The sequence below is a fragment of the Streptomyces sp. NPDC048659 genome, assembly GCF_040650575.1.
Taxonomy (GTDB): Bacteria; Actinomycetota; Actinomycetes; order Streptomycetales; family Streptomycetaceae; genus Streptomyces.
Genome location: NZ_JBEZHM010000042.1, coordinates 1 through 55,016, shown reverse-complemented (window position 1 = coordinate 55,016; position 55,016 = coordinate 1). Strand labels below are relative to the sequence as shown.

Below are 55,016 nucleotides of genomic sequence, written 5' to 3'. Positions count from 1 at the left end.
CCTCGCCCCGGCCGGGGCGGAAGTGGTAGCGCTCGCGCAGCGGGGAGCCTGGGCCCTCGCGCAGGGCGCGCTGGAACCACTCGTGCCGGTCGGAGGAGTGGTTGGGGACGAGGTCCACGATGATCCGCAGGTCCAGCGCGTGCGCCTCGCGGATGAGGGCGTCGGCGTCGTGGAGGGTGCCGAACATGGGGTCGATGGCCCGGTAGTCGGCGACGTCGTAGCCGGCGTCGGCCTGCGGGGAGGCGTAGAAGGGCGAGAGCCAGACGGCGTCGACGCCGAGCTCCTTCAGATACGGCAGCCGGCCGCGTACGCCCTCCAGGTCGCCCATGCCGTCGCCGTTTCCGTCGGCGAAGCTGCGCGGATAGACCTGGTAGATCACCGCGTCTCTCCACCAGCCCGACTGCGTGCCGGTGGTGGGTGCGGCGTCGGCGGGAGGGGCGAGATGCTGGGTCATGTCTTCCTTGAGTCGGAGTCGTGAGGGGCCGGCGCGGTGTCCGGCTCAGCCCTTGACGGCGCCGGCGGACATGCCGGTCACCAGGTGGCGCTGGGCGACGAGGAACACCAGGGCGGCGGGGATCGCGATGAGCACGGAGGCCGCGGACATCGGGCCCCACTGGGCGCCGTACTGGTTGACGAACTTCTGGAGTCCGCCGGCGAGGGTCAGGTTCTCGTCGCCGACCATGAAAGCGGAGGCGTAGGCGACCTCGCTCCAGGCGGTGATGAACGAGTAGAAGGCGGTGACCGCGATGCCCGGCTTGGCGAGCGGCAGGATGAGCCGCCAGAAGGTGCCGAAGGGGGTGAGGCCGTCGACGTATCCCGACTCGTCGATCTCGCGCGGGATGGTGTCGAAGAAGCCCTTCATCATCCAGGCGCAGAACGGCACGGCGATCGTCAGATAGGTGACGACGAGGCCGGTCGGGCTGTTGAGCAGGCCCATCGAGGCCATGATGTTGTAGATCGGCACGATGAGGACGGCGACCGGGAACATCTGGGTGATCAGCAGCGTCCACATCAGCCCGCGCTTGCCGGGGAAGCGGAAGCGGCTGACGGCGTAGCCGGTGGTGGAGGAGACGAAGACGCCGAGCACGGTGGTGAGGGCGGCGACGAGCAGCGAGTTCCCGAACCAGGTGAGGAACGGGGTGTCGTTCAGCAGGTTCGTGTAGTTCTCGAACGTCGTCTGCTTGAAGAAGTCGGTGGTGGTCGCGAACTTCGCGGGCTTGAGCGAGGTCAGCAGCACCCACAGCACCGGGAAGACGGCGATCACGGAGGCCGCGATCAGGGCGAGGTGGAGCGCGGTCGAGCTGAGCGGCGAACGGCGGCCGCGGCGCGGCGCGTTCGCGGGGGCCTTGGCGGCGGGGGCCTCGGCCGTGGCGGCGGTGGCGGCGGGGGTGGTCGTGGTCACCAGACTTCTCCCTGCTTGCGGAGGACTCGCCGGTAGACCGCGGCGAAGACCATCAGGAGGATCAGGATCAGCACGCCCCAGGTGGAGGACTGCGCGTAGTCGCGCGGGCTGATCTCGAAGGAGAACTTGTACGCCTGGGTCACCAGGATCTGGGTGGCCTCGCCGGGTCCGCCCCGGGTGAGCAGGAAGATCACCGGGAACATGTTGAAGGTCCAGATGGTGGAGAGCAGCACCACCGTCGTGGAGACCGACCGCAGTCCGGGCATCGTGATGTGCCGGAAGCGCTGGAGGGCGCCGGCGCCGTCCATCTCGGCGGCCTCGTAGAGCTCGCCGGGGATGGACTGGAGCCCGCCGAGGAGGGCGACCATCATGAAGGGGACGCCGAGCCAGACGTTGACGGCGATGACCGAGAACTTGGCCCAGGTCGGGTCGTTCAGCCACGGGACGGCGTCGATGCCGCCGCCCGCGAGGAGCTTGTTGAGCAGGCCGTTGTCCTCGTTGTAGAGGAAGCGCCAGGCGAAGACGGAGACGAAGCCGGGCACGGCCCAGGGCAGGATCAGCAGCATCCGGTAGACGGAGCGGCCGGCGATCCGGCGGTTGAGCAGGTTGGCGAGGCCGAGGCCGAGGGCGAAGGTCACCGAGACGCAGGAGACCGTCCACACCAGGGTCCAGCCCAGGGTGGCGAGGAACTGGCTCCCGGTGAGCGCGTCGACGTAGTTGTCCACACCCACGAACTCGTAGGTCGCGGGGATGTGGTTGACGCCGATGGAGCGCTCGACGTTGCGCTCGTTGGCGTCGGTGAGCGACAGCCACACGCCGCGGACCAGCGGATAGCCGATGATCACGCCGATCACGATCACCACCGGGGCGACCATCGCCCAGGCGTACCAGTGCGTGGCGAGCGATCGCCGCGCAGCCCCCTGCCCCTTGCCAGTTCCGCGGCGCGGGCCGCGGGCGTCGTCGCCCGCGGCCTTCGCCACCGACTGGCTGCTGGTGTCCACAGCCATCAGCCGGTCCGCCTTCCTTCCCGCTTCCTCGTTACTTCCAGTCCTTCAGGAGCTTGCGGTAGGACTCGCCCGCGGTCTTGGCCGCCTGCTCCGGGGTGGCCTGGTCGGTGATGACCTTGGTGTACTCGGTGACCAGCGGCGCGAAGAGGCTGCCGCCCTCGGGGATCCAGGGGCGCTCGACGGCCTTGTCGACGACCGGCTTGAAGAACTTGATCTGCTCGTTCATCGCCACGTCGCTCTTGCCGTAGACCGAGGTGCGGGTCGGGAGCAGGCTGAGCTCCTTGGCGACGCGGGCCTGCGCCTCGGGCGAGCTCATGTACTCGACGAAGGCGTAGGAGGCGTCGAGGTTCTTGGAGCCCGCGTAGACGGCGAGGTTGTGGCCGCCCTGCGGGGCGCCCTGTCCGGCGGAGCCGGCCGGGACCGGGGCGATGCCCAGGTTGGCCTTGTCGGCGAACTCCTTGCCGGCGTACGTGTCGGTGACGGCCCAAGGGCCGTTGATCATCATGGCGACCTGGCCGTCCTTGAAGGCCGTCTGCATGTTGTTCCAGCCGTCGGTGGCGTCGGTCTTGGCGGCGCCCGAGTCGACGAGGTCCCGGACGGTCTTGAACGCCTTGACGCCGGCCGCGTTGTCGATCGTGACGGTCTTGGTGTCGGCGTTGACCATGTCGCCGCCCTCTCCGTAAAGGAAGGAGAGGAACCAGTAGGCGTCGTCGCCGCGCAGGTAGAGGCCGGTCTTGCCGGTCTTCTGCTTGATCTTGTTGGAGACGGCCTTCAGCTCGTCGACGGTCTTGGGGACCTCGACGCCGGCCTCCTTGAAGATCTTCTTGTTGTAGAAGACGCCCATGGAGTCGATGACCTGCGGGACGGCGTAGGTCTTGCCGTCGTACTTGGTGGAGGCGGCGGCCTGCTTGAGGAAGTCGTCCTGGTCCTTCAGGGCCGGGGTGCCGTCCAGCGGGGCGAGGTAGCCGAGGCTGGCGAAGTCCGGGGTCCAGGCGACCTCGGAGCGGATCACGTCGGGGGCGCCGGAGCCGGACTGGGCGGCGTTCTTGAACTTGTTCTGGGCGTCGCCGAAGGGCACGTTCACGTACTTGACCGTGACCTTGGGGTGCTTCTTCGTGAAGTCCTCGGCGAGCTTCTTGAAGACCTTGTCCTCGGAACCGACGGTGGAGGTGTCCCACCAGGTGACGGTGCCCGACAGCTCGCCCGAGCCGTTCGAGCCGCCGCCGGTGGAACCGTCGCCGCTTCCGCACGCCGCCAGGGACACACCCAGGGCCGCGACCAGCGCGGTGGCCGCTATGCCACGCCGCATGTGAACTCCTTCAACTGATCCCGGATGGTTCGAGGGTCCGGAAAGCCTCCTCATGCGACCGCTCCCTCGCGGCGCCCCGGGTTGCCAGGAACGTAACAGGGATGAAAACGAGCCGAAAGACCTTGCGGGAACTTTCTGCAAGACCCGGCGATCGTTACATTTGCGTGTCCTGAAGGTTGCCGACAGGCCGCTTGACAGCCCCGGAGCCCCTTCCCCGCTTGCAAGAACTTGCGAAAGCCCGGCGCCGGGCGGTCGCGGGCGGCCGGAACCCGAGCTGTGTGGGCAATCCGACGGGCGGGCGGTACAGTCCACTCCCATGACCGCGCGGCTCTCCGACATCGCAGCCCAGGCGGGGGTCAGTGAGGCCACAGTCAGCCGCGTGCTCAACGGCAAGCCCGGTGTGGCCGCGGCCACCCGCGAATCCGTGCTCGCCGCACTCGACGTGCTCGGCTACGAGCGCCCCGTACGCCTGCGCCAGCGCAGCGCCGGACTCGTCGGCCTGATAACCCCCGAGCTGGACAACCCGATCTTCCCCGCGCTCGCGCAGGTCATCGGGCAGGCCCTCACCCGGCAGGGATACACCCCGGTGCTCGCCACCCAGACCCCCGGCGGGTCCACGGAGGACGAGCTCACCGACATGCTGGTGGAGCGCGGGGTGGCCGGCGTCATCTTCGTCTCCGGGCTGCACGCCGACACCACGGCCGACACCACCCGCTACGACCAGCTCCGCGGCAAGGGCGTCCCGTACGTCCTCATCAACGGCTTCTCGCCCAGGATCCAGGCCCCCTTCGTCTCCCCCGACGACCGGGCGGCCATGGTCCTCGCGGTGACCCACCTCGCCGCGCTCGGGCACACCCGGATCGGGCTGGCCGTCGGGCCCAAGCGCTTCGTGCCGGTGCTGCGCAAGATCGAGGGCTTCCGCAAGGGGATGCAGGAACGCTTCGGGCTGACCCCCGAGGAGTCCGAGGACCTCATCCAGCACTCCCTCTACACCCTGGAGGGCGGCCAGGCGGCGGCCTCGGCGCTGATCGCCCGGGGCTGCACCGCCGTCGTCTGCGCCAGCGACATGATGGCGCTGGGCGCCATCCGGGCCGCCCGGCAGCAGGGGCTCCAGGTGCCGAAGGACGTGTCCGTGGTCGGCTTCGACGACTCCCCGCTCATAGCGTTCACCGATCCGCCGCTGACCACCATCCGCCAGCCCGTGCAGGCGATGGGGCAGGCGGCGGTGCGGGCGCTCCTGGAGGAGATCGGCGGCACCCCGGCCCCGCACAGCGAGTTCGTCTTCATGCCGGAGCTGGTCGTTCGCGGTTCAACGGCCTCGGCTCCCGTACGGGACTGAGGTCCGTCCTGGGTCGGAGCGGGTGCGCCCCGTCTCCGACCGAGGGATGATCGGTCGGTGGAACGGGATCTGGCAGACTCTTCTCCCATGGGTGAAACGACCGTGAAGAGTTTGGAAGACCGGACGACCCCGTCGTCACCCATCGTGACAGGCGGCCGACTGGCGCGCCTGCGCGCGCGGACACCGCGCCGGCCCACGATCTGGTTCGAGATCGCGCTCATCGCGATCAGCTACTGGACCTACTCCCTGATCCGCAACGCGGTGCCGGAGCAGAAGGCCCAGGCGCTCAAGAACGCCGACTGGATCTGGCAGACCGAGCACTCCCTCGGGCTCGCCTTCGAGCACACCGTCAACCACGCCGTGAACTCGGTGACCTGGCTGATCGTGGGCATGAACTACTACTACGCCACGCTGCACTTCGTCGTGACGATCGGCGTGCTCGTGTGGCTGTACCGCTGGCAGCCGGGCCGTTACGCGGCGTTCCGCACCGTCCTGTTCGCCACCACCGGCGTCGCCCTGGTCGGCTACTACCTGTACCCGCTGGCCCCGCCGCGCCTGATGAACGGCCAGAACTTCATCGACACGGTGCTGGTCCACGAGACCTGGGGCTCGATGGCCTCGGGCAACCTCAAGCACATGTCGAACCAGTACGCGGCGATGCCGTCGATGCACATCGGCTGGTCGCTGTGGTGCGGCGTCACCATCTTCCTGCTGGCGAAGGCGCCCTGGGCGCGGATCCTCGGCCTGCTCTACCCGACGGCGACCCTGGTCGTCATCGTGGCCACCGCCAACCACTTCTGGATGGACGCGGTCGGCGGCATGATCTGCCTGGCCTTCGGCTTCACCGTCTCCTACCTCTGGTACGGCTCCCGCCCCCACCACCTCCCGAAGCTGGTCGAGCCGGCCTTCCCGGTCGCGCAGGGGGGACCGGCGGCGGGCCGTGCCGTGTCGGCGGAGACCGGGCAGGGGCAGCGGGTCAGCTCCGGTAACTGAAAGCTCTCGCCTCTGGAAGCAGGGGCGAGATCGCCGGCTCACACCGCCTGGCGGGACGGCTCCCCACCTCGGAGACCCTGTCGTCATCGCGATCGGTCGGGGAGGTGCGGGCCGGGATGACCGGCGAAGAGCGCACACGCCTCGCGCTCCGGAGAACGCCCTCGCGTGGTGCAGTCCCGAAGTTCGACCAGGTCGGCCTCCGCCCCCGCCCCCGCCCAACGGGCCCAGAGGGCCGAGCGGACGTCCAGGGACTCAAGGGCGGCGAAGTGGTGTCCGTGCGGGTGCGCGTCCAAGGAGCAGTACACCGTCTGGTCGAGAGCCGGGTCGCGGAGCCGTGTCACGGCAGCGTCCAGTAAGCGAAGGGGCAGCCGCAGGGAGGCCGTACAGCTCGAATGACGGCAGCGGGGGCAGGCGCAGGCGGGATAGCGGCCGGGGTTCCCGAGAGGGTCGAAGGCGACGTCTTCGGAAACGGTGATGAACGGTCCCCAGGTGCGTCCAGAGTCCCGGGACACCCGCAGGGTCATGCGGGCAGGCCCCATCTTGAACGACGTCGGCGTCCTGACGAGTCACGAGCACACTCCTCTACAGAGGATGAAGTCCTTCACTCATGTATATGAGTGAGTTCTCGAAGAGTGCCCGGCCCGCCCACTTGAGTCAACCCACCGCAGGAGTGAGCATGCGGTGGGCAGCGGCGCGTTGTGGTGGCCCTTCAGTCCACAGCCGGAATGCGATAGCTGAGAACGAACTGGTCAGCCGCCATGAGGGTGTCGCAGACCTCCACCACCCGTCCCGTACTCGTGATCGCCTCCCTCACGAGGTGGATCACGGGTGCCCCGGAGCCGAGACCCAGCTCTGAGGCTTCGGCTCTCGCCGCCGACCTGGCCTGGAGCGTTTCGACGAACTCGGCGAACGCGTGCCCCGCGTCTTCGAGGCGGGCGTAGATGCCGCCGGGGCCGGGATTCTCGGCGAACAGCTCGGGGATGTCCCTCACCACATCCCAAGGAAGGTAGGACGTCGCCGTCTCCACCGGCACTCCGTTGCGGAAGTACAACCGCCGACGGGCCAGCACCTGACTTCCGGACTCCACCCCGAGCCTCTCGGCGACCTCATCGGGTGCCGCCACCGGGCCGACGAAGAGCACGCTGACCTTCGCCGTCGCCCCGGCCTGCTCCGACTCGGCCAGGTAGGCAGCCCTGCCACCACGCCGGTGCGATGCCCGGAACCTGTCCGACGACCGCGATCTCACCGGCGGCCGGTCCTTCACGAACGATCCCTTGCCGTGGCGCGTGTGGACCAGGCCGCTCGCACGGACCTCCACCATCGCCTTACGGATCGTGCCGCCCGAAACCCCGTACCGCTCCACGAGTTCGGACTCGCTCGGCACCATGTCGCCGGGCTTCAGCACGCCGGCCCGGATGTGTTGCACGATCTCGTCGGCGATCTGCACGTACCGGGGCACGGCCCGGCCGGCACCTGCGGAATTCTCCACGGTCCTCCTCACCCTCGTAAGCTCCTGCACATGAGTAACAGCCCTCAGGAAGCCGGGTCAACGCCGCTGCACTCCGTGTCCGTGGCCGGAGCCGTCGTGCGCGAGGACGGCCGAGTCCTCGCGATCCGCCGGGCGGACAACAAAACGTGGGAACCGCCGGGCGGGGTGCTCGAACTGTCCGAGTCGCCGGAAGAGGGCGTGATCCGCGAGGTCTGGGAAGAGACCGGCATCCATGTCGAGGTCGACGAACTGACCGGCGTCTACAAGAACACCTCCCGTGGAATCGTCGCGTTGGTCTTCCGCTGCAAGCCCTCGGGCGGCAGCGAGCGCACCTCGGCCGAGTCGACGGCAGTCGGCTGGCTCACTCCGGCGGAGATCGAGGAGCGCATGAGCGAGGTCTACGCGATCCGCCTGCTCGACGCCCTCGACGGCGGGGGCCCACACGTGCGCAGCCATGACGGCAGGCGGCTGCGCCACGTGCGGTGAGCCGGCCCTGTCAGTACCAGATATGCGAAGTGGTCATGCCGGGCTTCCGCTGGAGAGGGCCAGGGATGAGCGTCAGCCGAGCCGTCCCGTATACGAGCTGTGTTCTCCCCGTGTCGGGGACCGCCCTCACGCCTCGAAGCCCTGCTCGCGGATGGGTGAGCGCTGCCACAAGATCTTCCGGGTACGGGTACGACGTCCACTCCAGCTCCCAGTGATCGCCGCTGCCGTCGAGGCGACGTGAGTGCCCTCGTGAGCGCACCGAGCCTCGATCTCGGCTCGGAGGCGGGTTGAACCACCCTCCGATCGCCCAGGCTCCGATCGGGTCGCGGAGCCAGAGGCGCGAGGCGAGCGCTCCGAGCAGCACCTCGGCATCGGGAGTCATGGCAGGCAGGGAGCCGAGGGCTTCCTCTTCTCGTGGCGTAAGCGGCTGGTCCGGGCGCATCCACGAGCGCGGGTTGTAGGAGGGGCCGCCTCCGGTACCCCTGCTGCGGCTGGTCGTCGTCACGCGTGCACCGGTCGGCAGGTGGATCATCCGGATGGCCTCGTCCGGGTCGTCGAGCAGCCGCATTCCGGGCAGACACAGCACATCGGACTTGTGCTTCCCCAGAACCAGCCGATGGGCGATGTTGCCAGCGGCCTTTGAGATCAGGACCAGATCGTCCCGGCGTGGTGACACCGTGAAGGTGTACAGGCTCAGCTCGTAGAGGCAGGTCTCCGAGAGCCAGGCGGCGCGAGGGCCACAGTTCAGCACCGCGAGAGCCAACAGCGCTCTGAGCCGCCGCTGCGCGGGAATCTGGGAATCCATCCCCAGGTCCCCGTCGCGCCCGGTACCCAATGCGGCGGCAGTGTGGCTCTCACCGGTGAATGCGGACCGCTCTGCGGCCCAGGCTCGATGACGTGAACAGGGCATGGTCGATGCCTCCATCATGCTGCTGCCCGGACAGCTGCGAGGACGACCGTGAACGTGATCGGGCTCGAATTCCGCGAAGCGGGTGCACCACACCCTCTGCTGTGAGCCTGGCCTCGCCGGGGTTGGCCATCTCAACGTTCCGGAGCTTCGCGTGCCGCCGGTTCGTGGAGAGTAGCAATCGTGGCTGGTGAACGGCGGCAGTTCGCTGTATGTCGCCACGAAGAGCCACACGCAAGGCCGCAACCGTGGTGGGCCCTCGAAAGCGCGTCCTCGGGCCCACCGAGTGTCTGCGTCCAGAGACCCTCTTTACGCCTCAGCCCGGAAGCTGATCCGCCCGCCGGTCACCGTCAGTCGGACAGGAGCCTCGGCCGTCTCGTCGGCCGGGGCTTCCGTCGGGTCCAGGGCGAAGGCCGTGAGGTCGGCGCGGTGGCCGGGGGCGACGCGGCCCGTCAGGTGCTCCTCGCCCGCCGCGAAGGCCGCGTGGGTGGTCATGCCCTCCAGGGCCATCAGGCCGGTCAGGCCGGGCCTGGCCGCCGCCGCCCCGCGCGGGGCCTGGGCGGTGGCCAGCACCTGCCGGGCGTCGTAGTGCGCGATGGGCCAGTCGGAGCCCAGGGCCAGGTGCGCCCCGGCGTCCCGGAGGTCCCGGCAGCGCCAGGCCCGGTCGGCGCGCTCCTCGCCGAGGCGCTTGGACCACTCGTCGGTGTGGTCGGCGCGGGTGTAGGCGGTGTGCGGGGGCTGCATCGAGGCGACGACGCCGAGGGCCGCGAAGCGGGGCAGCTGGGAGTCGGGGACCGTTTCGATGTGCTCGACGCGGTGCCGGGGGCCGGGGGCGGACCCGAGGGACTCGACGGTGTCCAGGACGTGCCGGACGGCCGCGTCGCCGATGGCGTGGGTGGCGGTGCCGACCCCGGCGCGGTGCAGGTGCCGTACGGCGGCGGCGTACGCGGCCGGGTCGGGCCAGAAGGCGTCGGTGCCCTGGCCGTGGCAGTCGGCGTGCTCCAGCCAGGCGGTGCCGCCCTCGACGGTGCCGTCCATGAAGAACTTGACGCCGCCGATCCGCCAGCGCCGCCCGGCCCGGTCCTGGAGCCGGACCAGCTCGTCCAGCTCCTCCGCCGTGGCCCCGGGCATGCACCAGGGGGCCAGCCGCAGCCGTACGGGCAACTCGCCGGCCTCCTCGACGGCGGCGAGCAGGCCGGGTACGTCGGGGCCGCCGAGGTCCATGACGTGGGCGCCGGTGAGCCCGGTGGCGGCCATGGCGCCGAGCAGCTCGACGAGCCGGTCGCGGCGCTCGGCGAACGGCCGGGCGGGCAGCACCGGGTCCATCAGCTCCATGGCGGCGTGCTCGTTGAGGTGTCCGGTGGGGCGGCCCGCCGGGTCGCAGACGATCTCGGAGCGCTGGTCGAAGGCGCGCGGCCCGTCGATGCCCGCGGCCCGCAGCGCGGCGGCGCTCGCGAGGGCGGAGTGCCCGTCGTACAGGCGCAGGAAGGCGGGGGCTCCGGCGATCGCCTCCTCGATGAGCTCGTGGTGGATGGGGCGGCCGGCGAAGACGTTGTGGTCGAGGCCGAAGCCGACGATCCAGCCCTCGCGGCGCTCGGCGGCGCGGAGCGCGGCGCGCAGCCCGTCGAGGTCGGTGACGGCCGAGAGGTCGGTGCCCTCGGCCATCTCCAGGCCCCAGACCGGGTGGCTGTGGGCGTCGGTGAGGCCGGGGGTGAGGGTGGCGCCGCCGAGGTCGACGACCTCGGTGCGGGGGCCGCGCCAGGCGCGGGCGTCCGTGTCGTCGCCGACGGCGGTGATCAGTCCGTCGCGGACGGCGACAGCGGTGTGGCGGGAGAGGGCGGGGGTACGGAGGCGGGCGCCGACGAGGAGGAGGTCGGGCGCGGTGTGCTCTGCGGACACGAGGGGGCTCCGGATTCCAGGGGGGCGGTGGGCTGATCGGCGGGGGGTTCTTCGGCGAAGCGGGCGTAGATCTCCGGGCGGGTGCGGCGCAGCCGGTGGGCGAGGAGGAGGCCGAGGAGGAAGACGGCGGGGACGACGGCGACGAGGACGGTGTCCACGGTCGCGGAGGCGCCGGTGAAGAGCTGGACCTTGGAGGCGACCAGGTAGATGGCGACGGCCAGCAGGACGGCGGCGGTGCCGGGGGCGACCAGGGTGCGCAGGGCGCCCTCGGTGTGCGGGACGCGGCGGAAGTGGCGTACGACGGCGAGGGCGGCGAGCAGCATCAGCGCCATCAGCCCGAGCATCCCTGGGGTGTTCACCCAGAGCAGCAGCTGGGCGTACGGGTCGGCGCCCGCGGCGGCGAAGCCGAGGACGACGACAGCGCCGAGGGCGGTCTGGACGGCCCCGGCGACGTACGGGGAGCGGTGGCGGGGGTGGATCCGGCCGAGCGCGGCGGGCAGCACGCCCTCCTCGGCGAGGGCGAGGGCGTAGCGGTTGATCGCGTTGTGGAAGGCGAGCAGCGAGGCGATGATGCTGGTCACGATGAAGACGTGCATCAGGTCGGCGGCCCAGGGTCCGACGTACGTGGTGATGGCGGCGAAGAAGAGGCCGCCGGGGTCCTGGGCGGCGGCGGCCACGACCCGGTCCTCGCCGAACGCCTGGATGACGGTCCAGACGACGAAGGCGTAGAAGAGGCCGAGGAAGGCGACCGCGATGTAGGTGGCGCGGGGGATGGTGCGGTCGGGGTCGCGGGCCTCGCGGCGGTAGATGACGGTGGACTCGAAGCCGGTGAAGGCCGAGAAGGCGAAGGCGAGGACGGCGGCGGTGCCAGGGACGAGCACGTTGCCGGGGGCGAAGGAGCCGAGGGAGAGTTCGCCGGTGGCGCCGCCGTCGAGCAGGACGCCGCCGGCGAGGAGGACGAGTATGCCGGTCTCGGCGACGAGGAGGACGCCGAGGACCTTGGCGCCGAAGTCGATGGAGCGGTAGCCGCCGTACCAGATGACGAGGAGTCCGGCGAGGGCGATGGGCAGCCAGGGCGTGTCGACGCCCCACAGGGCGTGGGTGGTGTCGGCGGTGGCGGAGCCGAGCAGGCCGTAGACGCCGATCTCCATGCCGTTGTAGCCGACCATCGCGATGAGCGCGGCGGCGATGCCGACGGGCTTGCCGAGTCCCCGGGCGATGTACGCGTAGAAGGCGCCGCCGCCGCGGACGTGCCGGCTCATGGTGGTGAAGCCGACGGCGAAGACGGCGAGGGTGATGCCGGCCAGGAGGTAGCCGGCGGGGGCGCCGATGCCGCCGAGTCCGAGGGCGATGGGGGCGACGCCGGCCATGACGGTGAGCGGGGCGGCGGCGGAGACGACGAAGAAGGAGATGTCGGCGGTGCTGAGGGTGCCGGTTCTCAGTCCGGGCGGCTCGTCGGGGGTGCGGGACGACATGGGTGGGGAGGCCCTTCTGCGGCAGGAGCAGGAAACCTAAAGCCTTTCGGTTGGCGCAATGTAGCCTCGTGCCCGACGATTCGGGAAGACCTGAACTGGGAGAAGACCTGCATGGGCCGGCCGCGCACACCCCTCCTCGACCGGGAGCGCATCACCACGGTGGCGCTCGAACTCGTCGATGAGCGGGGGGACTTCAGCGTGCCCGCGATCGCCCGGCGGCTCGGGGTGCAGACGGCCTCGGTGTACCACCATGTGGACGGCCGGGACGGCATAGTGGAGCTGCTGCGGGAGCGGGTCTGCTCGGCGATCGACGGCGGCTCGCTCGACCGGGAGCCCTGGGACGAGGCCATGGGCGCCTGGGCCCGCTCCTATCGCGCCGCCTTCGCCGCGCACCCGCGCGCGATCCCGATGCTGACCACCTCGCCGGTCCGCGCGCCGAAGGTGCTCGTGCAGTACGAGAAGGCGGTCGGGCGACTCCTGGACGCGGGCTTCCCGCTGGCGGACGTGATGCCGGTGATCATCGCGATGGAGAACCTGGTGCTCGGCTCGGCGCTCGACATGGCGGCGCCCGAGAAGATGTGGGAGCTGGCCGACGAGACGGCCACGCCGAGGCTGGCGCGGGCGCTGGGCGCGATCGACGAGAGCCGGACGGACGCGGCCTTCGAACTGGCGCTCGCGGGATACCTGGAACACTGCCGGAGACGGCTCGCCGCCGTCGTCGACTGACCGAGGAGCAGCACCGTGACCATCGTGATCCTGTCCGTCCTTGTCGTGCTGGCCGCCATGGGCTGCGGCTGCGTGGTCTGGGCCGCCCGGGGCGGCCCTCGCTGGACCCGCGGGGTGGCCTCGGCGACCCTGGCGGCGGGCGAACTGGCCCGCGGGGTCAGCCGGTCGAGCCGGCGGCGCGACGGGGGCGGGGGCGGGGACGACGGCGGGGACGGCGGGCAGTAGGGGCCCGCGCGCCGTGGCGGCGGCCCTCCCGCACCCCACTATGCGCTCCATGTATACACACTACGTATAGTCGCGTCCATGACCACCGTCTCACGGCCGTTCAAGGCCCTGGCCGTCTCCTCGCTGGCCGTCGCCGCCGCGCACCTGATCCTCTCCGACACCCTCTACCTGGGCTTCGCCGGACAGGCCGCGTCCACCCTGGGCGGCGGGGGCCCGGCCTACTCCGCCGACCAGGCGTTCACCACCGCCCTCATGAACACCGCCCTGGTGCTGCCCCTGGTGCTGTGGATCGGGCTGCGGATCTCCGGCGAGCGCGGGCTCTGGGTGACCGTGCTCACCGGGACCGGCGCCTGGATCGTCACCGTATGGAACGGGATCGACCTCCTCGACGACGCCCCCGGCACCGTACTCCCGCTGAGCCGGCTCGCCCTCGTGGTGGGCCTGACCGCGCTCGCCTCGCTCGTGCCCACCGCCGCCGCGCGCCGCGCCGCTACGCGCCGTAGAAGCGCTCCTCCACCACCGCCCGCGCCCGGCGCGTGATCCGGCGGTAGTCGTCGACCATCTCGCCGACGTGGCCCGGCCCGTAGCCCAGGTAGCGCCCGACCGCGGCCAGTTCGCGCGGCTCCGAGGGGAAGGTGTCGCCGGGGCGGCCCCGGACCAGCATCACCGCGTTGCGCACCCGGGTCGCCAGCACCCAGGCGTCGTCCAGGATCTGCGCCTCGTCCGTGGGCAGCAGCCCCGCCGCGCGCGCGGCGGCCAGCGCCTCGCGGGTGCGGGTGGTGCGCAGCCCCGGCTCGGCCCAGCCGTGCCGCATCTGCATCAGCTGCACCGTCCACTCGACGTCGCTCAGCCCGCCGCGGCCCAGCTTGGCGTGGAGGGTCGGATCGGCGCCGCGCGGCAGCCGCTCGGTCTCCATCCGGGCCTTGAGCCGCCGGATCTCGCGCACCGCGTCCTCGCCGAGCCCCTCCGCCGGGTAGCGCAGCGGGTCGGCCAGCGCGATGAAGCGCGCGCCCAGGTCCGCGTCGCCCGCCATCGGCTCGGCGCGCAGCAGGGCCTGGCTCTCCCAGACCAGCGACCAGCGCCGGTAGTACGCCTCGTACGACTTGAGGGTGCGGACCAGCGGGCCGCTCTTGCCCTCCGGGCGCAGGTCCGCGTCGATGAGCAGCGGCGGGTCGGCGGTGGGGACTTGCAGCAGCCTGCGCATCTCGGCGACGACCCGGTTGGCGGCCCGGGACGCCTCCTGCTCGTCGACGCCCTCGCGGGGCTCGTGCACGAACAGCACGTCCGCGTCGGAGCCGTAGCCGAGTTCGCCGCCGCCGAAGCGGCCCATGCCGATGACCGCGAAGCGGGTGGGGAGTTCGTCGCCCCACTCGGCCCGTACGGCGGCCCGGAGGGCGCCCGCGAGGGTGGCCGCGTTGAGGTCGGTGACGGCCTGGCCGACCCGGTCCACGAGCGCGCCGGGGTCGGGCTCGCGCGGGCTGTCCTCCGTACCGTACGAGCGGATGAGGTCGGCGGCGGCGGTGCGGAACAGCTCGCGGCGGCGCACCCCGCGGGCCGCCGCCACCGCCTGCTCGGCGCCGTCCGCGCGCCCGACGGCGGCCAGCACCTCCTGCTCCAGGTGCTCCCGGCCGCGCGGCTTGAGGCCCTCCGGGTCGCCGAGGATCGCGACCGCCTCGGGGGCGCGCAGCAGCAGGTCGGGGGCGAGGCGGCCGGCGGACAGGACCCGGGCCAGGTTCTCGGCGGCGGCGCCCTCGTCGCGCAGCAGGCGCAGGTACCAGGGGGTCTTGCCGAGCGCGTCGGAGACCTTGCGGAAGCCGAGGAGGCCCGCGTCCGGGTCGGCGGAGTCGGCGAACCAGCCGAGCAGCACCGGCAGCAGGGTGCGCTGGATGGCGGCCTTGCGGCTGACGCCGGAGGACAGCGCCTCCAGGTGGCGCAGGGCGGCGGACGGGTCGGCGTAGCCGAGGGCTTCGAGGCGCTGGCCGGCGGCCTTGGGGCTGAGCCGGATCTCGCCGGGGGCGAGCTGGGCGACGGCGTCGAGGAGCGGGCGGTAGAACAGCTTCTCGTGCAGGCGGCGCACGACGGCCGCGTGCCGCTTCCACTCCTTGGTGAGCGCCGCGACCGGGTCGGTGCGCAGGCCGAGGGAGCGGCCGAGGCGGCGCAGGTCCTCGTCCGCCTCGGGGACGAGGTGGGTGCGGCGCAGCCGGTAGAGCTGGATGCGGTGCTCCATGGCGCGCAGGAAGCGGTACGCCTCGTCGAGCTGGGCGGCGTCGGCGCGGCCGACGTAGCCGCCCGAGGCGAGGGCGGCGAGCGCGTCGAGGGTGCTGCCGCTGTGCAGAGTGGCGTCGCTGCGGCCGTGCACGAGCTGGAGGAGCTGGACGGCGAACTCGACGTCGCGCAGGCCGCCGGGGCCGAGCTTCAGCTCGCGGTCGACCTGGGCGGCGGGGATGTTGTCGACGACCCGGCGGCGCATCTTCTGCACGTCGGGGACGAAGTTCTCGCGCTCGGCGGCGTGCCAGACGAGCGGGGAGAGGGCCTCGACGTAGGCGGCGCCGAGCTCCTGGTCGCCGGCGACCGGACGGGCCTTCAGCAGGGCCTGGAACTCCCAGGTCTTGGCCCAGCGCTGGTAGTAGGCGAGGTGGGAGGAGAGGGTGCGGACGAGGGGGCCGTTGCGGCCCTCGGGGCGGAGGTTGGCGTCCACCGGCCAGATGGTGCCCTCGACGGTGGTCTCGGAGCAGATCCGCATGAGGTGGGAGGCGAGCCGGGTGGCGGCCTGGATCGCCTTGCCCTCGTCGGCGCCCTCGGCGGGCTCGCCGACGAAGATGACGTCGACGTCGGAGACGTAGTTGAGCTCGTGGCCGCCGCACTTGCCCATGGCGATGACGGCGAGCCGGCACTGCGCGGCGTCCTCGGGCGCGGCGGCGCTCGCCAGGGCGAGGGCGGCGCGCAGGGTGGCGGTGGCGAGGTCGGCGAGCTCGGCGGCGGTCTCGGCGACGTCTATGGTGCCGCACACGTCGCGCGCGGCGATGGCGAGCAGGCAGCGCCGGTAGGCGACCCGCAGCGAGACCGGGTCGTCGGCCTCGGCGAGCCCGCGCTCGAACTCGGCGACGCCCGGGTGCAGATCGGCGGCCTCGTACGTGACGAGGGCCTGCCAGTCGAGGGGGTGGCGGGTCAGGTGGTCGGCGAGCGCCTCGGAGGCGCCGAGCACGCCGAGCAGCCGGTCGCGGAAGGGCTTGGCGGAGAGCAGCGTGGTGGTCAGCGCGGGCCGTTCGGCCTCGGGCTGCGCCTCGACGAGCCGGACCAGGCCGCGCAGGGCGAGGTCGGGGTCGGCCGTGCCGCCGAGGGCGTCGAGGAGCACCGGGTCGCCGCGCAGGGCGGACAGCTCCTCCAGGTCGAGCAGGCGCTCGGCGGCGGACGGATCGGTGAACCCGTGTCGCAGCAGCCTGCTGAACGTACTGCTCCTGCGTCCCGGCACCGTCATGCCAGCGCTCCCTCCACCGGTCGGTCCAGTACCCGGACGAGCCTAGTCCTCCTGGAGCCGGGTTGGTGTTCCGAGGTGCGTGGCGGGAGATCTTCGTACAGGGTGGTGGGGCCGACCGCAGCCGAGCGAGGAGCCCCGATCGTGAACTGGACCCTGGAAGTCGTGCCCGTGCCCGTCGCCGATGTGGACCGGGCCAAGGAGTTCTACGCCGGGAAGTGCGGCTTCGCGGTGGACCTGGACCAGGAGGTGGCGCCGGGCATCCGGATCGTCCAGATCACCCCTCCGGGTTCGCGGTGTTCGCTGACGCTGATCCAGGGGATGCCGCCGTTCCCGGGCACCCGGGAGATGGCCCCGGGCACCCTGCGCGGCCTCCAGCTGTGCGTCACGGACATCGAGGGCGCCCGGGGCGCGCTGATGGCGGCCGGTGTGGAGGTGTCGCCGGTGATGCACGTGGGGGCGACGGGGTGGGAGGAGGGCAAGGGGGAGACCTGGAACTCCTTCATGACCTTCGCGGACCCGGACGGCAACGGCTGGGTGGTCCAGGAGGCACCGTCGGAGCTGTCGGACCGCTAGGACGCGCCCGCGCTGCCGCTACCGCTACCGCCGCCGAAGACGATCCGATAATTCCGGACGGTCTCGTCCTCTCCCTCGTACGCCATGCCGGCGGCCTCCATCACCCGCTGGGAGGGGATGTTGGCGAGGTCCGCGTCACCGCGCACGGCGCTCGCGCCGGCCTCGCGGGCGCGGGCGATCATGCCGCGCAGCGACTCGCTGGCGTAGCCGTGGCCGCGGTGCTCGGGGACCAGCCCGTAGCCGATGGTGACGACGCCGTCGGGGCCGGGCGGCCGGTGGAAGCCGATGCCGCCGATGACGAGCCCGTCGGCGGCGAGCCGGATCGCGTACGGCCGGTAGGCCCCCGGGTCGCCCCGCTCGGCGATCCCGTCGAGGAACGCCCGCGCGCTGCGGACGTCACCGACGCCGGGATACTCGGCGGCCCACCGCTCGCCTTCGGCGGGCCGGGCGTCGACGATGCGCTGGGCGTCGCCGAAGGAGAGCGGGTGCAGGACCAGGCGCTCGGTCTCAATGATCTTGATCTCAGTCATTGGCCGCAGTCTCGGCCAGCCCCGGGGGCGGACGCAACGGGTTTGCGGACCGGCGGCCCGTCCCTCTCACCTGGTCAGCGTGCCGTCCTGAGTCTCGGTTACGGTGACCTTCCCCTCCTGTCGGTTCAAGACCCTGGCTACTACCTTGCGGATGCCGGCAAAGTCGCGCTTCGTATGCTCCGGGGACGGGCCGGGCCTCTCCATGGCCTTCTCCAGGTACGCGGGGTGCCACGCCGAGGCGGCACCACTGACATCGATCCTCTCCACCCTTCTCCCGCCCACCTGGTCCTTTATCGCCTTCAGGATCTCGTCGGAGTACATGCCTCCGTCCACTCTGAACAGACTGGCATGACCGCCGACTTTGCCGCCGTCCCGGAGGTAGACAGTGATGGTCAGGCAGCTTGTGACCGAGGGATAGACGATCGTGCCGCCCGAGCCGACCTCCTTGACTTCGCCCTCGGCGACGCTCTGCGTCTCCGCCGCGCCGGTGCCCCCGCCGGCGTTGTCGTTCTCGGCGCGCTGGACGGTCGGGTCCGTGCCGTACGGCGTGTGCCCGCGGTAGGCCGCCAGCGCACGCGTTGTCGCGGCGTTGCCCGCCACGCGCTGTAGGGCGGTCACTGCCGACGGGCTCAGGGGGCCGGTCATTCCGTGCGGCAGATCACCCGTCGGGCCGGTCGGGGCGGGCCGCCGCGGTGCCCCGGCAGGTGTCCCTCCGGTCTATCCCCCGTGTGTGCGCTCGTGCTGGTGCAAGGCGTCCCCTCTCGGATGGCTCGGCATGAGCGACTCACCTTGTTCCCCGCCGCCGTCGGGGCACAAGGCGTGCGAGGGCAGACAGAAGGGCACTCCGCACGGGGGCGACGGGCGTCCGGGAATCGGCGAGCGGCCCGGCCGGACGCGGGAGCGCGTCCGGCCGGGCCGAGGGTGGATCGGGCGGGGTCCGCCGTCTGAGCCGCGCCTACAGCACCGGCAGGTTCTTGCGGAGCTCGAAGGCGGTGACCTCGCTGCGGTACTCCTCCCACTCCTGCTTCTTGTTGCGGAGGAAGAAGTCGAAGACGTGCTCGCCGAGGGTCTCCGCGACCAGTTCGCTGCGTTCCATCAGGGCGATGGCCTCGCCCAGGTTCTGCGGGAGGGGCTCGATGCCCATCGCGCGGCGTTCGGCGTCGCTCAGGGCCCAGACGTCGTCGTCGGCGCCGGCCGGGAGTTCGTAGCCCTCCTCGATGCCCTTGAGGCCCGCCGCGAGGAGGACCGCGTAGGTCAGGTAGGGGTTGGCGCCCGAGTCGATGGAGCGGACCTCGACGCGGGAGGAGCCCATCTTGCCCGGCTTGTACATCGGGACGCGGATCAGGGCGGAGCGGTTGTTGTGGCCCCAGCAGATGTACGCGGGGGCCTCGCCGCCGGAGCCGGCGGTGCGGCCCGAGCCGCCCCAGATGCGCTTGTAGGAGTTGACCCACTGGTTCGTCACGGCCGAGATCTCGCCGGCGTGCTTCAGCAGGCCCGCGATGAAGGAGCGGCCCACCTTGGAGAGCTGGTACTCCGAGCCCGACTCGTAGAACGCGTTGCGGTCGCCCTCGAAGAGGGAGAGGTGGGTGTGCATCCCGGAGCCGGGGTAGTCGGAGAACGGCTTCGGCATGAACGTGGCCTGCACGCCCTGTTCGAGCGCGACCTGCTTCATGACCAGGCGGAAGGTCATGATGTTGTCCGCCGTGGACAGCGCGTCCGCGTAGCGCAGGTCGATCTCCTGCTGGCCCGGCGCGCCCTCGTGGTGGGAGAACTCCACCGAGATGCCCATCGATTCGAGCATGGTGATGGCCTGGCGGCGGAAGTCCATGCCCACGTTCTGCGGGGTGTGGTCGAAATAGCCTGAGTTGTCGGCGGGGGTGGGGCGGGTGCCGTCCAGCGGCTTGTCCTTCAGCAGGAAGAACTCGATCTCGGGGTGGGTGTAGAACGTGAAGCCCAGGTCCGAGGTCTTCGCGAGGGCCCGCTTGAGGACGTAGCGCGGGTCCGCGAAGGACGGCGAGCCGTCGGGCATCAGGATGTCGCAGAACATCCGGGCCGTGCCGGGGGCCTCCGCGCGCCAGGGCAGGATCTGGAAGGTGCCCGGGTCCGGCTTGGCGATCATGTCCGATTCGTATACACGGGCGAAGCCCTCGATCGCCGAGCCGTCGAAGCCGATGCCCTCGTCGAACGCCTGCTCAAGCTCGGCCGGGGCGACGGCCACCGACTTCAGGAAGCCCAGCACGTCGGTGAACCACAGACGCACGAAGCGGATGTCGCGCTCCTCGAGCGTACGGAGCACAAATTCCTGCTGCTTGTCCATTTCCACACCCATCCTCGCTGGTCAGGCCGCCTGCTGCCACCGCCTCGGGCACATCGGGGGGCACCTGAGCATCCCACCACATGGTTTCGTGCACGTTGCACACCCATAGTGCCTGCTCCGCTGTGACCGAGGTAACGGGGAAGCGGCCGGAAAGCGGCGCCGGTCAGGCATCTTTCCGGTACCGACTGGTACCCCGTTCGGCCCAAGGACACCCTTCAACCACTACGATCGGCGCCCATGGGAGCCTCCCGGCTCATCGGCCCGCCGCGACACGCGCGTCCCCTGGCACTGGCGAGTGCCGTGGCGACGCTCGTCGGCGCGCTCTTCCTCTGTCTGGGGGCCCGCGACACCGTCGGCGGCGGCTCCTTCGCCGAGCACGAGCGGACCACCCGGCACCACGCCTCGGTCGTCGAGCAGTTCGTCTGCCCCTACGACCCGGCCGGCTGCTCCCTCTTCCCGTCCCTCTCCCCCGCGGTGCTCAGCGCCCCGCCGCCGGCGGCCCCGCTGCACCCGGAGGGACGGCCCCCGCGCCCCGGCGCGCCGCACCACTCCGGCCCCGCGCCCGGCCCGGCCGCACGGGCCCGTGCGCCGGACCTCCACGTCCTTCAGGTCCTGCGGACGTAACCGGCCGGGTTATCCCCCTCAGTTCGTTCGCATTTCTTCTTTCACTTCCGAACTTCCGAGAAGGACGACACCACCATGGCCGCGAACCGCTCCACCACCGCCGACCGCCGCGCGAAGATAGCCGAGCTGCGCCGCGCCGAGCAGGCCCGTGAGCGCCGCAACCGTCTCCTGACCATCGGTCTCTCCAGCGTCGTCGTGCTCAGCCTCGTCGGCTTCGGCGGCTGGGTGATCACCAAGGAGAACAAGGAGCAGGAGCAGCAGGAGGCCGCCGCGAAGGCGCCCATCAAGGACGAGAAGTCCTGGGACGCCAAGAAGCTGGGCCGCAACCACGTCACCACCCCGGTGAAGTACGACATGAAGCCGCCGGTCGGCGGGGACCACAACCCCGTCTGGCAGAACTGCAACGGCGACGTCTACGACAAGGCCGTGAACGACACCAACGCGGTGCACTCCCTGGAGCACGGGGCCGTCTGGGTGACGTACAACAAGAAGGCGTCCCCCGCCGACATCGAGAAGCTGAGCGCGAAGGTCAAGAAGACCCCGTACTCGCTGATGAGCCCGGTCGACGACCAGGCCGGCGCGATCATGCTGAGCGCCTGGGGCAAGCAGGTCACCGTGGACGGGGCGGGCGACCCGCGGGTCGACGCCTTCTTCACCAAGTACGTGGGCGGCCCGCAGACCCCCGAGCCGGGCGCCGCCTGCACCGGCGGGGTCGGCGCGGACGGTCAGGGCGGCGCCGGGATGGGCCAGTGAAGCTGAACCGGACGCAGTGGGCGTCCGTCACCGCCGTGGTCCTGGCCCTGCTGTTCGCCGGGGGCGCGGTCACCGTCGCCTCCGCGGACCGCGACCGGGCGCCGAGCACGCCCACCGCGGAGTCGGCGGACGCGGGCTTCGCCCGTGACATGTCCGTCCACCACCAGCAGGCCGTCGAGATGTCCTTCATCGTCCGCGACCGTACGAAGGACGAGGCGGTGCGGCGGCTCGCGTACGACATCGCCAACACCCAGGCCAACCAGCGGGGCATGATGCTGGGCTGGCTCGACATGTGGGGGCTGCCGAAGGTGCAGTCCGGCGTGGAGCCGATGACCTGGATGGGCATGGGCTCCACGGCCGCGGGCGGCGAGGACGGCGAGCTCATGCCGGGCATGGCCACCCGCGCCGACCTGGACCGGCTGCGCAAGGCGTCCGGGCGGGACGCGGAGGTGCTGTACCTGAAGCTGATGACCGCGCACCACAAGGGCGGCATCCACATGGCCCAGGGCTGTGTCGAGCGCTGTGTGCCCGGGGTCGAGCGGGACCTGGCGCAGGGCATGGTCGACGCCCAGGAGTCCGAGATCAAGCTGATGGCGGACATGCTCAAGGAGCGCGGCGCCTGACCGCCGCCCCCCCTGTGCCGATGCGCCGGCCCCCGTGACCCCAGCGGTCGCGGGGGCCGCGTCGCGCCCGGACAATGGGGGGTGCTCGGGGACCCCGTACGCACGCCTGCGTCCGACGTCAGGCGTTCGACGAAAGGTACGCGCCCCATGACCACGGCGAAGGACATCATGCACCCGGGGGCCCAGTGGATCCCCGCACACGAGACGCTCGACCGTGCCGCGCAGCTGATGCGCGAACTGAACGTGGGCGCCCTGCCCATCGCCGACCAGAACGAACGGCTGACCGGCATCATCACGGACCGCGACATCGTGGTGGGCTGTGTGGCCATGGGCCACGATCCCGCCAAGATCACCTGCGGTGAGATGGCGAAGGGCACGCCCCGCTGGATCGACTCGGGCGCCGACGTGGGCGCGGTCCTGGAGGAGATGCAGAGCCATCAGATCCGGCGGCTGCCCGTCATCGAGGACAAGCGGCTGGTCGGCATGATCAGCGAGGCGGATCTGGCGCAGCGGCTGACGGACGAGCAGCTGAAGGCGTTCTGCGCGAGCGTGTACGCGGCTTCCTGAGCGGCCTCCTGAGCCGCCCTCAGTCCCCCAGCACCGCCCCGGCCACCGCTTCCGGGCGGTCCAGCATGACCAGATGGCCCGACGGCTCGGCCGCCTCGTAGCGGGCGCCGAGCCGGCGGGCCAGCGCGCGCTGGCGGCGCGCCCAGCGGGCGGAGCCGTCGGGCGCGGCGAGCACGGTGACGGGCAGGCCCGGCGGCAGCGGGGCGCGCTCGCGCAGGGCGAGGAGCTCGGCGGCCACGGCGCCGTAGCGGGCGTTCTCGTCGAGGGCGCCGCGGAAGACCCTCGAGGTGCGGTAGACGCGGCGGACGAGGGCGGGCGGGGCGGGGTCGTGCCGTACGGAGAGGCGGCGGGCGAGCGGTCCGAGGGCGGCCGGGACCCCGGCGGCGGACAGCAGCGCGCCGAGCGCGCGGGCGCGGGCCGGGGCGGTGCGGGAGGCGCGGGGGCGCTCCTCCACGGAGGAGTCGACGAGCACGAGCGCGGCGGTACGGGCCGGGTGCAGGCGCGCGAACGCCTCGGCGTGGAAGCCCGCGATGGAGTGGCCGACGACGGTGGCGGGGCCGGGCAGCCGCAGGGCGTCGAGGATCGCGGCGATCCGGTCGGCCTCGCCGGTGACGGTGGCGGGCCCGGCGGCGGGGGCGGAGAGGCCGTGGCCGGGGCGGTCGAAGCGGACGACGGTGCGGTGCGGGGCGAGCAGCGGGACGACCGGCGCCCAGTCGAACCAGCTCAGCCCGAGCCCGGTGGCCAGCACGCAGACGGGCCCGTCCCCGTCGACGACGACGTGGTGCGGGACGCCGCCGACCCGGACGAAGCGGGGGCGCGGCTCCCCGTTCACGAGCGCCGTCCCCGGTCCCGTACCGGGGGCTCGGGCGGGTCGGGTGGTCCGGACGGGCCTGGCGGCCCGGTCGGTCCGGTAGGCCCCGGCGGCCCGGACGGCCCGGCGGCCCCGGCTGCCCCTGGCGGCCCGGACGCCCCGGACGGCCCTGCCGCCCCAGGCGCCCCGGCCGCCCCGGCCGTCCCAGCCCGGCCCCCGCCCGAAGCGGCGGCCTCGCCGGTGCGGGTCTCCCGGTGGACGGACCAGGCCAGGACCGCCAGCCACAGGGCGACCAGGGCGACCTGGAGGCGCTGGCCGGCGCCCAGGGACCACAGGCCGTTGCCCGCCTCGAAGGAGGCGATCGCGGCGAGGGTCCAGGCGGTGGCGGCGAGTTCGAGGGCGACGAGGACCGGGCCGGTGCGGGCCAGGGGGCGCCACAGGCGGTAGCGGCGGGCGGCGACGGTGAGGGCCACTATGGCGGTCAGCGCCCCGGCCATGGCGAGGCTGGAGCTGACGGCGTGGGCGGTGTGGGTGGCGGGGACGAGGCCGGCGGTCTCGCGGGCCGCGCACTCGGGGTCGGCGGTGGGCGTGCAGCTCAGCGGCAGCCGGGAGTCGACGGCGGTGGCGGCCCCGAAGAGGGCGAGGGCGAGCCAGCCCAGCAGCAGCCAGGGGCGGCGGCGGCCCGGTTCGCGGCGGGCCCAGGAGGTCCCGGCGCCGCCCGCCCGGCCGTGCCAGCCGGTGGCCGCGAGGCCGGCCAGCGCGCCCGCGAGGACGAGCAGCCCGGCGACGAGGTCGGTGGCGCGGAACAGGCCGCCGAGCGGCTGGTCGGCGGCGGCCAGCTCGGAGACGTACGTCCGGACCGGGTCGAGCCCGGTCTGGAGGACGACTTCGAGGACCCACGCGGTGTACGCGAGCGCTCCGAGCGCGAGGAGGACGGCGGCGGCACGCGGGGCATTCCTGGACACACTCGTCCTACGTCAGGGGGTGCCGGATGGTTCCCGGTGTTCCGGGTGGATCCAGCCGGGCTTGCGGTATCTGAGCAGGGCGCCGGGGATGAGCAGGCCGAGCACGAGCAGGCCGCCGCCGACGATCAGGAGGTAGCGCCACAGCGGCTGGTCGCCGAACCGGTCCGGCGGCACGAAGCCGATGGCGAGGGCGGCGACGGAGGAGACGAAGCCGATCCCGGCGACCCAGGCGACGGCGGGGACCCGGAAGCCGCGCTCGACCTCGGGGCGGCTCCTGCGGAGCTTGACGACGGCGACGAACATCAGCAGGTAGGCGATGAGGTAGATCTGCACGGTGATCACGGAGAACATCCAGTACGCGCTGGAGACGTCGTCGCTGAAGGCGTAGAGGACGCCGATCAGGGTGGTGACCACGCCCTGGGCGACCATGATGTTCATCGGGGCGCCCGCCTTGTTGAACTTCTGGAAGGCGGGCGGCAGGTAGCCCTCCTGCCGGGAGAGCAGGACGAGGCCCTTGGCGGGCCCGGAGAGCCAGGTGAGCATCCCGCCGAGGGCGGCGCAGACCAGCATGACGCCGACGACCTTGGTCATCCAGCCGATCGAGAAGTGGTCGAAGAACGCCTGGAACGCCTGCATGAGCCCGGCGGTCAGGCTGAGCTGGTCGGAGGGCATCACCCAGGCGATGGCCAGGGCCGGAAGGATGAAGATCAGCAGGACGAGCCCGGTCGCCAGGAACATCGACCTCGGGTACTCGCGCTTGGGGTCGCGCAGCGAGGAGACGTGGACGCCGTTCATCTCCATGCCCGCGTAGGAGAGGAAGTTGTTGACGATGAGGACCAGGCTGGCGAGGCCGGTCCACGGGGGCAGCCAGTGGTCGGGGCTCATGGGCTGCGCGGAGGGGTTGCCCTGGCCGAGGAAGACGAGGCCGAGGGTGACGAGCAGGACGCCGGGGATGAGGGTGCCGACGATCAGGCCGAAGGACGACAGGCCGGCGATCGTCCTCGTCCCGTACGCGGAGATCCAGACCCCGGACCAGTAGACGACGACGATGACGATGGCGACGTAGAGGCCGTTCTCCGCGAGGGAGGGGTCGATGACGTACGCGAAGGTCGAGGCCACGTAGGCGAGCAGGCTCGGGTAGTAGGCGATCGTCATGGCGAACTGGCACCACACGGCGAGGAAGCCGAGCGGCTTGCCGAGCGCCTCGCTGACCCAGCGGTAGATGCCGCCCTCCCAGCCGGACGCCAGCTCGGCGGCGACCAGGGCGGTGGGCAGCAGGAAGACCAGGGCGGGCAGCAGGTAGAGGAAGATCGCCGCGAGTCCGTAGATCGCCATGGACGGCGAGGGCCGCAGCGAGGCGACGGACGCGGTCGTCATGAAGGCGAGGGTCAGCCAGGAGATGAACTGGCGCCGGGTGCCGTCGTCCCGGCGGAGCTCCGCGTCGGCCACGCCGGTGTTCCCGGACGGCTCGGCCGGATCGTCGGTGGTCGTCATGGGGCCATGATCAGCGGAGCCGGGCGGCTTCGCATGTCGGGGGAACGGGGCCCCGAAGACCCCCGGTCGCGGCGCCGAAGGTCCTCAAGCGGGCCATTTCGCCCCGCCGCGGATCACGAACACATCTCGTTCACAAATCAAATGGTCTCTCCACATCCCGCTGGTCTACGGTCATGGCCTCAGGGGTGGGGCGGCCTTGCCCTGCCCCGACCCCGTGAAGGACAGCGCATGACCATGCCCACGTATCCCCCCGGCCAGCAGCCCTGGGACCAGCAGGGCACCCAGCCCCCGGCCCAGCCCCGCAACGGGCTCGGAGTCTCGGCACTGGTGCTCGGCATCGTGGGCCTGATCTTCGCCATCATCCCCTTCCTCTTCTGGCTGGGCGGCATCCTGGGCCTGCTGGCCCTGATCTTCGGCATCGTCGGCATGTCCCGCGCCGGCAAGGGCCTCGCGACCAACAAGGGCCAGGCGATCACCGGTCTGGTGCTCGGCGCGCTGTCGATCGTCGTCTCCATCGTCTGGACGATCGCCATCGCCATGGCCGTGAACGACGTGGTCTCCGAGGAGAAGATCCTGCAGGTCGAAGCCGAGCCGTCGGCCTCCGCCTCCGCCAAGCCCGGCACGGCCGCGACCCCCGGCGCCGACACCACCCCCGACGCCCCGGCCGACAAGGCCCCCGGCGCGCTGAAGTTCGGCGAGACCTTCGCGTACGACGACGGCGTCAAGGTCACCATCTCGAAGCCTCGCGCCCACAAGCCCGACGCCTTCGCCGCCGGCTACACCAAGGGCAACAAGGCGTTCCAGGTGACCATCACCATCGTCAACGGCGGCAAGACGCCGCTCGACGTCGCCATCGCCCTGCCGAACGCGAAGGGCGCCGACGGCTCCGCCGCCGAGATGGTCTTCGACGGCAGCAACGCCACCAAGCCCTTCCAGGGCAAGGTGCTCCCCGGCAAGCAGGCCAAGGCCGACTTCACCTTCGCCATGGCCCCCGCCGCCGCCGGCGAGCTCCAGGTCGAGCTCGCCCCGACCATCCTGGAGCACGAGGCCGCGATCTGGTCCGGCCCCACCTCGTAGTCGCGAGGCCCACCGAGTGGGCGTGCAGGGGGGGGGCGCCCGGCGCCCCCCTTTTTCGTGCCCGCCAGGACATAGCGTCGAATTGACGATTAGAGTGGGGAGCGTGCCTCAACTACGCCTCGCCCTGAATCAGATCGACTCGACGGTCGGCGATCTCGCCGGGAACGCCGAGGCCGTCGTCCGCTGGACCCGGCACGCCGCCGCCCAGGGGGCGCACCTCGTCGCCTTCCCCGAGATGGTGCTGACCGGCTACCCCGTCGAGGACCTGGCGCTGCGCCCCTCCTTCGTCGAGGCTTCCCGGGACGCCCTGCGGGCGCTCGGGCGGCGGCTCGCCGACGAGGGCCTCGGCGAGCTGCCGGTCGTCGTCGGCTACCTGGACCGCTCCGCGCGCGACCGGCCTCGGCTGGGCCGCCCGGCCGGCTCCCCGGAGAACGCCGCCGCGGTGCTGTACCGGGGCGAGGCGGTGCTGCGCTTCGCCAAGCACCACCTGCCCAACTACGGCGTCTTCGACGAGTACCGCTACTTCGTCCCCGGCGACACCCTGCCCGTGCTGCGCGTCCACGGCGTCGACGTCGCCCTCGCGATCTGCGAGGACCTGTGGCAGGAGGGCGGCCGGGTCCCGGCGGCCCGCAGCGCCCGCGCCGGGCTGCTGCTGTCGGTCAACGCCTCCCCGTACGAGCGGAACAAGGACGACACCCGGCTCGAACTGGTCCGCTCCCGCGCCCGGGAGGCCGGCTGCGTCACCGCGTACCTGGCGAGCACCGGCGGCCAGGACGAGCTGGTCTTCGACGGCGACTCGATCGTCGTCGACGCGGCCGGGGAGGTGATCGCCCGCGCCCCGCAGTTCGCCGAGGGCAGCGTGGTGCTGGACCTGGAGCTGCCCGCCGCGCTCCCGGACGCCCCCGAGGGGGTCGTCGACGACGGGCTGCGGATCGACCGGGTGGTCCTCTCCGGCGACCCGCTGCCCGCGTACGAGCCGGAGGTGACCGGCGGTTACGCGGAGCGGCTCGACGACGACGAGGAGGTCTACTCGGCGCTGGTGGTGGGCCTGCGGGCGTACGTCGCCAAGAACGGCTTCCGGTCGGTGCTGGTCGGCCTGTCCGGCGGCATCGACTCGGCGCTGGTCGCCGCGATCGCCTGCGACGCGGTCGGCGCGGCGAACGTGCACGGGGTGTCGATGCCCTCGAAGTACTCCTCGGACCACTCGCGCGCCGACGCCGCCGAGCTGGCCCGCCGCACCGGGCTCTCCTTCCGGACCGTCTCCATCGAGCCGATGTTCGACGCCTACATGGGCTCGCTGGGGCTGACCGGGCTCGCCGAGGAGAACCTCCAGTCGCGCCTGCGCGGCACGCTGCTGATGGCGCTGTCCAACCAGGAGGGCCACCTGGTCCTCGCGCCCGGCAACAAGTCCGAGCTGGCGGTGGGCTATTCGACGCTGTACGGCGACTCCGTCGGCGCGTACGGGCCCATCAAGGACGTCTACAAGTCGGACGTGTTCCGGCTCGCGCGCTGGCGCAACCGGGCCGCCGAGGAGCGCGGGCAGCTGCCGCCGGTCCCGGAGAACTCGATCGGCAAGCCGCCGAGCGCCGAACTGCGCCCGGACCAGGTGGACACGGACTCGCTGCCGGACTACGCGGTGCTGGACCGGGTCCTGGAGCTGTACGTGGACCGGGACCGGGGCAAGGACGAGATCGTGGCGGCGGGCTTCGACGAGGAGCTGGTGGCCCGGACGCTGCGGATGGTGGACACGGCGGAGTACAAGCGGCGCCAGTACCCGCCGGGCACCAAGATCTCCGCGAAGGGCTTCGGCAAGGACCGGCGGCTGCCGATCACCAACCGCTGGCGGGAGGCCCGCTCCTGACGCGGCCTCGGCTCAGAGCCGGACGCGGGCCACGACCGGCAGGTGGTCGCTCCCGGTCGCCGGGAGGGTCCAGGAGGCGAGCGGCTCCACGCCCTTGACCATGATCTGGTCGATCCGGGCCATCGGGAAGGACGCCGGCCAGCTGAAGCCGAAGCCGTCACCCGCCGCGCCCTGGGTGGACCGCAGCTGCGAGGTGACCGCGTTGAGCGAGCGGTCGTTCATGGTGCCGTTGAGGTCGCCGAGCAGCACGATCCGCTGGATCGGGTCGTGGGAGATGGCCTCGCCGAGGGCGTCGGCGCTGTTGTCGCGCTGGTTGGCGGTGAACCCGGCGTTCAGCTTGACCCGTACGGAGGGGAGGTGGGCCACGTAGACCGCCACCTCCCCGGCGGGGGCGACGACGGTGGCCCGCATGGCGCGGGTCCAGCCCATCCGGATGTCGACCGCCTTCGGGTCGCGCAGCGGGTAGCGGCTCCACAGGCCGACGGTGCCCTGGACCGAGTGGTAGCGGTAGGTGTCGGCCAGTCCCCGCTCGTAGGTCGGCACCATGTCGCCCTTGAGCTCCTCCAGGGCCACCACGTCCGCGCCGGAGGCGGCGATCTGACGGGCCGTGCCCTCGGGGTCGGGGTTGTCGGCGTTGACGTTGTGGCTCAGCACGGTGAGGCCCTCGCCGGGCTCCGACTTGTCGACGATCAGCCCGCCGAAGAGGTTGACCCAGACGAGGGCCGGGAGCAGCAGGGCGATCAGGGCCGTCGCCGAGCGGCGCAGCAGGGCGAGGACGAGCAGCAGCGGCACGAAGAGGCCGAGCCAGGGCAGGAAGGTCTCGGTGAGGCTGCCGAGGTTGCCGATCCGGTTGGGGATGTCGGCGTGGAGGACCATCAGGAGCGTCAGCAGCACCGCGCACAGGGCGAGGAGGATGCCTCGGCGCCAGATGCCGCGGTCGCCGCGCAGGGCCCGCAGACGGCCGGCGAACCGGGAAGGGCGGTGTTCGTCGCGCGGCGCGCCGCCGCTCTCGGTCTCCGTCATGTCCACCCGCGTCATCGCTGCCGTCCTCACTGCCTTGCTCCGCGACCCGGACTCGACCCTAGGCGATTCCGGTTCGGTCGTACTCCCCGAGGGACGACACAGCCGCGTGGCGGGTTCCTGAGAGCGGTGCGAGGCGTTCCGCTGTAACAGAACGCGCACATTCGTACGACTCGTCCCCGGGGGTCAGGAGCGCGGGCGGAGCCCTTCCATGACCGCGTCGACGACCCGTTCGGCGAGGTCCGGTTCGAGGGTGGCGCCGGGGCGGATGACGGTGCGCAGCAGCAGCGGGCCGGTGAAGAGGTCGTTGACGAGCTCCAGGTCGAGGTCGTCGCGGATCTCGCCGAGCTCGATCCCGCGCCGTACGACGTCGAGGCCGAGGCGGCGGCGGGGCTCGATGACGGTCTGGTGGTAGGCGTCCCACAGCTTGGGATACGCCTGCATCTGCGAGAACACGTTGTGCAGCAGGGCCGAGTTCCGCTTGGCGAGCCCCCGGCGCCGGATCGACTCCATGAGGGCGACGAGGTCGTCCCGGACGGAGACGCCGGGCAGCTCCGGGTCCGGGGGCTCGACGGAGCGCAGCAGGTCGACGAAGAGCTCCTCCTTGCCGGGCCAGCGGCGGTAAATGGTGGCCTTGCCGACCCCGGCGGTGCGGGCGATCTTCTCGATGGAGAGCTCGGTGAGCGGGGTGCCGGCCTCCAGGAGCCCGATCGCCGCGTCGAAGATCGCCTGCTCGGCCGCCTCGCTGCGGGGCCGCCCGCGCCGGGCGCCGCCGGGGCAGTCGTCGGCGGGCGCCGCCCGGGGCCCGTCGTTCTGCTGCGTCACGTCCGCCTCACCTCTCCGTCCGGGCCCCTGGGCCACCGCCGCCGTCTCTCGTTACCTCGTCACCGATTCTCCCGCCTCCGCGCGGCTGCCGGGAACGGCGGCGGGTCCGGCCGGGGCGGCGGGGGTGCGGCCGGGCAGGAAGAGGGCCACGACGACGGCGCCGATGAGGGCGACGGCGGCGGAGCCGATGGCGGTGACGTGCATGGCGTCGAGGAAGGCGTCGTACGCGGGGGCGACCAGGTCGCGCCCGGCCGGGCCCAGCTTCGCGGCGACGGCCAGGGTGGCCTCGATGGACTCGCCGGCCGCGTCGCGCAGGCCGGGCGGGACGGCGCCGAGGTGGTCCTCGATGCCGCCGCGGTAGGTGGAGGACAGCACGGAGCCGAGGACGGCCACGCCGAGGGCGCCGCCGACCTGGCGGAAGGTGTTGTTGATGGCCGAGCCGGAGCCGGCCTTCTCGCGGGGCAGGGCCTGCATCACGGCGACGGTGACCGGCGGCATGATGTGCGCCATGCCGGCGCCCTGGACGAAGAAGACGAGCTCCATGACCCAGACCGGGGTGCCGGCGTCGAAGAAGGCGAAGGCGCCCAGGCCCGCGGCGACGGCGAGCATGCCGGCGGTGCACACGGCCTTGGCGCCGAAGCGGTCGACGACGAGCCGGGCGCGCGGCGAGAAGAGCATCTGGGCGACGGCCAGCGGCAGGATCAGCAGGCCGGACTCCAGGGCGCTGTAGCCGCGGACGCTCTGCAGGTAGAAGGCGGAGAAGAAGGTCACGCCGAGCAGGGCGAAGAAGACCAGCGCGATGGCGGCGACGGCGGCCGAGAAGGCGGGCTTGCGGAAGTAGGAGATGTCGAGCGCCGGGTGGTCGCTGCGCTTCTCGTACAGGACGAAGGCGGCCAGGATCGCGAGTCCGCCCAGCGTGGGCAGCAGCACGGTGACGTCGGTGACGCTGGCCAGCTCGCCGCCGCGGATGATGCCGTACACCAGCAGGACCAGGCCGAGGACGGAGAGCAGCACGCCGGGCAGGTCGACGCGGCCGGGCTTCGGGTCCTTGGAGTCGGGCACGAGCCAGGCCATGAGGGCCAGCGCGAGGATCACGACGGGCACGTTGACCAGGAAGATCGAGCCCCACCAGAAGTGCTCCAGGAGGACGCCGCCGGTGATGGGGCCGATGGCGATGGCGAGGCCGACGCTGCCGGCCCAGATGCCGATGGCCTTGGGCTGCTCGTCGCGCTCGAAGACGTTCATGAGGACGGCGAGGGTGGCCGGCATGACGAAGGCGGCGCCGAGGCCCATGAGGGCGCGGTAGGCGATGAGCTCGCCCGGGGAGCCGGAGAGCGCGGCGAGGGCGGAGGCGATGCCGAAGACGGTGATGCCGAAGAGCAGCACCTTCTTGCGGCCGAGCCGGTCGCCGAGCAGGCCGGAGGTGAAGAGGAGGCCGGCGAAGACGAGCGTGTAGGAGTTGATCGCCCACTCCAGCTCGCTCTGGGTGGCGCCGATGCCGGTGGGGGCGGGGCTGGCGATCGTCTTGACGGCGACGTTCAGGATCGAGTTGTCGAGGACGACGATCAGCAGGCTGAGCATGAGCACACCGAGGATCGCCCAGCGGCGGCGGTGGACGGCCTCGGGTATGCGGGGCGCGGGGATTTCAGGGGACGGCTGAGACATGACGTTCACCCTAGGCCCTTTTCGATACGAGACCGTCTCGTATCGATAGAGCTGGAGAAGTCTTTACGTTGCGGCCGTGTGAACAGCGCCACTCCGCCCCACTTCCCCGCCCACCCGGCGAAGTGCCACCATGGACATGGTCCGGGGACGCCACAGGGCGCCTCGAGATGACAAAAGGAGCCGTTCACCATGACGCTTCAGGCTGCCCAGAAACCGCCCGCCGACAGCAGCAAGGCGCTGTACGGGGGGAAGGGCACCCGCCGCATCACCGTCCACGACATCGCCGCCGCCAAGACCCGCGGCGAGAAGTGGCCCATGCTCACCGCCTACGACGCCATGACCGCGTCCGTCTTCGACGAGGCCGGCATCCCGGTGATCCTCGTCGGCGACTCGATGGGCAACTGTCACCTCGGCTACGACACCACCGTGCCCGTCACGATGGACGAGATGACCCTGCTCTCCGCCGCCGTCGTCCGGGGCACCACCCGCGCCCTCGTCGTCGGCGACCTCCCCTTCGGCTCGTACCAGGAGGGCCCCGTCCAGGCCCTGCGCAACGCGACCCGCCTGGTCAAGGACGCCGGTGTCGGCGCGATCAAGCTGGAGGGCGGCGAGCGCTCCCTGGCGCAGACCGAGCTGCTCGTCCAGGCCGGCATCCCCGTCATGTCCCACCTGGGCCTCACCCCCCAGTCCGTGAACACCATGGGCTACCGGGTGCAGGGCCGCTCCGACGAGGCCGCCCACCGGCTGCTCGGCGACGCCAAGGCGGCGCAGGACGCGGGCGCCTTCGCCGTCGTCCTGGAGCTCGTCCCGGCCGAGCTGGCCGCCGAGGTCACCCGCTCCCTGCACATCCCGACCATCGGCATCGGCGCCGGCCCCGGCACGGACGCCCAGGTCCTCGTCTGGACCGACATGGCCGGGCTCACCGGCGGCAAGGTGCCGCGCTTCACCAAGCAGTACGCCAACCTCCGCGAGACGCTCGGCGACGCCGCCCGCGCCTTCGCCGAGGACGTGTCCGGCGGGGCGTTCCCCGCCGAGGAGCACACCTTCCACTAGGCACACCGAACCCTCCCGGTAAAGACGACAGCCCGCCGACCGTCCCCCGTCGGCGGGCTGTCGGCCGCTGTCGGCGCCTGTAGGCGGGGCTGTCGGTCGGCTGTCGGCGGGTTGTCGGTGGCGGCGTGTTCCATGGGGGGCATGACGCGATCACACACCAACGCCGTCGAGGTCCGGGGCCTCGTGAAGCACTTCGGCGAGACGAAGGCCCTCGACGGGGTCGACCTGGACGTGCGCGAGGGCACCGTCCTCGGGGTCCTCGGCCCCAACGGAGCCGGGAAGACCACGCTCGTCCGCTGCCTGTCCACCCTCATCGCCCCCGACGCCGGCACCGCCGTCGTCGCCGGCTACGACGTGGTGCGCCAGCCCCGCCAGCTCCGCCGCACCATCGGCCTCACCGGCCAGTACGCCTCGGTCGACGAGAAGCTGTCCGGCCGGGAGAACCTGTACATGATCGGGCGGCTGCTCGACCTCTCCCGCAAGGACGCCCGCGCCCGCGCCGACGAGCTCCTGGAGCGCTTCTCGCTCACCGAGGCCGCCAAGCGCCCCGCGATGAACTACTCCGGCGGAATGCGCCGCCGCCTCGACCTGGCCGCCTCCATGATCGGCCGCCCGGCCGTGCTCTACCTGGACGAGCCGACCACCGGCCTCGACCCCCGCACCCGCAACGAGGTCTGGGACGAGGTCCAGCGGATGGTCGCCGAGGGCGCCACCGTGCTGCTCACCACCCAGTACATGGAGGAGGCCGAGCAGCTCGCCAGCGAGCTGACCGTCATCGACCGCGGCCGGGTCATCGCCCGCGGCGGCGTCGACGAGCTGAAGGCCCGGGTCGGGGGCCGCACCCTCAAGGTCCGCCCGGCCGACCCGGCCGAGCTGTCCGCCATGGCGGCGGCGCTGCGCGAGAGCGGCCTCGACGGGATCGCCGGCGCGACCGTGGTGCCCGACGAGGGCGTGCTGTACGTGCCGATCCTCAGCGACGAGCAGCTCACCGCCGTCGTTGGCCTGCTCGGCGCCCGCAGCTTCGGCATCGCCCACATCGGCACCCACCTGCCGAGCCTCGACGAGGTGTTCCTCGCCATCACCGGACAGAAGACGTCCGCCACCGACGCCGCCACCGACACGCTCAGCCAGGAGGCCGCCGCGTGAGCACCACGACCCTGTCCCAGTCCCCCGTCAAGACCCCGAACCCGGCCCCCCGGACACCGGGCGCCGCCGACGGCCGCATCGGCCTGCGGGCCAACCTGCGCCACATCGGCGCCCTGGTCCGGCGCAACGCCCTCCAGATCAAGCAGGACCCGGAGTCGATGTTCGACGCCGTCCTGATGCCGATCATCTTCGTGCTGCTCTTCGTGTACGTCTTCGGCGGCGCCATCGCCGGCAAGGGCAACAACGCGGAGTACGTGAACTACGTGGTGCCCGGCCTGATGGCCATGATGGGCATGAACATCGCGATGGGCGTCGGCACCGGCATCAACGACGACTTCAAGAAGGGCGTCATGGACCGGTTCCGGACCATGCCGATCGCCCGCTCCTCGGTCCTCGTCGCGAAGATAGTCGTCGAGCTCGGCCGCATGCTGATCGCCACCGCGATCCTGCTCGGCATGGGCTTCCTGCTCGGCCTGCAGATCCACACCTCGGTGCTCCACCTGTTCGCCGCGATCGGCCTGTCCGCCGTCTTCGGCGCCGCCCTGATGTGGATCTTCATCCTGCTCGGTCTCACCATGAAGACGGCCCAGGCCGTCCAAGGGATGGCGATGCTGGTGCTGATGCCCCTCCAGTTCGGTTCCTCGATCTTCGCCCCGCCGACCACCATGCCCGGCTGGCTCCAGGGCTTCACCGAGTACAACCCGCTCTCCAACCTCGCCGACGCCGCCCGCGGCCTGATCAACGGCGGCCCCGTCGCCCACTCGGTGTGGATGACCCTCGCCTGGGCGGCCGGCCTCACCCTGGTCATGGCCCCGCTCGCGGTGGCCAAGTTCCGCAAGAAGACCTGACCCCCGGGGGACTCAGGACTCGGCGCGCCCGTTGATCGCGTCGGCGCGTCCGAGCAGGGCGGCGGCCTCCTCCAGGGAGAGGCCGCCGCCCTCGGCGTGCGCCGCCTCGAACGCCGCCGCGCCCAGCGCGTCCCGCGCCAGCCCGGTCGCCCGCGCCAGGTTCTCCCGCTCCATCGGCGGCGGCAGGTGCCCCGGCGGCAGCAGCCCCTCGTAGGCACCCAGCAGCATCCCGGCCATCCGGGCCTCGGCACCGCCGATCCCGGCCAGCGCCCAGGCCGCCGTGACCAGGTGGATCGCCGGCATCTGCGGCGCGACCATGATCGACAGCGCCCCCAGCGAGCGGTCGTACGCCCGCCGCGCCAGGCCGAGCGCCGAGGCGTACCGCCCGTCCAGGTTCTCCACCCACGCCAGGCTGCCGAGCGTGAAGCCCTCGAAGACCGAGAAGCTCTCCGAGCTGAACGCGTCGAGCAGCGCCAGCAACTGCTCCCGGGCCTCCGCCGTCCGGCCGGTCCGCCCGAGCAGCATGGCCAGGAAGATCCGGGCCGCGAGCATCGGCTCGTGCCCCCGCCCGTACCCGCCCTCGACGACCTCCTGGAGGATCTTCTCGGCCTCCTCCTGCCGCCCGGTCTCCATCAGCATGTCGGCGTAGCGGGCCCGCAGCAGCGCCATCTGCGACTGGGCGCCGACCCGGCGCGCGTAGCCGATGGCGGCCTCGAAGTCCTCGGCGGCGCCCTCGAACTCCAGCCGCCGCTCCCGGGCCTCGGCCCGCGAGGACAGCGCCTCCGCCGCGCCCCAGGCGTCGTCGAGCCCGACGAAGATCCGCAGGCTCTCCTCCGCGTCGGCGGCGGCCTGCCCGGCCAGATCGGCCCGGTTGGCCAGCATGTTGGCCCGCAGCTGGAGGGCGTTGCCGAGCTCCCAGTCGTAGCCGTGGCGGCGGCAGGCCGCCACATGGGCGTCCAGCGCCTCGGCCATCCGCCCGGGCTCGGCGATGAGCAGCACGGCGAAGACGCTGAAGGAGCCCGGCAGCCGGCAGGTCTGCGGCAGTCCCGGCGGATAGCGGTCGTTGATCACCCGCAGCCGCGCGAGGCCCTCGGGCGTGGTCCACCGCCCGGTCTCGTGGTCCATGTTGAGCAGCTCGATCAGCCGCACCCCGCGCCGCGCCTCCCACAGCTGCTCCTCGCTCAGCGGCGGCGGGACGGCGGTGACCGCCTCGTGCAGCGGTACGACGGGGGCGGCACCGGGCCCGAACGGATCGGGCCCGAGGGCGGCGACCGCCTCGGACCAGTGCAGGGCGTCGGCGCGCAGGTCGCGCATGGTCCAGTACCAGAGCAGGGAGTGGACGAGGACGAGCGCCTCGTGCTCGTCGCCCGCCGCGACCGCCCGGCCAAGGGCCGTACGGAGGTTGCCGTACTCGACGCCGAACCGCGCGAGGGCCTCGGTCTGCCGCCCGCCCCGCAGCGCGGGGTCGGTGACCCGGGCCAGCTCCCGGTAGTACTCCAGGTGCCGCCGCTCGGCGACGCCCCGCTCCCCGCCCTCGTCCAGCCGCTCGGAGGCGTACTCGGCGACGGTCTCCAGCAGCCGGTACCGCATCCCCCGCTCCCCCGGCACGGCCACGACGAGCGACTTGTCGACCAAGGCACCCAGCACGTCCAGCACCTCCGGCGCCCCACCCCCACACACGGCCTCGGCGGCCTCCAACTCACACCCACCGGCGAAAACGGACAGCCGCCGCAACACCCCCCGCTCGCCCTCGTCCAGCAACTCCCACGACCAGTCCACCACCGCCCGCAACGTCTGCTGCCGGGGCAACACGGTCCGAGCCCCGGAACTCAACAACCGAAACCGGTCATCCAACCGCTCCGCGATCTGCCCCGCAGACAACACCCGCAACCGAGCCGCAGCCAACTCCACCGCCAACGGCAGCCCGTCCAGCCGCCGCACGATCTCCTCCGCGGCCCCCCGCTCCTCCTCCACCCGGAACCCCGGCCGCACCGCCGCGCCCCGCTCGCCGAACAGCCGCACCGCCGCCTCCACCGGCAACGGCCCCACCGGACGCACCACCTCCCCCGGCACCCCCAACGGCTCCCGACTCGTCGCCAGCACCGTCACCCCCGGACACCGCGCCAGCAACACCTCCACCAACTCCGCGACCGCACCCACCACATGCTCACAGTTGTCCAGCACCAACAGCATCCGCCGCCGCGCGCAGTGCTCGACGAGCCGCCCGACCGGACGCACGGTGTCCTCGCCGAGCCGCAGCTCCTCCGCGCCCGCGCCGCGCAGCACGGTCTCGCGGGCGCCGACGGCACCGAGGACGGTCTCGACGACGGCGGCGGGGTCGGTGACGGGGGCGAGCTCGACGAACCAGACCCCGTCGCTCCAGGACCGCCCGACCCGGTCGCCGACCTCCTGCGAAAGCCGGGTCTTGCCGACCCCGCCGGTCCCGAACAAGGTCACCAGCCGAAAGGCACCCAACTCCCCGGCGATCTCCCCGAGCTCCCGGTCACGCCCGAGAAAACTGGTGAGCCGAGCGACAAGATTCCCCCGAACCCAACTGGCCCCTTCCTCCTCCACCCTTTCCTCCTCGGAGAGCAACTCACCGTGGAGCCCCCGAAGCGCGGCGGAGGGATCGACCCCGAGCCGCTCGACGAGCTCCCGCCTGACCCCCTCGTAGGCGGCGAGCGCCTCGGCGGAGCGCCCGGCGTCGCGCAGGGCCCGCAGCCGCAGCGCCTGAAGGGTCTCGTCCAGGGGATACGCGGCACACAGAGCGGTCAGTTCGGGCAACACGGAGGCACTCTCGCCCTCCTCAAGGGCAAGGGCGAACCGCACCCGCAACGCGTCGACCCGCCGAGCACCCCACCGCGCCCGCTCCCCCTCGACCCCCGAGAGATCGGCAAGAGGCACGGCATCTCCCTGCCACAGCCCCAGAGCCTCGTCGAGCAGCCGAACGGCAAGGGCGCCCTCCCCCTGCCGCGTTCCCTCCCCGACGAGACGCTCGAACCGAAGAAGATCGACGTCATCTCCCCGGGCATCCAGCCGGTACCCGCCCTCGACCGACAACACCCGCTCCCGCTCCCGCCCCAGCGCCCGCCGCAGCCGCCCCACCAGCGCCTGGAGGGCGGCGACGGCGTCGGCGGGCGGGTCGGCGCCCCAGACCTCGTCGACGAGCACGCCCACGGGCACGGGACGCCCCGCCCGCAGCGCGAGGGCGGCCAGCAGGGCCCGCACCCGGGGCCCGCCGACGGCGACGTCGGTACCGTCTGACAGCTGGGCCCGCGCCGGGCCGATGACGAAGTAACGCACCCGCCCATTCTCCGTGGACGACGGCGAGGAGGGGGACGGGGCGGGGGTGGGGGTGTTCCGGACGTGGCGGCGCCCGGAACGAGCGCAGCGAAGTGGAGGTCGCAGTCCGGAACACCCCCACCCCCGCCCCGTCCCCCGCACCCCCCACGGGTGAGGCCCGCGCGGTACGTTTCCCGACACGGCACAAGACGACGTCCGCCCAGGGGAGCCCCGCATGAGCACGACGACCCACCGCCACCACGAACGGCGGATCAGCCCCGTCTTCCTGGCGATCCTCGCCGTGATGGGCGTCACCGGCTGGGCGGTGTGGACGGACTTCGCGGCCCTGCCGGGCCTGGCGGTCTTCCTCTTCGTGACCTCGGCGTGGATCGTCTCGCTCTGCCTCCACGAGTACGCGCACGCCCGCACGGCGCTGGCCGGCGGGGACATCACGGTCGGGGCGAAGGGCTACCTGACGCTGAACCCGCTCGCGTACACGCACGCGGTGCTGAGCATCATCCTGCCGGTACTGTTCGTGATCATGGGCGGTATCGGCCTCCCGGGCGGCGCCGTCTTCATCGAGCGGAACCGGGTCCGGGGCCGCTGGAAGCACAGCCTGATCTCCGCGGCGGGCCCGCTGGCCAACGTGGCCTTCGCCGTCGTGTGCACGGCGCCGTTCTGGCTGGACGCCCTGGACGGCGTCCCGCCCGCCTTCCGGTACGCGCTCGCGTTCCTGGCGTTCCTCCAGGTCACGGCGGCGCTGCTGAACTTCCTGCCGGTGCCGGGCCTGGACGGCTACGGAGTGGTCGAGCCCTACCTCTCGTACCGCTTCAAGCGCCTGATCGAGCCGTACGCGCCGTACGGCTTCTTCGTGGTGATCGCGCTGCTCTTCGTGCCGGCGATCAACGGGGCGTTCTTCGACGGGGTGGACGCGCTGATGCGGGCGCTGGGCGTGCCCGAGCTGACCCGCGCCTGCGGTTCGAGGCTGTACCGCTTCTGGGAGGGGACGCCGGAGGTCTGCGCGGTCTGAGGGGGCCGGCCCCTAGCCCTCCGTGGCGGAGGCACCGGCCGCCTCGGCCTTGGCCCGCCGGATGTAGTACCAGGCCATGTTGGAGGACAGCCCGGCGAGCAGCACCCAGACGATGCCGATCAGGTTGCCCTGGACGAAGGAGACGACGGCCGCGGCGACGGCGAGCGCGCAGACGACCAGGGCGTAGAGAGCGAGGCGGGGCATGGGGGTACGGCTCCTGTCCGGTACGACGGTGGTGCCGTCCCAGTGTCCCCCATGCCCGGAACGTCTCAGACGTCGGTGACCCGCAGCCCGGCGTGCGCCTTGTAGCGCCGGTTGACGGAGATGAGGTTGGCGACGAGCGACTCGACCTGGTGCGCGTTGCGCAGCCGCCCGGCGAAGACGCCGCGCATGCCGGGGATGCGCCCGGCGAGCGCCTGGACGATCTCGACGTCCGCGCGGACCTCGCCGAGGACCATGACGTCGGTGTCGATCTCGTCGACGGACGCGTCCTGGAGCAGCACGGCGGACAGGTGGTGGAAGGCGGCGGTGACCCGCGAGTCCGGCAGCAGCGCGGCGGCCTGCTCGGCGGCGGAGCCCTCCTCGGGCTTGAGGGCGTAGGCGCCCTTCTTGTCGAAGCCGAGCGGGTTGACGCAGTCGACGACGAGCTTGCCGGCGAGCTCCTCGCGCAGCGCCTCCAGGGTCTTGGCGTGCCCGTCCCACGGCACGGCGACGATCACGATGTCGCTGCGCCGGGCGCACTCGGCGTTGTCGGCGCCCTCGACGCCCAGGCCGAGCTCGTCGGCGGCGGCGGTCGCGCGGTCGGCCGCGCGGGAGCCGATGACGACCTTCTGGCCGGCCTTGGCGAGCCGGTAGGCGAGGCCGCGGCCCTGGTCGCCGGTGCCGCCGAGGACGCCGACGACGAGCCCGGAGACGTCGGGGAGGTCCCAGGGGTCCTTGGGGGCGGGGCTGCTGGAAGTGGGCGTGGAAGTCATGCCCCCGACATTACCGACCGGTCGCACCGGGGGACCCCGTACGGGTGAGAGTTCCGCGAACGGCGGCGGCGGGGCGCCCGGCGGGCGCAGGATGCGGGGCCATGGACGCCGTACGTGTCGCGCTGCTGCGCGAGGTGCTCGCCGGTACGGAGTGGCCGGCGGCGGCCCGCCGCTTCGCGGGTTCGCTGCGCTCGTCCGTCGTCTCGCACGGCGGTGGGCTGCTGCTGGTGGGCACGGAGGAGTACGAGCCGTGGCACCTGGCCGCGCATCTGGTGGACGAGTCGGCGTGGTCGGGCTGCCCGGAGCTGGCGCCGACGCTGGTGCGGCACCGGGTGCGCCCCGGGGACCCGGCGCACCTGGCGGTGGGGCTCGGCCGGATCGAGTCGGCGCGGCGCGGGTCGACGCTGCTGATGGTGGCGCCGACGCGGCCGGCGGACGCGCTCCTGGAGCGGGTGCACGACGCGCGGCGGGCGGGGGCGACGGTGCTGTCGCTGGACGCGGGCGACCCGGAGCTGAGCGGCCTGGCGCACGAGACGCTGGTGGTGGGGGCGGCGGCGGAGGTGGATCTGGACACGGTCCAGCACCTGGTGAGCGCGGCGACCGGGGAGAACTGCCTGCCGCCCGCGCCGCGCGGACGACTGCGCTTCAAGGACCGCCTGTCGAGGCTGGCGGACCAGCTGACGGCACCGCCACCGGCACGGTGGTAGCGGCCGGCGGCAACGGACGGAGGCACGTGGTGACGCGGTGACGCGGTGACGCGGTGACGCGAAAACAACGGCACGCCGGGCTAATTCGCTTGCCCCCGCCGAACGCCCCGCCGAGCATGTCCCCTCGTGAAACGACTGCTCCCCGATCTGGCGCCCTGGCGCGCGTCCCGTGATTTCCGGCGCCTGTGGTGGCAGGGCCTGGTCGCCGTCTTCGTCAGCTTCATGGCGCTGGTGGCGCTGCCGTTGCAGATCAAGGAGCTGACGGACTCGCCGCTGGCGGTCGGCGCGATGGGCGCGGTGGAGCTGGTCCCGCTGGTGGTGTTCGGGCTGTACGGCGGGGCGCTGGCGGACGCGGTGGACCGGCGCAAGGTGATCGTGGCGACGGAGGCGGCGTTCGGGCTGCTGGCGGTGGTCCTGCTGGTGAACGCGCTGCTGCCGGAGCCGCTGCTGTGGCCGCTGTACGTGGTGGCGGCCGGGGTCTCGGCGCTGGCGGGGCTCCAGCGCCCGGCGATCGACTCGATGCTGGCCCGGGTGGTGCCGCACGAGCAGCAGACGGCCGCGGCGGCGCTGAACTCGCTGCGCTGGCAGCTCGGCTCGATCGCGGGCCCTTCGTTGGCGGGTCTGGTGGTGGCGTACGCGGGGCACGCGGCGGCGTACGGGATGACGGCGGTGGGGTGCGCGGTGTCGGTGCTGCTGTGCCGGGGGCTGGCGCCGGCGCCGCCCGCGCGGGACGCGGACAAGCCCTCGCTGCGCGGGATCGCGGAGGGCGCGCGGTACGCGTGGTCGCGGCCGGTGCTGCTGGGGACGTACGCGATCGATCTGGCGGCGATGTTCTTCGCGTTCCCGAACACGATCTTCCCGTTCCTCGCGGACGACCTGGGCGCCCCGTGGGCGCTGGGCCTGATGTACGCGGCGGGTTCGGTGGGCTCGCTGGTGCTGGGGCTCACCAGCGGCTGGACGTCGCGGGTGCGGCGGCACGGGCTGCTGGTGGTGGCGGGGGCAGCGGGCTGGGGCCTGGCGATCGCGGCGGCGGGCTGGTTCGGGAACATCTGGCTGGTGCTGCTGTGCCTGGCGTTCGCGGGCGCGGGCGACATGCTGAGCGGGCTCGGCCGGTCCACGATCTGGAACCAGACGATCCCGGAGGAGCTGCGCGGGCGGCTGGCGGGCATCGAGGTCCTCTCGTACAGCGTGGGACCGCAGCTCGGGCAGGTCCGGTCGGGCGCGATGGCCGGCTGGACGGGTACCCGGGCGGCGGTCTGGTCGGGCGGGGTGGCGTGCGTGGCGTCGGTGGGCCTGCTGTGTCTGGCGCTGCCGAGGCTGCTCTCGTACGACGCGGAGACGGACGAGGACGCGCTGGCGCGGAAGGCGGCGGCGGTCGTCTAGGACGGGCCCTGGGTGCCGCGCCGGGGCTCCGGCCGGGGCCGGGCCCGCAGGGTGAGGGCGGCGAGCACGAGGACACCAGCCGTCTCGACGACGAGGGTGGTGACGACGAGGCGCGCGTCGACGGTCTCGCGGAAGCCGAAGAGGCCCGTGGTGAGGCTGAGGACGAGCGCGCCGAGGGTGCCCGCCGTGAAGAGCGCGGTGGCCGCGGCGACCCCGGCGAGGAAGCGGCGGGGCGTGCCGAGCAGGGCGGCGGCGAGGGCGAGGCCGATGACGCCGTTGAGGAGGAAGAGGACGCCGATGGTGGCGAGGTCCCGGTAGCCGTCTCCCCAGAGGTAGAGGTGGATCAGGGCCATCGCGACGGTCAGGGCGGCGCCGGTGAGGCGCAGCGCGGGCGTGACGACGGAGGTCACGTCGTGGTGTCCCGTGGTTCTAGTAGCCGGTGCCGTTGCCATTGCCGTTGCCGTTCCCGGGAGTGGTCGTGGTGGGCGCGGTGGGCGCGGTGGAGTTCGTCGCGCCGCCGATGGTGAGCTGGGTCTTCATGCCGAGGTCCTTGTGTCCGTCGATGGGGCAGTAGACCTGGTAGGTGCCGGGCTTCAGGTCGACGGTGAGGGTGGTGGACTGGCCCGGGCCGACCGTCTTGCTGCGGCTCTCCGTGCCGTTGCCCTGGATCTCCAGGGCGTGGTCGTGCTGTCCGTCGTTCTTCTCGGCGAAGGTGTAGCGCCCCGGCTGGGTGGGCTGCGGGGAGAGCGCGATGTGGAAGTCGGTGAGGTCCGTCTTCACCTGGGTGGTCCCGGCGGGCGCCGGTGCCGTGGTGGACGGCGCGGACGCCGCCGGGGTCTGCGTACCGCTGCCGCTGCCGCCGCCGCTCCCGCCGCCTCCGCAGGCGGCCAGGAGGCCCACCATGGCGGCGCTGGTCAGGCCGAGGGCGATCCGGCCGCCGGTCCGGGTTCGGTGCTGGTGCGTGGTTCCGTTCATGATTCGGTCCTCCACAGGGGATACGGCCGGGCCGCGCGAAGGGATTGCGCGGACAATGGACGGCAGGCAATCCCTTCGGGGCCGCGGAACGTATCCACGGTGTGCGGCACATGGGCGCTTCCTTCGGGCGCGTACCCGACGAGGCACTGCTCTCCGGTCTGACCACGGGCGACCAGGAGATCGCGGTGGCTTTCGTGCGCCGTTTCCAGGGGGCCGTGTTCGGGGTGGCGGTCACCGTCGTCGGTGATCCGCAGCTGGCGGAGGACATCGCGCAGCAGACCTTCGAGCGGGCCTGGCGGCACGCGCAGGTGTACGACCCGCGGCGGGGCTCGGTGCGGACGTGGCTGACGACGATCGCGCACAACCTGGCGATCGACGCGGTACGGGCCCGGCGGGCCAGTCCGGTGGCCCCGGAGGAGCTGGACGCGCTGCTGGGCGCGGTGACGGACACGCCGGAGCGGCACGCGGTGGCGGAGGAGGGCTCGGCGCGGGTGCGGCGGGCGGTGGGGACGCTGCCGCGCGCGCAGGCGCGGGCGCTGGTGATGGCGGGGGTCTACGGGATGACCGCGCGGGAGGTGGCGGCGGCCGAGTCCGTGCCGCTGGGCACGGCGAAGACCCGGATCAGGGCGGGCACGGCGAAGCTGCGGGCGGCCCTGGAACGGGAGGAGCGGGGGGACCGGGCGGAGCAGGGGGACCGGGCGGACCGGGAGGAGGACCGGCCGTGAACGGCGTGGCGTGCGAGCGGCTGCGGGAGCTCGGCGCGGAGCTCGCGCTGGGGGTGCTGCCGGCCCGGGAGCGGGCGGAGGCGGTGGCGCACCTGGACGGCTGCCCGGAGTGCCGGGAGTACGTGGAGCGGCTGACGGCGGCCGGTGACGGGCTGCTCGGCCTGCTGCCGGAGGTGGAGCCGCCGGTCGGCTTCGAGAGCCGGGTGGTGGCGGCGCTGGCCCCCGCCCCGGCTCCGGCGGTCCCGGCGGTCCCGGCGGCGCGGCGGGACCGGTGGCCGCGGCGGCACCGGCTGCGGTTGGCGGCGGTGGCCGGGGCGGCGGCGCTGGCCTGCGGGTTCGGCGGCTGGGCGGTCGGCACGGCGGTGGTGGCGGGCGCGCCCGTGGTGTCGACGGCGCCGGGGCACGCGGGCCTGTCCGAGGCGGCGCTGCTGTCGCCCGGCGGGCAGGAGGTGGGCCGGGTCTTCGCGCACGCGGCGGGGGCGGGGCGGCCGGGGTGGGTGTCGATGGCGGTGGACCTTGAGGGCACGGGCGGCGCGGGCGCGGGGAGCGGGCGGGTGCGGTGCGTGCTCGACACGGCCGACGGCGGTACGACGGTGCTCGGCTCGTTCGCCCTGAAGGACGGCTACGGGTACTGGGCGGCCCCGGTCCCCGCCTCGGCCTCGGCGGGCGCGGGGAGGCCGTCCGGGGTCCGCCTGCTCGCCCCGGACGGCACGGTCCTCGCGACGGCGGCCCTCCCGGCGCCGACGGCCACGTCCACGGCCTGAGCCCGGAAACCGGGCCGGAAACCGGGCCGGGGGCCGGGGCCGGGGGCCGGGGCCGGAGCCCGAGGCCCGGGGCTTCAGCGGCCCCGCCGGCTCAGCCGTCCCGGTCCTGTCCCGAGCCCGAGGGGTCCTCGCCGGAGGGCTTGTCGTGCCAGCGGGGGTCGGTCTCCCACTCCAGGTTGCGCTCCTTCGCCGTCTCCATGGCGTGGGCGGCCTCCTCGGGGGTGGCGTACGGGCCGAAGCGGTTCTTGGCCGGGCACTCGGGGCCCTCCTCGACCTTCTTGTGCTCCAGGCAGTAGTACCACTCGCCCGGTTTGCCCACCGTGCGCTTCTTGAACAGGGCCATCGTCGGCTCCTTCCTCTGTCGCCATGCTGCCCCAGACGCGGTCGTTAGACTCGCTGACATGTCTGGCCAGTCGCTTCTCGTACCGGGGGAGCTCTCCCCCCACCGTTCCGTTCCGGGGTCCATCCGCCGCCCCGAGTACGTCGGAAAGCCCGCCCCGACCCCGTATTCCGGGCCCGAGGTGCAGGACTCCGACACGATCGAGCGGATGCGGATCGCCGGCCGCATCGCCGCGCGGGCGATGGAGGAGGCCGCCAAGCACATCGCGCCGGGCGTGACCACGGACGAGCTGGACCGGGTCGCGCACGAGTACATGTGCGACCACGGCGCCTATCCGTCGACGCTGGGCTACCGCGGCTTCCCGAAGTCGCTGTGCTCGTCGGTCAACGAGGTCATCTGTCACGGGATCCCCGACTCGACCGTCCTCCAGGACGGCGACATCGTGAACCTGGACGTGACGGCCTACATCAACGGCGTCCACGGCGACAACAACGCCACCTACCTGTGCGGCGACGTCGACGAGGAGTCGCGGCTGCTCGTCGAGCGGACCCGCGAGTCCTTGAACCGGGCCATCAAGGCGGTCAAGCCGGGCCGCCAGGTCAACATCATCGGCCGGGTCATCGAGTCGTACGCGAAGCGCTTCGGCTACGGCGTCGTGCGCGACTTCACGGGGCACGGCATCAACTCGTCGTTCCATTCCGGGCTGATCATTCCGCACTACGACTCCCCGCACCACACGACCCTCATCCAGCCGGGCATGACCTTCACGATCGAGCCGATGCTGACGCTGGGCACCCACGACTACGACATGTGGGAGGACGGGTGGACCGTGGTGACCAAGGACCGCAAGCGGACGGCGCAGTTCGAGCACACGCTGGTGGTGACGGAGACCGGGGCCGAGATTCTTACGTTGCCCTGACCCGGTAGAGGGGTAGCTTTTTACCGACAGGACGTCGGGAACCAGTTGACTTAGGCAAGCCTAACTTGGCAGGATCATCCTGGTCATGATGGTTCCCGACCCCCGACGGTCCCGGAGGCACGCCTTGGACACGCCCTTCTCGACACTCATCCGCACCGCGTCGCACGAGCAGCACACGGAGGCCGAGTCGTCGACGTTCATGAGCGACCTCCTCGGCGGACACCTGGCCGTGGACGCGTACGCGCGCTACACGGAGCAGCTGTGGTTCGTGTACCGGGCCCTGGAGGACGGCGCGGAGGCCCTGCGGGCCGACCCGGTCGCCGGGCCCTTCATACAGCCGGAGCTGTTCCGCACGGCCGCCCTGGAACAGGACCTCGCGCATCTGCGGGGCCCCGACTGGCGCGCCGGGCTGACGGCCCTGCCGGCCACCGAGGCGTACGCGGCGCGGGTCGCGGAGTGCGCCCGCGACTGGCCCGCCGGTTATGTGGCCCACCACTACACCCGGTACCTGGGCGACCTGTCGGGCGGCCAAATCATCCGCGACAAGGCCGAGCGGACCTGGGGCTTCGCGCGCAAGGGCGACGGCGTCCGGTTCTACGTGTTCGACGCCATCGGCAACCCGGCGGCGTTCAAGCGGGCCTACCGGGAGCTGCTGGACGGGGTGAACGCGGACGACCTGGAGAAGCAGCGGATCGTCGACGAGTGCAAGCGCGCCTTCGACTTCAACGGCGCGGTGTTCCGCGAGCTGGCCACCGAGTTCCCGCTCAGCGCGGCCTGACCGCATCCGCCGACGCCCGAGGCCCGGCCGACCCCCGCACGGGGGCGGGCCGGGCCTCGGGCGTGGGGGGCCTTGGGCGTCGGGGCCTCGGGCGTCCGGGCCGCAGGCGTCGGGCCCTGGAGCCCGGGGCCCCGGGGGGCCCTCAGACCGTGAAAGTGCGGTCCAGGCGGACCCGGCCGCCCAGTTCCACGATGCCGTCCGGGCCCGGCGCGGTGAGCAGTTGCGAGCCGCGGCCCTGGGTGATGTTGAGGGCCCGGCCGAGCTCCGCCGTGAGCAGCAGCGCCGCCGCGCCCGTCGCCTCGTCCTCGTCGATGCCGTCGCCGCGCCCGGGGAAGGCCCGCGCGCGGATCCGCCCGGCGGCCTCGTCCTCCCAGGCCCAGGCGTAGATCCACTCCCCCGGCTCCGGGACCTCAAGGGCCTCGACCTCGGCGGCCGACGCGTGGCGCCGCAGGGTGCGCGGCGGGGCCCACTCGGCGCGGGCCTCGATCCAGGTGAACTCGCCGTCGCCGCGCACCCACACCTCCCCGGCCGGCGGGTGGACGACCTCCAGGTCGAGCAGCCAGGCCGTGCCGACGAGCGGGTGCCCGGCGAAGGGCAGCCGCAGCCCGGGGGTGTAGATGTCGACGACGCCGCGCTCCGGGTCGTCGACGAACACGGTCTCGCTGAAGCCGAGCTCCTTGGCGAGCGCCTGCCGCGACCCCTCGTCGGGGTGCCCGCGCCCGTCCCGTACGACGCCGAGCGCGTTGCCGTACCGCCCGTCCCCCGCGCAGAAGACCCGCAGGACGTCGATGTCAGTGACCGTCGTGTTCATGGCGGAATTGAAGCATCCAGACGCCGTTCCGCGCCCGGGGACGGAGAAGAGGCCGCGCCCCGGGGCGGGGCGCGGCCTCACGCGCGTACGGAAGCCCTTGCGGGATCCGTACGGAGGGTCAGGCGCCGGTCGCCCGGCGGCGGACGGCGATGACGAGGCCCGCGCCGGCCGCGGCTGCGGCTCCGGCGGCGGCCAGGAGGGGGCCGGTGGCGGTGTCGGAGCCGGTCGCGGCGAGGGCCGCGGAGCCGCCCACGCTGCCGCCCGTACCGCCGCCCGCGCTACCGCCGGTGCCGCCGCCCGCCGAGCCGTCCGACGTGCCCGGTGTCGTCGGGAGCGTGGCGCCCCCGGTGGTGGCGAGGCTGACGGTGACGGGGTCGATGGCGGTGCCCGCGCTGTAGAACGCCTCGCCGCTCGGGCCGGCGAAGGTGGCGGCGCCGTCCTTCGTCAGCTTGGCGGGGAGCGCGGCGAGGGTGACGACGCCGTTCTTGGGCTTCCAGTCGGCCTTGGTGAGGTCGAGGTCGGCGAAGGCCACGTCGTTCTTGGTGCCCTTGGCGGTGGTGACGTCGGCGACGAGGGTGCCCTTGGTGCCGTTCGCCTTCACTTTGACGTCACCGATGGTCCAGTCGATGCCGTGCGCCGCGCAGGCGAAGCGGAGGCTGCCGCCGAAGCCCGCGTCGGCGGTCCTGGCCGTGCTGTCCAGGCTCGCCCGGGTGAAGGCGAAGTCGTAGCCGGAGCCGTTGGTCCGGGCGCCGCCGGCCGGGGTGACCGTACCGCCGCAGGTGCCGGTGACGTACGTCCGCCAGGACTGCTTCACGCCCCAGGTCAGGCGCCCGCTCTTCACCGCGCCGGAGTCCGGGGCGGTGGTGGGGGTGGCCGTGGCGGTGGCGGTCGGCTTCGCCGTTGCCGTGGGGGTGGGCGTCGGCTTCGTCGGCGGGGTGGTGGTGGTCGAGGTCGGCGTGGGCGTGGGGTTCACCGTCGGGGGCGTGGTCGGGGGCGTGGTCGGCGGCTTGGTCGGCTCGGCGCCGCCCGGCGTCACGGTGAGGGTGGCCGCGTCGAGGGCCTCGCCCGCCTTGTAGAAGCCCGCGAAGGCCGCGGCGCCCTGGGTGGTGAGGGTGGCGGGTATGCCCGCGAAGACCATCGCGCCGCCCGCGCCCGTGCCGGGCCGGACCCCGCTCATGTCGAGCGCGGCGAACGGGATGTCGTCGCGGGTGGTGTAGCTGCCGTCCTTCTCCTTGGTGACGACGTCCGCGGTGATCTCGCCGGTCGGCGCGGCGGCGCCCTTCGTCGACAGGCGGACGTCGGAGATCCGGATGTCCAGGGCCCCGTCGTGGGCCTCGAAACGGACGCCGCCCTTGAAGGAGTTGGCGGTGGCGTGGGTGCCCCGGTCGTAGGTGCCGGTGCCGTCGACGAAGGTGAAGACGCCGTGCCCCGCGGCCTGCCGGGCGCCGCCTTCGAGCGTGGTGCTGCCCTTGGAGAAGGGCTTGGCGAGGTAGGAGCGGAACGACTCCTTGATGCCCCAGTCCAGGGTGCCGTTCTTCAGCGGGATCGGGGGCGCGGCATCGGCCGCTACGGCGGGCAGGGCGAGGGCGCCGGTGCCGAGCGCCACGACGGTGGCGACGGCGGCGGCCCGGGCGAGGGCGCGGTGGCTCAGGGGGGTGGCCATGGGTGGGTGCTCTCCTGGTGAGGACGCGCCGCGGCGGTCGCGGGCGCACGGGGGTAGGGCGAGGTGCGGGCGGGTGCCCGTACGGGGTGAGGGAGATGAAGGGGGTGAGGGGGGTGAGGGGGGGTGAGGGGGGGTGAGGGGGTGTGGAGGGAGTGGAGGGCGTGAGGAGGTGCGGGAGTGAGGGGCCGTCAGTCGGTGGGGCGGTCGGCGGGTCCGTCGGCCGCCCGGTCGGCGAGTTCCTCGACATCGGGCTCCGCCCCGGCCGCCCGCCGCCTGCGCAAGGCGAATCCGACGCCGATCGCGGCGGCCAGCAGCAGGCCCGCCCCGAGGGCGAGCGGGACGGCGGGCGACGAACTCTCCCCCGCCGCCTCGGCGGCGGGCGCGGGCGCCGGAGGCGGCGTCGGCGTCGGCGTCGTGGCCTTCGCGTCGGTCCCGAGGTCCGGCAGCGGCGGGAGTTCCGCCGTGGCGCCGACGGCGACGGCGAGGGAGACCGGGTCCATGGCGGTGCCCGCCCGGTACATCCCGCCGAACGCCTTCGCGCCGCCCTCGGTGAGGGTGGCCGGGGCCTCGGCGACGCTGACGAGGCCGTCCTCGGCGCGCAGCTTCCCCGCGTCGAAGGTGACGAGCGGGACCGCCTTCTCAGGCGGGCTCCCCGCCCCGCTGACGTCGGCGCTGAGCGTGCCGCGCCCGTCGGCGACCTTCACGGTGACGGCGCCGAGGGTGAGGTCGAGGTGGGCGCCGGTGAAGCGGACGGCTCCCGTGAACGCGGCGTCGAGGGTGCCGCGTTCGGGGTCGTACGCGCCCTTGCCCGCGGGGAAGCGGAAGAGCGCCCCGCCGTCCTGGGCGCCGCCGCTCAGCGTCCAGCGGCCCTGCGCGACGGCCCCGGTGACGTACTCGCGGAAGGTGCGGCGCACGCCCCAGTCGACGGCCGCGTCCCGGAATCCGGCCGTGGGCGCCGGATCCGCCGACTCCGACGGCTTCGGCGACGGATTCGGCGACTTGGACGGCTTCGCGCCGGCCCCGCCCACGACGTCGACCGAGAGGGCGACCGGGTCCAGCGGCGTGCCGGCCGTGTAGTAGCCGGCGAAGGCGGCGGCGCCCTGCGCGGTGAGGGTGGCGGGCACGCCGGTGAGGACGAGCGGGCTGCCGCCGCCCCGCATGTCGATGCCGGAGAGATCGAGCGCGGCAAGCGGGACCCCGGTGCGGCGGGTCAGGGTGCCGCTGCCCTTGGCCTTGCTCGCCATGTCGGCGTAGAGGGTGCCCCGGCCGTCCTGGACGCGGATCCGGGGGCGGCTGACGGTGAGGTCGAGCGCGTGGCCGCCGTCGGCCTCGCGGTGCCCGAGGAAGCGCACCCCGCCGCCGAAGGCCGCGTCGAAGGCGCCGGTGGCGGGGTCGTACGAGCCGCGCGCGGAGTGGAAGCGGAACTGTCCGGTGCCGACCGTGGCGGCGCCTCCGGCGAGGCTCCAACTCCCTTGGGCGACGGGCCCGGTGACGTAGCTCTGGAAGGAGGTCTTGATCCCCCAGTCGAGCCGGCCGCCCTGCACGGTCCGGCTGTCCGCGCGGGCGGCGGCGGCCGGGAGGAGGACGGCGAGCAAGGCCGCGACGAGTGTCACGGCGGATGCGCGCCCGGGTCTGGAGAACGGCGGCATGGAACCCTCCGGTTCGAAGAATCTTAGGTAAGGCTAACCTAAGCTACGACCCGGTCAAGACGTCCACACCCCCGGCCGCACCCCCGGCCGCACCCCCGGCCGCATCCCCGGCCACGTCCCCGGCGTCGCTCCGCCCCACCCCCGAAATCGCCCCCGAGAGACAGGAAGCCCCTCCGGTGCGCACTTCCCGCCGCACACCCCCGACTCGCCCCCGCAGCAGGGCGGTCGCGCTCCTCGCCCCGCTCGCGCTCGCCCTCGCCCTCACCGCGAGCGGCTGCGGCCCGGCGGCCCCCGCGGCCTCGCCCGCGTCCCCGGGAGGGACCGGGCAGGCCGACCGGATCGAGCCCCTCGCCGCCCGCGACCAGGCCCGGCCCGCACTCCCCGTCACCGTCGCCTCGGCCGACGGGCGCCGGGTGACCGTGACCTCCACCGAGCGGATCGTCCCGCTCAGCGGCTCCCTGTCCGAGCTCGTCTTCAGCCTCGGGCTCGGCGGGCAGGTGGTCGCCCGCGACGTCACCGCCACCTTCGAACAGGCCGCCCGGCTCCCGGTGGTGACCCGGGCTCACGACGTCTCCGCCGAGAGCGTGCTGTCGCTGCGGCCCACCCTCGTCCTCGCCGAGAGCACCACCGGCCCCGCCGAGGCCGTCGCCCGCATCCGCGAGGCGGGTGTCCCGCTGCTGGTCGTCGCGCCCGCCAAGGGCCTCGCCGACGTGCCCGCGCGGATCGGCGCGGTCTCCGCCGCGCTCGGCGTGCCCGGCGCGGGCGACGCGCTCGCCCGGCGCACCGAGGCCCGGCTCGACGCGGTGCGCCGGACGGTCCCCGCCCGCCCCGAGAAGCCCCGGGTCGCCTTCCTGTACGTACGGGGCTCGGCCGCCGTCTACCTCCTCGGCGGCGCCGACTCCGGCGCGAGCTCGCTCCTGGAGGCCGCCGGCGCCGTCGACGCGGGCAAGGAGTCCGGGCTCACCAAGGACTTCACCCCGCTCACCAGCGAGGCGCTGGCCGCCGCCGCGCCGGACGCGATCCTCGTGATGCGCAAGGGACTCGACTCGGTCGGCGGCGTCGACGGGCTGGTCCGCCTGCCCGGCGTCGCCGAGACCCCGGCCGGGCAGGACCGCCGGATCGTCTCCGTCGACGACGGCGTGCTCCTCACCTACGGCCCGCGCACCGACCGGGTCCTGGAGACCCTGATCGACCAGCTGTACGGGGAGGCCAAGTGACCGCCGTACAAGAGGCCCCGGCCGCCGCGCGGAAGGAGACGGCCCCCACCCGCCCCCGCGCGGGCCGGACCGCCGTGCTGACCGCCGCCCTGCTCGGCGCCCTGCTGCTGCTCGCCCTGCTGTCGGCCGGCCTCGGGGCGTACGAGATCCCGCTCGGCGACGTGCTGGCCTCGGTCCTGCACCGGACCGGCCTCGGCGGCCACGCCCTGGACCGGTCGGCGGAGAGCGTGCTGTGGAACATCCGGCTCCCCCGGGTCGTCCTCGCCCTCCTGGTCGGCGCCTCGCTGGGCTGCGCGGGCGCCCTGACCCAGGGCGTGTTCGGCAACCCGCTCGCCGAGCCCGGCGTGATCGGCATCTCGGCGGGCGCGGCCGTCGGCGCGGTCGGCGCCATCGCGCTCGGTCTTTCGTTCCTGGGCGGCTGGACCGTCACCGTCTGCGCCTTCGGGGCGGGACTCCTGACGGTGGGCCTGGTCTACGCGCTGTCGCGGTCCGGCGGGCGTACGGAGGTGGTGACCCTGATCCTCACCGGCATCGCGGTCAACGCCTTCGCGGGCGCCCTCATCGGCCTCTTCGTCTTCTTCGCCGACAACGCCCAGCTCACCCAGATCACCTTCTGGCAGCTCGGCTCGCTGGCGCAGGCGACCTGGCCGAAGGTGCTCGCGGTGCTGCCGTGCGCGCTGCTCGGCCTCGCCGTCGCGCCGCTGTACGCCCGCCGGCTCGACCTGCTCGCGCTCGGCGAGCGGCCCGCCCGGCACCTGGGCGTGGACGTCGAACGGCTGCGGGTGGCGCTGGTCCTGGTGGTGGCGCTGCTCACGGCGGCGGCGGTCGCGGTGGCGGGGGTCATCACCTTCGTGGGCCTGCTCGTCCCGCACCTGCTGCGCATGGCGCACGGCCCCGGGCACCGCTTCCTCGTGCCGGGCAGCGCGCTCGGCGGGGCGGTCGTCCTGATGGCCGGCGACCTCGCGGCCCGTACGCTCGCGGCCCCGGCCGAACTTCCCCTGGGCGTCCTCACCGCCCTCATCGGCAGCCCGTTCTTCTTCTGGCTGCTGCGCAGGACCCGTCGCAGGCAAGGTGGTTGGGCATGACCCTCGGCAGCATGAGAATCCGGCGCCGCACGCGCGCCCTCCCCTCCCCCGTCCCGCCCGGCGGGACCGTCGCCGAGGCGGCCGGGCTGCGGCTCGCGCTCGGGCGGCGCCCGGTCCTGGACGGTGTCGACGTGACCGTACGCGCCGGGGAGGTGCTGGCCCTGGTGGGGCCCAACGGGGCCGGGAAGTCCACGCTGCTCGCGGCGCTCGCCGGGGACCTGGCGCCGGACGCCGGGGAGGTGCGGATCGCGGGCCGTCCCGCGGGCGCCTGGAGCGCCGCCGAACTGGCCCTGCGCCGGGCGGTGCTGCCGCAGGACGCGGCGCTCTCCTTCCCCTTCCCGGTCGCCGAGGTGGTCCGGATGGGCCGGGCGCCCTGGACCGGGACGGCCGGGGAGGCGGACGACGAGGCGGCGGTCGCGGAGGCACTGGCGCTGACGGAGACCGCGGAGTTCGCCGCGCGCCCCTTCCCGGCGCTGTCGGGCGGCGAGCGGGCCCGGGTGGCGCTGGCCCGGGTGCTCGCCCAGCGGACCGGGCTGCTGCTGCTCGACGAGCCGACCGCCGCGCTCGACCTGCGCCACCAGGAGCTGGTGCTCGGGGTGTGCCGGGCGCGGGCGGCGGCGGGGGTCGCGGTGGTCGCGGTCCTGCACGACCTGGGGCTCGCCGCCGCGTACGCGGACCGGGTGGCGGTGCTGCACGAGGGCCGGATCGCGGCGGCCGGGCCGCCCGCGGAGGTGCTCGGCGGGGAGCTGCTGAGCCGGGTCTACCGGCAGCCGGTGGAGGTGTTCCCGCACCCCAGGACGGGCACCCCCGTGGTCCTACCCGCGCGTAACCCGAATCGGGACAATCCGCCCCGCTTGACCAGCCCTTGACCAAGCCCTGAAGGCCCCGTGGGGCAGCCGTGACCAGGTCGTGTCCGGGGCCCCGGGCCTGAGAGCTGAATCACTGGACGGGTGGGTATCGCTCAGGTAAGCCTCGGTTAAGTTAGGTCCGCCTCACCCCGTCCCCCGCACCCTGTCGCCAGCGCCTGTCCCCCGCGCCATGTCCCCGAGTGGAGCCCTCATGCGAGCCGTCCGTCTCACCGTCCTCACCGCCGCCGCCACGGCGGCGGTCCTGGCCGCCGCCACGGGCTGCACGCAGAAGAGCGACGGCAAGTCGGAGGACGGCGCGGTCCAGGTGATCGCGAAGGACGACTCGTGCGAGGTGTCGAAGAAGGACTTCCCGGCCGGG

52 protein-coding genes and 2 pseudogenes (1 of these 54 running past the window's edge) are annotated in these 55,016 nt (G+C 73.0%); 27 read left to right on the top strand and 27 right to left on the bottom strand.

What is annotated here, in order from left to right; all coding sequences use genetic code 11:
• The 4 genes in view from AB0C99_RS27590 to AB0C99_RS27575 are tightly spaced (at most 45 nt apart) and all read right to left on the bottom strand, a layout consistent with a single transcriptional unit that may run on beyond the window.
• On the bottom strand, positions 1-454 hold the start of the coding sequence (locus AB0C99_RS27590) for a glycoside hydrolase family 13 protein (RefSeq protein ID WP_362480367.1). The gene continues 1,217 nt to the left of window position 1, outside the view; 454 of the gene's 1,671 nt are visible here — the first part of the coding sequence; its start codon is at positions 452-454; its stop codon lies off the left edge, out of view.
• A 45-nt stretch (positions 455-499) separates the two neighbouring features.
• Positions 500-1,402: a carbohydrate ABC transporter permease gene (locus AB0C99_RS27585; RefSeq protein WP_362480364.1), complete on the bottom strand. Its 903-nt coding sequence runs from the start codon at positions 1,400-1,402 to the stop codon at positions 500-502.
• Positions 1,399-2,409: a sugar ABC transporter permease gene (locus AB0C99_RS27580; protein WP_362480362.1), complete on the bottom strand. Its 1,011-nt coding sequence runs from the start codon at positions 2,407-2,409 to the stop codon at positions 1,399-1,401. Before AB0C99_RS27580 ends, AB0C99_RS27585 begins: the two co-directional genes overlap by 4 nt.
• 31 nt (positions 2,410-2,440) lie before the next feature.
• Positions 2,441-3,718 carry an extracellular solute-binding protein gene (locus AB0C99_RS27575; protein WP_362480359.1) on the bottom strand — a complete coding sequence of 426 codons (1,278 nt, stop codon included), beginning with the start codon at positions 3,716-3,718 and terminating at the stop codon, positions 2,441-2,443.
• Positions 3,719-4,034: 316 nt separating this feature from the next.
• On the opposite strand from AB0C99_RS27575, the gene AB0C99_RS27570 reads away from it, so the two are divergent.
• Together AB0C99_RS27570 and AB0C99_RS27565 are read left to right on the top strand one after the other, a co-directional pair.
• Positions 4,035-5,057: a LacI family DNA-binding transcriptional regulator gene (locus tag AB0C99_RS27570; RefSeq protein ID WP_362480357.1), complete on the top strand. Its 1,023-nt coding sequence runs from the start codon at positions 4,035-4,037 to the stop codon at positions 5,055-5,057.
• 87 nt (positions 5,058-5,144) lie between these two features.
• Complete coding sequence (locus tag AB0C99_RS27565) at positions 5,145-6,050, top strand: phosphatase PAP2 family protein (protein ID WP_362480355.1); 906 nt, start codon at positions 5,145-5,147, stop codon at positions 6,048-6,050.
• Between the two features lie 709 nt (positions 6,051-6,759).
• On the opposite strand, the gene AB0C99_RS27560 is transcribed toward AB0C99_RS27565, so the two are convergent.
• Positions 6,760-7,497, bottom strand: coding sequence for a GntR family transcriptional regulator (locus AB0C99_RS27560; protein WP_362480434.1), 738 nt, complete (start codon positions 7,495-7,497; stop codon positions 6,760-6,762).
• A 72-nt stretch (positions 7,498-7,569) separates the two neighbouring features.
• Between AB0C99_RS27560 and AB0C99_RS27555 the strand changes: the two genes are divergently transcribed.
• Positions 7,570-8,025 carry an NUDIX domain-containing protein gene (locus AB0C99_RS27555; RefSeq protein WP_362480352.1) on the top strand — a complete coding sequence of 152 codons (456 nt, stop codon included), beginning with the start codon at positions 7,570-7,572 and terminating at the stop codon, positions 8,023-8,025.
• 10 nt (positions 8,026-8,035) lie between these two features.
• On the opposite strand, the gene AB0C99_RS27550 is transcribed toward AB0C99_RS27555, so the two are convergent.
• The 3 genes from AB0C99_RS27550 to AB0C99_RS27540 all read right to left on the bottom strand — a co-directional run bounded on the left by AB0C99_RS27550 (position 8,036) and on the right by AB0C99_RS27540 (position 12,306).
• Positions 8,036-8,830 (bottom strand): hypothetical protein, encoded by a 795-nt coding sequence (locus AB0C99_RS27550; RefSeq protein WP_362480350.1) that lies wholly within the window; start codon positions 8,828-8,830, stop codon positions 8,036-8,038.
• Positions 8,831-9,241: 411 nt separating this feature from the next.
• Positions 9,242-10,831 carry an amidohydrolase gene (locus tag AB0C99_RS27545; protein WP_362480347.1) on the bottom strand — a complete coding sequence of 530 codons (1,590 nt, stop codon included), beginning with the start codon at positions 10,829-10,831 and terminating at the stop codon, positions 9,242-9,244.
• The gene (locus AB0C99_RS27540) at positions 10,729-12,306 is read right to left on the bottom strand and encodes an APC family permease (RefSeq protein ID WP_362480345.1); all 1,578 of its coding nucleotides are present in this window, start codon (positions 12,304-12,306) and stop codon (positions 10,729-10,731) included. The genes AB0C99_RS27545 and AB0C99_RS27540 overlap by 103 nt, the downstream gene beginning before the upstream one ends.
• A gap of 111 nt (positions 12,307-12,417) precedes the next feature.
• Here AB0C99_RS27540 and AB0C99_RS27535 point away from each other — a divergent pair, with 111 nt between their 5' ends.
• The 3 genes from AB0C99_RS27535 to AB0C99_RS27525 all read left to right on the top strand — a co-directional run bounded on the left by AB0C99_RS27535 (position 12,418) and on the right by AB0C99_RS27525 (position 13,797).
• The gene (locus AB0C99_RS27535; RefSeq protein WP_362480343.1) at positions 12,418-13,032 is read left to right on the top strand and encodes a TetR/AcrR family transcriptional regulator C-terminal domain-containing protein; all 615 of its coding nucleotides are present in this window, start codon (positions 12,418-12,420) and stop codon (positions 13,030-13,032) included.
• A gap of 15 nt (positions 13,033-13,047) precedes the next feature.
• The gene (locus tag AB0C99_RS27530) at positions 13,048-13,257 is read left to right on the top strand and encodes a hypothetical protein (protein ID WP_362480340.1); all 210 of its coding nucleotides are present in this window, start codon (positions 13,048-13,050) and stop codon (positions 13,255-13,257) included.
• A 78-nt stretch (positions 13,258-13,335) separates the two neighbouring features.
• Positions 13,336-13,797 (top strand): hypothetical protein, encoded by a 462-nt coding sequence (locus tag AB0C99_RS27525; protein WP_362480337.1) that lies wholly within the window; start codon positions 13,336-13,338, stop codon positions 13,795-13,797.
• On the opposite strand, the gene AB0C99_RS27520 is transcribed toward AB0C99_RS27525, so the two are convergent.
• Positions 13,748-16,735, bottom strand: coding sequence for a bifunctional [glutamine synthetase] adenylyltransferase/[glutamine synthetase]-adenylyl-L-tyrosine phosphorylase (locus AB0C99_RS27520; RefSeq protein WP_362480334.1), 2,988 nt, complete (start codon positions 16,733-16,735; stop codon positions 13,748-13,750). The two genes, AB0C99_RS27525 and AB0C99_RS27520, sit on opposite strands and share 50 nt — an antisense overlap.
• 141 nt (positions 16,736-16,876) lie before the next feature.
• Between AB0C99_RS27520 and AB0C99_RS27515 the strand changes: the two genes are divergently transcribed.
• The gene (locus tag AB0C99_RS27515; RefSeq protein ID WP_362480331.1) at positions 16,877-17,308 is read left to right on the top strand and encodes a VOC family protein; all 432 of its coding nucleotides are present in this window, start codon (positions 16,877-16,879) and stop codon (positions 17,306-17,308) included.
• On the opposite strand, the gene AB0C99_RS27510 is transcribed toward AB0C99_RS27515, so the two are convergent.
• The 3 genes from AB0C99_RS27510 to AB0C99_RS27500 form a co-directional block, all read right to left on the bottom strand.
• Complete coding sequence (locus AB0C99_RS27510) at positions 17,305-17,838, bottom strand: GNAT family N-acetyltransferase (protein WP_362480328.1); 534 nt, start codon at positions 17,836-17,838, stop codon at positions 17,305-17,307. The two genes, AB0C99_RS27515 and AB0C99_RS27510, sit on opposite strands and share 4 nt — an antisense overlap.
• A gap of 66 nt (positions 17,839-17,904) precedes the next feature.
• The gene (locus tag AB0C99_RS27505) at positions 17,905-18,438 is read right to left on the bottom strand and encodes a hypothetical protein (protein ID WP_362480325.1); all 534 of its coding nucleotides are present in this window, start codon (positions 18,436-18,438) and stop codon (positions 17,905-17,907) included.
• Between the two features lie 355 nt (positions 18,439-18,793).
• Positions 18,794-20,155 carry a glutamine synthetase family protein gene (locus tag AB0C99_RS27500; RefSeq protein ID WP_132915727.1) on the bottom strand — a complete coding sequence of 454 codons (1,362 nt, stop codon included), beginning with the start codon at positions 20,153-20,155 and terminating at the stop codon, positions 18,794-18,796.
• A gap of 237 nt (positions 20,156-20,392) precedes the next feature.
• Between AB0C99_RS27500 and AB0C99_RS27495 the strand changes: the two genes are divergently transcribed.
• The 4 genes from AB0C99_RS27495 to AB0C99_RS27480 all read left to right on the top strand — a co-directional run bounded on the left by AB0C99_RS27495 (position 20,393) and on the right by AB0C99_RS27480 (position 22,722).
• Positions 20,393-20,779, top strand: coding sequence for a hypothetical protein (locus AB0C99_RS27495; RefSeq protein WP_362480322.1), 387 nt, complete (start codon positions 20,393-20,395; stop codon positions 20,777-20,779).
• A gap of 75 nt (positions 20,780-20,854) precedes the next feature.
• A complete protein-coding gene (locus AB0C99_RS27490) occupies positions 20,855-21,532 on the top strand; it encodes a DUF3105 domain-containing protein (protein ID WP_362480319.1) in 678 nt (225 codons plus the stop codon).
• Complete coding sequence (locus AB0C99_RS27485; protein ID WP_362480316.1) at positions 21,529-22,155, top strand: DUF305 domain-containing protein; 627 nt, start codon at positions 21,529-21,531, stop codon at positions 22,153-22,155. The genes AB0C99_RS27490 and AB0C99_RS27485 overlap by 4 nt, the downstream gene beginning before the upstream one ends.
• Before the next feature lie 147 nt (positions 22,156-22,302).
• Positions 22,303-22,722, top strand: coding sequence for a CBS domain-containing protein (locus tag AB0C99_RS27480; protein ID WP_362480313.1), 420 nt, complete (start codon positions 22,303-22,305; stop codon positions 22,720-22,722).
• A gap of 19 nt (positions 22,723-22,741) precedes the next feature.
• Here AB0C99_RS27480 and AB0C99_RS27475 read toward each other — a convergent pair whose 3' ends face one another.
• The 3 genes and pseudogenes from AB0C99_RS27475 to AB0C99_RS27465 all read right to left on the bottom strand — a co-directional run bounded on the left by AB0C99_RS27475 (position 22,742) and on the right by AB0C99_RS27465 (position 25,992).
• Positions 22,742-23,554: an alpha/beta fold hydrolase gene (locus AB0C99_RS27475; RefSeq protein ID WP_362480310.1), complete on the bottom strand. Its 813-nt coding sequence runs from the start codon at positions 23,552-23,554 to the stop codon at positions 22,742-22,744.
• A gap of 221 nt (positions 23,555-23,775) precedes the next feature.
• Positions 23,776-24,498, bottom strand: a pseudogene (locus tag AB0C99_RS27470) (DUF998 domain-containing protein); the annotation flags it as partial.
• Positions 24,499-24,510: 12 nt separating this feature from the next.
• Positions 24,511-25,992: an APC family permease gene (locus AB0C99_RS27465; protein ID WP_362480307.1), complete on the bottom strand. Its 1,482-nt coding sequence runs from the start codon at positions 25,990-25,992 to the stop codon at positions 24,511-24,513.
• A gap of 228 nt (positions 25,993-26,220) precedes the next feature.
• Between AB0C99_RS27465 and AB0C99_RS27460 the strand changes: the two genes are divergently transcribed.
• Together AB0C99_RS27460 and AB0C99_RS27455 are read left to right on the top strand one after the other, a co-directional pair.
• Complete coding sequence (locus AB0C99_RS27460; protein WP_362480304.1) at positions 26,221-27,069, top strand: DUF4190 domain-containing protein; 849 nt, start codon at positions 26,221-26,223, stop codon at positions 27,067-27,069.
• A 103-nt stretch (positions 27,070-27,172) separates the two neighbouring features.
• The gene (locus tag AB0C99_RS27455; protein ID WP_362480302.1) at positions 27,173-28,930 is read left to right on the top strand and encodes an NAD+ synthase; all 1,758 of its coding nucleotides are present in this window, start codon (positions 27,173-27,175) and stop codon (positions 28,928-28,930) included.
• Between the two features lie 12 nt (positions 28,931-28,942).
• Here the strand turns inward: AB0C99_RS27455 and AB0C99_RS27450 are convergent, their stop codons facing one another.
• The 3 genes from AB0C99_RS27450 to AB0C99_RS27440 all read right to left on the bottom strand — a co-directional run bounded on the left by AB0C99_RS27450 (position 28,943) and on the right by AB0C99_RS27440 (position 32,440).
• Positions 28,943-29,968 (bottom strand): endonuclease/exonuclease/phosphatase family protein, encoded by a 1,026-nt coding sequence (locus AB0C99_RS27450; RefSeq protein ID WP_362480299.1) that lies wholly within the window; start codon positions 29,966-29,968, stop codon positions 28,943-28,945.
• A 168-nt stretch (positions 29,969-30,136) separates the two neighbouring features.
• Positions 30,137-30,775, bottom strand: coding sequence for a TetR/AcrR family transcriptional regulator (locus AB0C99_RS27445; RefSeq protein ID WP_362480297.1), 639 nt, complete (start codon positions 30,773-30,775; stop codon positions 30,137-30,139).
• Between the two features lie 51 nt (positions 30,776-30,826).
• Entirely contained in the window at positions 30,827-32,440 is a 1,614-nt protein-coding gene (locus AB0C99_RS27440) for an MFS transporter (RefSeq protein WP_362480295.1), read from the bottom strand.
• A 189-nt stretch (positions 32,441-32,629) separates the two neighbouring features.
• Between AB0C99_RS27440 and panB the strand changes: the two genes are divergently transcribed.
• From panB to AB0C99_RS27425, 3 genes are all read left to right on the top strand, one after another.
• Positions 32,630-33,493: a 3-methyl-2-oxobutanoate hydroxymethyltransferase gene (gene panB, locus AB0C99_RS27435; RefSeq protein ID WP_362480292.1), complete on the top strand. Its 864-nt coding sequence runs from the start codon at positions 32,630-32,632 to the stop codon at positions 33,491-33,493.
• A gap of 141 nt (positions 33,494-33,634) precedes the next feature.
• Entirely contained in the window at positions 33,635-34,639 is a 1,005-nt protein-coding gene (locus tag AB0C99_RS27430; RefSeq protein WP_362480289.1) for an ATP-binding cassette domain-containing protein, read from the top strand.
• The gene (locus AB0C99_RS27425; RefSeq protein ID WP_362480286.1) at positions 34,636-35,487 is read left to right on the top strand and encodes an ABC transporter permease; all 852 of its coding nucleotides are present in this window, start codon (positions 34,636-34,638) and stop codon (positions 35,485-35,487) included. Before AB0C99_RS27430 ends, AB0C99_RS27425 begins: the two co-directional genes overlap by 4 nt.
• 12 nt (positions 35,488-35,499) lie before the next feature.
• Here AB0C99_RS27425 and AB0C99_RS27420 read toward each other — a convergent pair whose 3' ends face one another.
• Positions 35,500-38,790: a BTAD domain-containing putative transcriptional regulator gene (locus AB0C99_RS27420; protein ID WP_362480283.1), complete on the bottom strand. Its 3,291-nt coding sequence runs from the start codon at positions 38,788-38,790 to the stop codon at positions 35,500-35,502.
• Between the two features lie 214 nt (positions 38,791-39,004).
• On the opposite strand from AB0C99_RS27420, the gene AB0C99_RS27415 reads away from it, so the two are divergent.
• Entirely contained in the window at positions 39,005-39,799 is a 795-nt protein-coding gene (locus AB0C99_RS27415; protein WP_362480280.1) for a site-2 protease family protein, read from the top strand.
• Positions 39,800-39,811: 12 nt separating this feature from the next.
• Here AB0C99_RS27415 and AB0C99_RS27410 read toward each other — a convergent pair whose 3' ends face one another.
• Together AB0C99_RS27410 and npdG are read right to left on the bottom strand one after the other, a co-directional pair.
• Positions 39,812-40,003: a hypothetical protein gene (locus tag AB0C99_RS27410; protein WP_362480278.1), complete on the bottom strand. Its 192-nt coding sequence runs from the start codon at positions 40,001-40,003 to the stop codon at positions 39,812-39,814.
• Between the two features lie 65 nt (positions 40,004-40,068).
• Positions 40,069-40,773 (bottom strand): NADPH-dependent F420 reductase, encoded by a 705-nt coding sequence (npdG, locus tag AB0C99_RS27405; RefSeq protein ID WP_362480275.1) that lies wholly within the window; start codon positions 40,771-40,773, stop codon positions 40,069-40,071.
• 101 nt (positions 40,774-40,874) lie between these two features.
• Between npdG and AB0C99_RS27400 the strand changes: the two genes are divergently transcribed.
• Positions 40,875-41,480 carry a hypothetical protein gene (locus tag AB0C99_RS27400; RefSeq protein ID WP_362480272.1) on the top strand — a complete coding sequence of 202 codons (606 nt, stop codon included), beginning with the start codon at positions 40,875-40,877 and terminating at the stop codon, positions 41,478-41,480.
• Between the two features lie 126 nt (positions 41,481-41,606).
• Positions 41,607-42,863 carry an MFS transporter gene (locus AB0C99_RS27395; protein ID WP_362480269.1) on the top strand — a complete coding sequence of 419 codons (1,257 nt, stop codon included), beginning with the start codon at positions 41,607-41,609 and terminating at the stop codon, positions 42,861-42,863.
• Here the strand turns inward: AB0C99_RS27395 and AB0C99_RS27390 are convergent.
• Both AB0C99_RS27390 and AB0C99_RS27385 read right to left on the bottom strand, forming a co-directional pair.
• Positions 42,860-43,273: a hypothetical protein gene (locus AB0C99_RS27390; protein ID WP_362480266.1), complete on the bottom strand. Its 414-nt coding sequence runs from the start codon at positions 43,271-43,273 to the stop codon at positions 42,860-42,862. The genes AB0C99_RS27395 and AB0C99_RS27390 overlap by 4 nt on opposite strands.
• A 19-nt stretch (positions 43,274-43,292) precedes the next feature.
• Complete coding sequence (locus tag AB0C99_RS27385; protein ID WP_362480263.1) at positions 43,293-43,838, bottom strand: plastocyanin/azurin family copper-binding protein; 546 nt, start codon at positions 43,836-43,838, stop codon at positions 43,293-43,295.
• 110 nt (positions 43,839-43,948) lie between these two features.
• On the opposite strand from AB0C99_RS27385, the gene AB0C99_RS27380 reads away from it, so the two are divergent.
• Positions 43,949-44,563, top strand: a complete 615-nt coding sequence (locus AB0C99_RS27380; protein WP_362480261.1) for a sigma-70 family RNA polymerase sigma factor — start codon at positions 43,949-43,951, stop codon at positions 44,561-44,563.
• Positions 44,560-45,327 carry a zf-HC2 domain-containing protein gene (locus tag AB0C99_RS27375; RefSeq protein ID WP_362480258.1) on the top strand — a complete coding sequence of 256 codons (768 nt, stop codon included), beginning with the start codon at positions 44,560-44,562 and terminating at the stop codon, positions 45,325-45,327. The genes AB0C99_RS27380 and AB0C99_RS27375 overlap by 4 nt, the downstream gene beginning before the upstream one ends.
• Positions 45,328-45,418: 91 nt before the next feature.
• Here the strand turns inward: AB0C99_RS27375 and AB0C99_RS27370 are convergent, their stop codons facing one another.
• Positions 45,419-45,670 carry a hypothetical protein gene (locus AB0C99_RS27370; RefSeq protein ID WP_362480255.1) on the bottom strand — a complete coding sequence of 84 codons (252 nt, stop codon included), beginning with the start codon at positions 45,668-45,670 and terminating at the stop codon, positions 45,419-45,421.
• 58 nt (positions 45,671-45,728) lie between these two features.
• On the opposite strand from AB0C99_RS27370, the gene map reads away from it, so the two are divergent.
• Together map and AB0C99_RS27360 are read left to right on the top strand one after the other, a co-directional pair.
• Positions 45,729-46,586, top strand: coding sequence for a type I methionyl aminopeptidase (gene map, locus AB0C99_RS27365; RefSeq protein ID WP_362480252.1), 858 nt, complete (start codon positions 45,729-45,731; stop codon positions 46,584-46,586).
• Positions 46,587-46,674: 88 nt separating this feature from the next.
• Positions 46,675-47,364 carry a biliverdin-producing heme oxygenase gene (locus AB0C99_RS27360; RefSeq protein WP_362480431.1) on the top strand — a complete coding sequence of 230 codons (690 nt, stop codon included), beginning with the start codon at positions 46,675-46,677 and terminating at the stop codon, positions 47,362-47,364.
• Positions 47,365-47,506: 142 nt separating this feature from the next.
• Here AB0C99_RS27360 and AB0C99_RS27355 read toward each other — a convergent pair whose 3' ends face one another.
• The 3 genes from AB0C99_RS27355 to AB0C99_RS27345 all read right to left on the bottom strand — a co-directional run bounded on the left by AB0C99_RS27355 (position 47,507) and on the right by AB0C99_RS27345 (position 51,487).
• Positions 47,507-48,175, bottom strand: coding sequence for a PhzF family phenazine biosynthesis protein (locus tag AB0C99_RS27355; protein ID WP_362480250.1), 669 nt, complete (start codon positions 48,173-48,175; stop codon positions 47,507-47,509).
• A 118-nt stretch (positions 48,176-48,293) separates the two neighbouring features.
• The gene (locus AB0C99_RS27350; protein WP_362480247.1) at positions 48,294-49,838 is read right to left on the bottom strand and encodes an HtaA domain-containing protein; all 1,545 of its coding nucleotides are present in this window, start codon (positions 49,836-49,838) and stop codon (positions 48,294-48,296) included.
• A gap of 188 nt (positions 49,839-50,026) precedes the next feature.
• A complete protein-coding gene (locus AB0C99_RS27345; protein WP_362480244.1) occupies positions 50,027-51,487 on the bottom strand; it encodes an HtaA domain-containing protein in 1,461 nt (486 codons plus the stop codon).
• A gap of 176 nt (positions 51,488-51,663) precedes the next feature.
• On the opposite strand from AB0C99_RS27345, the gene AB0C99_RS27340 reads away from it, so the two are divergent.
• The 4 genes and pseudogenes from AB0C99_RS27340 to AB0C99_RS27325 form a co-directional block, all read left to right on the top strand.
• Complete coding sequence (locus AB0C99_RS27340) at positions 51,664-52,704, top strand: ABC transporter substrate-binding protein (protein ID WP_362480241.1); 1,041 nt, start codon at positions 51,664-51,666, stop codon at positions 52,702-52,704.
• Positions 52,701-53,789, top strand: coding sequence for an iron ABC transporter permease (locus tag AB0C99_RS27335; RefSeq protein WP_362480239.1), 1,089 nt, complete (start codon positions 52,701-52,703; stop codon positions 53,787-53,789). Before AB0C99_RS27340 ends, AB0C99_RS27335 begins: the two co-directional genes overlap by 4 nt.
• A complete protein-coding gene (locus AB0C99_RS27330; RefSeq protein WP_362480236.1) occupies positions 53,786-54,658 on the top strand; it encodes a heme ABC transporter ATP-binding protein in 873 nt (290 codons plus the stop codon). Before AB0C99_RS27335 ends, AB0C99_RS27330 begins: the two co-directional genes overlap by 4 nt.
• A 190-nt stretch (positions 54,659-54,848) precedes the next feature.
• Positions 54,849-55,016 (top strand): annotated as a pseudogene (locus AB0C99_RS27325) (peptidase M75); the annotation flags it as partial.

Excerpts from the sequence above, each read along its gene's own strand:
- AB0C99_RS27580 (WP_362480362.1), bottom strand. The coding sequence starts at position 2,409 with ATGGCTGTGGACACCAGCAGCCAGTCGGTGGCGAAGGCCGCGGGCGAC.
- AB0C99_RS27575 (WP_362480359.1), bottom strand. The coding sequence starts at position 3,718 with ATGCGGCGTGGCATAGCGGCCACCGCGCTGGTCGCGGCCCTGGGTGTG.
- AB0C99_RS27570 (WP_362480357.1), top strand. The coding sequence starts at position 4,035 with ATGACCGCGCGGCTCTCCGACATCGCAGCCCAGGCGGGGGTCAGTGAG.
- AB0C99_RS27565 (WP_362480355.1), top strand. The coding sequence starts at position 5,145 with ATGGGTGAAACGACCGTGAAGAGTTTGGAAGACCGGACGACCCCGTCG.
- AB0C99_RS27555 (WP_362480352.1), top strand. The coding sequence starts at position 7,570 with ATGAGTAACAGCCCTCAGGAAGCCGGGTCAACGCCGCTGCACTCCGTG.
- AB0C99_RS27550 (WP_362480350.1), bottom strand. The coding sequence starts at position 8,830 with ATGGATTCCCAGATTCCCGCGCAGCGGCGGCTCAGAGCGCTGTTGGCT.
- AB0C99_RS27540 (WP_362480345.1), bottom strand. The coding sequence starts at position 12,306 with ATGTCGTCCCGCACCCCCGACGAGCCGCCCGGACTGAGAACCGGCACC.
- AB0C99_RS27535 (WP_362480343.1), top strand. The coding sequence starts at position 12,418 with ATGGGCCGGCCGCGCACACCCCTCCTCGACCGGGAGCGCATCACCACG.
- AB0C99_RS27525 (WP_362480337.1), top strand. The coding sequence starts at position 13,336 with ATGACCACCGTCTCACGGCCGTTCAAGGCCCTGGCCGTCTCCTCGCTG.
- AB0C99_RS27520 (WP_362480334.1), bottom strand. The coding sequence starts at position 16,735 with ATGACGGTGCCGGGACGCAGGAGCAGTACGTTCAGCAGGCTGCTGCGA.
- AB0C99_RS27510 (WP_362480328.1), bottom strand. The coding sequence starts at position 17,838 with ATGACTGAGATCAAGATCATTGAGACCGAGCGCCTGGTCCTGCACCCG.
- AB0C99_RS27500 (WP_132915727.1), bottom strand. The coding sequence starts at position 20,155 with ATGGACAAGCAGCAGGAATTTGTGCTCCGTACGCTCGAGGAGCGCGAC.
- AB0C99_RS27495 (WP_362480322.1), top strand. The coding sequence starts at position 20,393 with ATGGGAGCCTCCCGGCTCATCGGCCCGCCGCGACACGCGCGTCCCCTG.
- AB0C99_RS27490 (WP_362480319.1), top strand. The coding sequence starts at position 20,855 with ATGGCCGCGAACCGCTCCACCACCGCCGACCGCCGCGCGAAGATAGCC.
- AB0C99_RS27480 (WP_362480313.1), top strand. The coding sequence starts at position 22,303 with ATGACCACGGCGAAGGACATCATGCACCCGGGGGCCCAGTGGATCCCC.
- AB0C99_RS27465 (WP_362480307.1), bottom strand. The coding sequence starts at position 25,992 with ATGACGACCACCGACGATCCGGCCGAGCCGTCCGGGAACACCGGCGTG.
- AB0C99_RS27460 (WP_362480304.1), top strand. The coding sequence starts at position 26,221 with ATGACCATGCCCACGTATCCCCCCGGCCAGCAGCCCTGGGACCAGCAG.
- AB0C99_RS27450 (WP_362480299.1), bottom strand. The coding sequence starts at position 29,968 with ATGACGCGGGTGGACATGACGGAGACCGAGAGCGGCGGCGCGCCGCGC.
- AB0C99_RS27440 (WP_362480295.1), bottom strand. The coding sequence starts at position 32,440 with ATGTCTCAGCCGTCCCCTGAAATCCCCGCGCCCCGCATACCCGAGGCC.
- panB (WP_362480292.1), top strand. The coding sequence starts at position 32,630 with ATGACGCTTCAGGCTGCCCAGAAACCGCCCGCCGACAGCAGCAAGGCG.
- AB0C99_RS27430 (WP_362480289.1), top strand. The coding sequence starts at position 33,635 with ATGACGCGATCACACACCAACGCCGTCGAGGTCCGGGGCCTCGTGAAG.
- AB0C99_RS27415 (WP_362480280.1), top strand. The coding sequence starts at position 39,005 with ATGAGCACGACGACCCACCGCCACCACGAACGGCGGATCAGCCCCGTC.
- AB0C99_RS27410 (WP_362480278.1), bottom strand. The coding sequence starts at position 40,003 with ATGCCCCGCCTCGCTCTCTACGCCCTGGTCGTCTGCGCGCTCGCCGTC.
- npdG (WP_362480275.1), bottom strand. The coding sequence starts at position 40,773 with ATGACTTCCACGCCCACTTCCAGCAGCCCCGCCCCCAAGGACCCCTGG.
- AB0C99_RS27400 (WP_362480272.1), top strand. The coding sequence starts at position 40,875 with ATGGACGCCGTACGTGTCGCGCTGCTGCGCGAGGTGCTCGCCGGTACG.
- AB0C99_RS27385 (WP_362480263.1), bottom strand. The coding sequence starts at position 43,838 with ATGAACGGAACCACGCACCAGCACCGAACCCGGACCGGCGGCCGGATC.
- AB0C99_RS27380 (WP_362480261.1), top strand. The coding sequence starts at position 43,949 with ATGGGCGCTTCCTTCGGGCGCGTACCCGACGAGGCACTGCTCTCCGGT.
- AB0C99_RS27370 (WP_362480255.1), bottom strand. The coding sequence starts at position 45,670 with ATGGCCCTGTTCAAGAAGCGCACGGTGGGCAAACCGGGCGAGTGGTAC.
- map (WP_362480252.1), top strand. The coding sequence starts at position 45,729 with ATGTCTGGCCAGTCGCTTCTCGTACCGGGGGAGCTCTCCCCCCACCGT.
- AB0C99_RS27360 (WP_362480431.1), top strand. The coding sequence starts at position 46,675 with ATGGTTCCCGACCCCCGACGGTCCCGGAGGCACGCCTTGGACACGCCC.
- AB0C99_RS27355 (WP_362480250.1), bottom strand. The coding sequence starts at position 48,175 with ATGAACACGACGGTCACTGACATCGACGTCCTGCGGGTCTTCTGCGCG.
- AB0C99_RS27350 (WP_362480247.1), bottom strand. The coding sequence starts at position 49,838 with ATGGCCACCCCCCTGAGCCACCGCGCCCTCGCCCGGGCCGCCGCCGTC.
- AB0C99_RS27345 (WP_362480244.1), bottom strand. The coding sequence starts at position 51,487 with ATGCCGCCGTTCTCCAGACCCGGGCGCGCATCCGCCGTGACACTCGTC.
- AB0C99_RS27330 (WP_362480236.1), top strand. The coding sequence starts at position 53,786 with ATGACCCTCGGCAGCATGAGAATCCGGCGCCGCACGCGCGCCCTCCCC.